Source organism: Companilactobacillus muriivasis (assembly GCF_036246245.1).
GTDB classification, from domain to species: Bacteria; Bacillota; Bacilli; order Lactobacillales; family Lactobacillaceae; genus Companilactobacillus; species Companilactobacillus muriivasis.
The window spans coordinates 115,068-172,738 of record NZ_BTTQ01000001.1 but is presented as its reverse complement, the minus strand read 5'-3'; the positions used below and the strand labels follow the sequence as shown (position 1 = coordinate 172,738).

Annotated in this window: 53 protein-coding genes (1 of these 53 only partly in view); 5 read left to right on the top strand and 48 right to left on the bottom strand. The window is 36.5% G+C overall.

The annotated features are described in order from the left end of the window. The 10 genes from AAA923_RS00910 to AAA923_RS00865 form a co-directional block, all read right to left on the bottom strand. Positions 1 to 471, bottom strand: partial view of a rhomboid family intramembrane serine protease gene (locus AAA923_RS00910; protein ID WP_338214006.1) — the 5' portion only. 207 nt of this gene lie to the left of the window's left edge; only the first 471 of its 678 coding nucleotides appear in the window; it begins with the start codon at positions 469 to 471; its stop codon lies off the left edge, out of view. Then, entirely contained in the window at positions 455 to 1,024 is a 570-nt protein-coding gene (locus tag AAA923_RS00905; protein ID WP_338214005.1) for a 5-formyltetrahydrofolate cyclo-ligase, read from the bottom strand. Before AAA923_RS00905 ends, AAA923_RS00910 begins: the two co-directional genes overlap by 17 nt. Before the next feature lie 49 nt (positions 1,025 to 1,073). After that, positions 1,074 to 1,223 (bottom strand): 50S ribosomal protein L33, encoded by a 150-nt coding sequence (gene rpmG / locus AAA923_RS00900; RefSeq protein ID WP_075887565.1) that lies wholly within the window; start codon positions 1,221 to 1,223, stop codon positions 1,074 to 1,076. Between the two features lie 87 nt (positions 1,224 to 1,310). After that, a complete protein-coding gene (locus tag AAA923_RS00895; RefSeq protein WP_435890155.1) occupies positions 1,311 to 3,407 on the bottom strand; it encodes a peptidoglycan D,D-transpeptidase FtsI family protein in 2,097 nt (698 codons plus the stop codon). 38 nt (positions 3,408 to 3,445) lie between these two features. Beyond that, on the bottom strand, positions 3,446 to 3,742 hold the full coding sequence (locus tag AAA923_RS00890; protein WP_041499575.1) for a HesB/YadR/YfhF family protein: 297 nt from the start codon (positions 3,740 to 3,742) through the stop codon (positions 3,446 to 3,448). A gap of 49 nt (positions 3,743 to 3,791) precedes the next feature. Beyond that, positions 3,792 to 4,271, bottom strand: a complete 480-nt coding sequence (gene greA, locus AAA923_RS00885; protein WP_338213996.1) for a transcription elongation factor GreA — start codon at positions 4,269 to 4,271, stop codon at positions 3,792 to 3,794. A gap of 102 nt (positions 4,272 to 4,373) precedes the next feature. Beyond that, positions 4,374 to 5,483: an endolytic transglycosylase MltG gene (gene mltG / locus AAA923_RS00880; RefSeq protein ID WP_338214444.1), complete on the bottom strand. Its 1,110-nt coding sequence runs from the start codon at positions 5,481 to 5,483 to the stop codon at positions 4,374 to 4,376. A 107-nt stretch (positions 5,484 to 5,590) separates the two neighbouring features. Next, positions 5,591 to 7,996 (bottom strand): phenylalanine--tRNA ligase subunit beta, encoded by a 2,406-nt coding sequence (gene pheT, locus AAA923_RS00875; protein ID WP_338213994.1) that lies wholly within the window; start codon positions 7,994 to 7,996, stop codon positions 5,591 to 5,593. 4 nt (positions 7,997 to 8,000) lie between these two features. Beyond that, positions 8,001 to 9,047 (bottom strand): phenylalanine--tRNA ligase subunit alpha, encoded by a 1,047-nt coding sequence (pheS, locus tag AAA923_RS00870; RefSeq protein ID WP_338213992.1) that lies wholly within the window; start codon positions 9,045 to 9,047, stop codon positions 8,001 to 8,003. A 295-nt stretch (positions 9,048 to 9,342) separates the two neighbouring features. Further along, a complete protein-coding gene (locus tag AAA923_RS00865) occupies positions 9,343 to 10,104 on the bottom strand; it encodes a TrmH family RNA methyltransferase (RefSeq protein WP_338213990.1) in 762 nt (253 codons plus the stop codon). Positions 10,105 to 10,169: 65 nt separating this feature from the next. Between AAA923_RS00865 and AAA923_RS00860 the strand changes: the two genes are divergently transcribed. Both AAA923_RS00860 and yidC read left to right on the top strand, forming a co-directional pair. After that, the gene (locus AAA923_RS00860; RefSeq protein ID WP_041499568.1) at positions 10,170 to 10,445 is read left to right on the top strand and encodes an acylphosphatase; all 276 of its coding nucleotides are present in this window, start codon (positions 10,170 to 10,172) and stop codon (positions 10,443 to 10,445) included. Between the two features lie 58 nt (positions 10,446 to 10,503). Then, a complete protein-coding gene (yidC, locus tag AAA923_RS00855; RefSeq protein WP_338213988.1) occupies positions 10,504 to 11,526 on the top strand; it encodes a membrane protein insertase YidC in 1,023 nt (340 codons plus the stop codon). A gap of 806 nt (positions 11,527 to 12,332) precedes the next feature. On the opposite strand, the gene AAA923_RS00850 is transcribed toward yidC, so the two are convergent. The 18 genes from AAA923_RS00850 to AAA923_RS00765 form a co-directional block, all read right to left on the bottom strand. Further along, positions 12,333 to 13,259 (bottom strand): peptidoglycan recognition protein family protein, encoded by a 927-nt coding sequence (locus AAA923_RS00850; RefSeq protein ID WP_338213985.1) that lies wholly within the window; start codon positions 13,257 to 13,259, stop codon positions 12,333 to 12,335. Positions 13,260 to 13,666: 407 nt separating this feature from the next. Beyond that, positions 13,667 to 14,638, bottom strand: coding sequence for a hypothetical protein (locus AAA923_RS00845; RefSeq protein WP_338213983.1), 972 nt, complete (start codon positions 14,636 to 14,638; stop codon positions 13,667 to 13,669). 218 nt (positions 14,639 to 14,856) lie between these two features. After that, positions 14,857 to 15,969 carry a sensor histidine kinase gene (locus AAA923_RS00840; RefSeq protein WP_048698880.1) on the bottom strand — a complete coding sequence of 371 codons (1,113 nt, stop codon included), beginning with the start codon at positions 15,967 to 15,969 and terminating at the stop codon, positions 14,857 to 14,859. Next, on the bottom strand, positions 15,966 to 16,652 hold the full coding sequence (locus AAA923_RS00835; RefSeq protein ID WP_041499563.1) for a response regulator transcription factor: 687 nt from the start codon (positions 16,650 to 16,652) through the stop codon (positions 15,966 to 15,968). The genes AAA923_RS00840 and AAA923_RS00835 overlap by 4 nt, the downstream gene beginning before the upstream one ends. An 804-nt stretch (positions 16,653 to 17,456) precedes the next feature. Beyond that, positions 17,457 to 18,881, bottom strand: coding sequence for an NADP-dependent phosphogluconate dehydrogenase (gnd, locus tag AAA923_RS00830; protein ID WP_338213979.1), 1,425 nt, complete (start codon positions 18,879 to 18,881; stop codon positions 17,457 to 17,459). A gap of 69 nt (positions 18,882 to 18,950) precedes the next feature. Further along, complete coding sequence (locus AAA923_RS00825; protein WP_338213977.1) at positions 18,951 to 19,505, bottom strand: YceD family protein; 555 nt, start codon at positions 19,503 to 19,505, stop codon at positions 18,951 to 18,953. Next, a complete protein-coding gene (locus AAA923_RS00820; RefSeq protein WP_338213976.1) occupies positions 19,505 to 20,602 on the bottom strand; it encodes a nucleotidyltransferase in 1,098 nt (365 codons plus the stop codon). Before AAA923_RS00820 ends, AAA923_RS00825 begins: the two co-directional genes overlap by 1 nt. Before the next feature lie 11 nt (positions 20,603 to 20,613). Next, positions 20,614 to 21,345, bottom strand: a complete 732-nt coding sequence (locus AAA923_RS00815) for a class I SAM-dependent DNA methyltransferase (protein ID WP_338213975.1) — start codon at positions 21,343 to 21,345, stop codon at positions 20,614 to 20,616. Further along, entirely contained in the window at positions 21,345 to 21,701 is a 357-nt protein-coding gene (rsfS, locus tag AAA923_RS00810; protein ID WP_338213974.1) for a ribosome silencing factor, read from the bottom strand. Before rsfS ends, AAA923_RS00815 begins: the two co-directional genes overlap by 1 nt. Before the next feature lies 1 nt (position 21,702). Continuing rightward, a complete protein-coding gene (gene yqeK / locus AAA923_RS00805; RefSeq protein ID WP_338213973.1) occupies positions 21,703 to 22,305 on the bottom strand; it encodes a bis(5'-nucleosyl)-tetraphosphatase (symmetrical) YqeK in 603 nt (200 codons plus the stop codon). Further along, complete coding sequence (locus AAA923_RS00800; RefSeq protein WP_041499552.1) at positions 22,298 to 22,936, bottom strand: nicotinate-nucleotide adenylyltransferase; 639 nt, start codon at positions 22,934 to 22,936, stop codon at positions 22,298 to 22,300. Before AAA923_RS00800 ends, yqeK begins: the two co-directional genes overlap by 8 nt. A 583-nt stretch (positions 22,937 to 23,519) precedes the next feature. Further along, on the bottom strand, positions 23,520 to 23,834 hold the full coding sequence (locus AAA923_RS00795) for a YhbY family RNA-binding protein (RefSeq protein ID WP_338213971.1): 315 nt from the start codon (positions 23,832 to 23,834) through the stop codon (positions 23,520 to 23,522). A 10-nt stretch (positions 23,835 to 23,844) separates the two neighbouring features. Then, the gene (gene yqeH / locus AAA923_RS00790; RefSeq protein ID WP_338213969.1) at positions 23,845 to 24,972 is read right to left on the bottom strand and encodes a ribosome biogenesis GTPase YqeH; all 1,128 of its coding nucleotides are present in this window, start codon (positions 24,970 to 24,972) and stop codon (positions 23,845 to 23,847) included. Further along, the gene (locus AAA923_RS00785; RefSeq protein WP_338213968.1) at positions 24,959 to 25,486 is read right to left on the bottom strand and encodes a YqeG family HAD IIIA-type phosphatase; all 528 of its coding nucleotides are present in this window, start codon (positions 25,484 to 25,486) and stop codon (positions 24,959 to 24,961) included. Before AAA923_RS00785 ends, yqeH begins: the two co-directional genes overlap by 14 nt. A 76-nt stretch (positions 25,487 to 25,562) precedes the next feature. Further along, a complete protein-coding gene (gene rplT, locus AAA923_RS00780; RefSeq protein WP_041499548.1) occupies positions 25,563 to 25,919 on the bottom strand; it encodes a 50S ribosomal protein L20 in 357 nt (118 codons plus the stop codon). Between the two features lie 34 nt (positions 25,920 to 25,953). Then, positions 25,954 to 26,151: a 50S ribosomal protein L35 gene (gene rpmI / locus AAA923_RS00775; protein ID WP_025084493.1), complete on the bottom strand. Its 198-nt coding sequence runs from the start codon at positions 26,149 to 26,151 to the stop codon at positions 25,954 to 25,956. A gap of 14 nt (positions 26,152 to 26,165) precedes the next feature. Further along, positions 26,166 to 26,699 carry a translation initiation factor IF-3 gene (gene infC, locus AAA923_RS00770; protein WP_041499547.1) on the bottom strand — a complete coding sequence of 178 codons (534 nt, stop codon included), beginning with the start codon at positions 26,697 to 26,699 and terminating at the stop codon, positions 26,166 to 26,168. Between the two features lie 501 nt (positions 26,700 to 27,200). After that, positions 27,201 to 28,220 carry an SDR family oxidoreductase gene (locus AAA923_RS00765; protein WP_338213964.1) on the bottom strand — a complete coding sequence of 340 codons (1,020 nt, stop codon included), beginning with the start codon at positions 28,218 to 28,220 and terminating at the stop codon, positions 27,201 to 27,203. A gap of 92 nt (positions 28,221 to 28,312) precedes the next feature. Here AAA923_RS00765 and AAA923_RS00760 point away from each other — a divergent pair, with 92 nt between their 5' ends. After that, positions 28,313 to 28,753 (top strand): MerR family transcriptional regulator, encoded by a 441-nt coding sequence (locus AAA923_RS00760; RefSeq protein WP_338213962.1) that lies wholly within the window; start codon positions 28,313 to 28,315, stop codon positions 28,751 to 28,753. 11 nt (positions 28,754 to 28,764) lie between these two features. On the opposite strand, the gene AAA923_RS00755 is transcribed toward AAA923_RS00760, so the two are convergent. The 14 genes from AAA923_RS00755 to AAA923_RS00690 form a co-directional block, all read right to left on the bottom strand. Next, positions 28,765 to 29,088: a bacteriocin immunity family protein gene (locus tag AAA923_RS00755; RefSeq protein ID WP_041499541.1), complete on the bottom strand. Its 324-nt coding sequence runs from the start codon at positions 29,086 to 29,088 to the stop codon at positions 28,765 to 28,767. A gap of 89 nt (positions 29,089 to 29,177) precedes the next feature. After that, positions 29,178 to 30,389, bottom strand: coding sequence for a DUF2399 domain-containing protein (locus tag AAA923_RS00750; protein ID WP_338213960.1), 1,212 nt, complete (start codon positions 30,387 to 30,389; stop codon positions 29,178 to 29,180). Beyond that, entirely contained in the window at positions 30,379 to 34,464 is a 4,086-nt protein-coding gene (locus tag AAA923_RS00745; protein WP_338213958.1) for a TIGR02680 family protein, read from the bottom strand. Before AAA923_RS00745 ends, AAA923_RS00750 begins: the two co-directional genes overlap by 11 nt. A 12-nt stretch (positions 34,465 to 34,476) precedes the next feature. Further along, entirely contained in the window at positions 34,477 to 35,574 is a 1,098-nt protein-coding gene (locus AAA923_RS00740) for a DUF2398 family protein (protein WP_338213956.1), read from the bottom strand. Then, positions 35,574 to 37,052 (bottom strand): TIGR02677 family protein, encoded by a 1,479-nt coding sequence (locus AAA923_RS00735; protein WP_338213954.1) that lies wholly within the window; start codon positions 37,050 to 37,052, stop codon positions 35,574 to 35,576. Before AAA923_RS00735 ends, AAA923_RS00740 begins: the two co-directional genes overlap by 1 nt. 201 nt (positions 37,053 to 37,253) lie before the next feature. After that, positions 37,254 to 39,218, bottom strand: a complete 1,965-nt coding sequence (gene thrS, locus AAA923_RS00730) for a threonine--tRNA ligase (RefSeq protein WP_338213952.1) — start codon at positions 39,216 to 39,218, stop codon at positions 37,254 to 37,256. A 299-nt stretch (positions 39,219 to 39,517) separates the two neighbouring features. After that, the gene (gene dnaI, locus AAA923_RS00725) at positions 39,518 to 40,426 is read right to left on the bottom strand and encodes a primosomal protein DnaI (RefSeq protein ID WP_338213951.1); all 909 of its coding nucleotides are present in this window, start codon (positions 40,424 to 40,426) and stop codon (positions 39,518 to 39,520) included. A gap of 2 nt (positions 40,427 to 40,428) precedes the next feature. Next, entirely contained in the window at positions 40,429 to 41,802 is a 1,374-nt protein-coding gene (locus tag AAA923_RS00720; RefSeq protein ID WP_338213950.1) for a DnaD domain protein, read from the bottom strand. Between the two features lie 11 nt (positions 41,803 to 41,813). Next, positions 41,814 to 42,287: a transcriptional regulator NrdR gene (nrdR, locus tag AAA923_RS00715; protein ID WP_041499537.1), complete on the bottom strand. Its 474-nt coding sequence runs from the start codon at positions 42,285 to 42,287 to the stop codon at positions 41,814 to 41,816. A gap of 21 nt (positions 42,288 to 42,308) precedes the next feature. Next, positions 42,309 to 42,902 carry a dephospho-CoA kinase gene (coaE, locus tag AAA923_RS00710; RefSeq protein WP_338213947.1) on the bottom strand — a complete coding sequence of 198 codons (594 nt, stop codon included), beginning with the start codon at positions 42,900 to 42,902 and terminating at the stop codon, positions 42,309 to 42,311. Next, positions 42,899 to 43,726, bottom strand: coding sequence for a DNA-formamidopyrimidine glycosylase (gene mutM, locus AAA923_RS00705; RefSeq protein WP_338213945.1), 828 nt, complete (start codon positions 43,724 to 43,726; stop codon positions 42,899 to 42,901). The genes coaE and mutM overlap by 4 nt, the downstream gene beginning before the upstream one ends. A gap of 9 nt (positions 43,727 to 43,735) precedes the next feature. Continuing rightward, the gene (polA, locus tag AAA923_RS00700; RefSeq protein WP_338213944.1) at positions 43,736 to 46,393 is read right to left on the bottom strand and encodes a DNA polymerase I; all 2,658 of its coding nucleotides are present in this window, start codon (positions 46,391 to 46,393) and stop codon (positions 43,736 to 43,738) included. 639 nt (positions 46,394 to 47,032) lie between these two features. Beyond that, positions 47,033 to 48,433, bottom strand: a complete 1,401-nt coding sequence (locus tag AAA923_RS00695; RefSeq protein WP_338213943.1) for an MFS transporter — start codon at positions 48,431 to 48,433, stop codon at positions 47,033 to 47,035. Between the two features lie 107 nt (positions 48,434 to 48,540). Beyond that, positions 48,541 to 49,740 carry a metal-dependent hydrolase family protein gene (locus tag AAA923_RS00690; RefSeq protein ID WP_338213941.1) on the bottom strand — a complete coding sequence of 400 codons (1,200 nt, stop codon included), beginning with the start codon at positions 49,738 to 49,740 and terminating at the stop codon, positions 48,541 to 48,543. A gap of 274 nt (positions 49,741 to 50,014) precedes the next feature. On the opposite strand from AAA923_RS00690, the gene AAA923_RS00685 reads away from it, so the two are divergent. After that, a complete protein-coding gene (locus tag AAA923_RS00685; RefSeq protein ID WP_338213939.1) occupies positions 50,015 to 51,205 on the top strand; it encodes a hypothetical protein in 1,191 nt (396 codons plus the stop codon). A gap of 472 nt (positions 51,206 to 51,677) precedes the next feature. Here the strand turns inward: AAA923_RS00685 and murC are convergent, their stop codons facing one another. The 3 genes from murC to AAA923_RS00670 form a co-directional block, all read right to left on the bottom strand. Further along, positions 51,678 to 53,009: a UDP-N-acetylmuramate--L-alanine ligase gene (gene murC, locus AAA923_RS00680; protein WP_041499529.1), complete on the bottom strand. Its 1,332-nt coding sequence runs from the start codon at positions 53,007 to 53,009 to the stop codon at positions 51,678 to 51,680. Positions 53,010 to 53,017: 8 nt separating this feature from the next. Continuing rightward, complete coding sequence (ytpR, locus tag AAA923_RS00675) at positions 53,018 to 53,650, bottom strand: YtpR family tRNA-binding protein (protein ID WP_338213937.1); 633 nt, start codon at positions 53,648 to 53,650, stop codon at positions 53,018 to 53,020. A gap of 578 nt (positions 53,651 to 54,228) precedes the next feature. Further along, positions 54,229 to 54,555: a thioredoxin family protein gene (locus tag AAA923_RS00670; protein WP_338213935.1), complete on the bottom strand. Its 327-nt coding sequence runs from the start codon at positions 54,553 to 54,555 to the stop codon at positions 54,229 to 54,231. Positions 54,556 to 54,679: 124 nt separating this feature from the next. Here AAA923_RS00670 and AAA923_RS00665 point away from each other — a divergent pair, with 124 nt between their 5' ends. Next, complete coding sequence (locus tag AAA923_RS00665; RefSeq protein ID WP_041499526.1) at positions 54,680 to 54,994, top strand: hypothetical protein; 315 nt, start codon at positions 54,680 to 54,682, stop codon at positions 54,992 to 54,994. Between the two features lie 11 nt (positions 54,995 to 55,005). Here AAA923_RS00665 and trmB read toward each other — a convergent pair whose 3' ends face one another. From trmB to AAA923_RS00650, 3 genes are read right to left on the bottom strand one after another with little or no spacing between them, the layout of a single operon-like run. Then, on the bottom strand, positions 55,006 to 55,653 hold the full coding sequence (gene trmB, locus AAA923_RS00660; protein ID WP_338213931.1) for a tRNA (guanosine(46)-N7)-methyltransferase TrmB: 648 nt from the start codon (positions 55,651 to 55,653) through the stop codon (positions 55,006 to 55,008). An 18-nt stretch (positions 55,654 to 55,671) separates the two neighbouring features. After that, positions 55,672 to 56,889, bottom strand: a complete 1,218-nt coding sequence (locus AAA923_RS00655; RefSeq protein WP_338213930.1) for an ABC transporter permease — start codon at positions 56,887 to 56,889, stop codon at positions 55,672 to 55,674. Further along, on the bottom strand, positions 56,889 to 57,623 hold the full coding sequence (locus AAA923_RS00650; RefSeq protein ID WP_338213929.1) for an ABC transporter ATP-binding protein: 735 nt from the start codon (positions 57,621 to 57,623) through the stop codon (positions 56,889 to 56,891). The genes AAA923_RS00655 and AAA923_RS00650 overlap by 1 nt, the downstream gene beginning before the upstream one ends. Positions 57,624 to 57,671: the final 48 nt, after the last annotated feature.

Here is a 57,671-nt window from a genome sequence, read left to right as displayed (position 1 = left end):
GATTAGACCTAAAAAACTTTTGCCAAGTTCTCTCAAAAATCGGTTCTCGCGATAAATCAAGCCTAATGCTAGAAAGGCAGCAAACATGCCGAAGAGAGACGTACTAGCACCAGCTGAAATAACATTATTGGCACCAAAGGCAAAACTTGCAAGATTACCCATAATACCGCTTAACATATAAATCACGAAAAATCGCCAATGACCGACCATTGGCTCTAAGATTTGACCAACATATAACAGTGTAAACCCATTCATAAAAATATGAAAGATACCAATGTGTAAAAATATTGGCGTAATCAAGCGCCACCATTGACCAGCTTGAACTAAATTATTAGTTTTCGCTCCCATCAACAGTAACGTTTGATAATTTTGTGAGCCACCAACTACTGACTCAACGATGAAAACACCGATAGTCACAGCTAGTAAGACCCAAGTAACGTATGATTTACTCTCTTTATTGATTATTTGCATCAACATCACCCTTTGACACAAGAATCTTATCGATTGGCTTATCTAATACGTAAATAGGCCAAGGCGTGTCTGTATAAAATTGTCTCGATGATGCTAAGGAAATTGTCTTAGTTGGATGCTTAGCCAAATAACGGTCAAAATAACCCGCACCAAAACCAAGTCGATTTTTTGATTGTGAATATGCCAATCCCGGCACAATCAAGAGATCAGGCGGATCCATAATATTATTTTCATAATTTTTAGGTTCTCTAACGCCAAAGGAACTCTCGACCAATTCAGTATCCTTCGTATATTTAACGAAACGCATTGAATAATCAGCGAAAGTCTTCGGAATATAAACATCCTTCCCCATTTCCCAACATTGATTAATGATTGGAAAAGTAGGAATTTCATCGTTCATACTCAGTGTAATACCGATACTTGGGGTATTTTGAAAATCTAAATCATCGAATAATTGCATGTAAAGATCATTGATTTCTTTTTGAGCCTTATCGGATTTCATAAACTCACTGACCAAATCGATCTGCTTTTTTCTAAAGCTTACCTTATCCAATTAATCACTCCCTTAGTAAAAAAAAACAACAGGGGTTTTAACCTGTTGTTTATTTTGTTTCACGGTGCAATGTAACAGTGCGTTCGCGTGGACAATATTTCTTAAGTTCAAGGCGATCAGGGTTGTTACGCTTGCTCTTGTTTGTTAGATATGTACGTTCGTGACATGAAGTACATTCCATTGTTATGTTTACTCTCATATTGGGAACATCCTTTCATAATACTTAACTAAATTCAACTAATTAAATATATCATTTTTTTCGATATTTTAAAAGGCTAAATTCAGATTATTTCTGACCAGTCATCTTATAGTAGTCTGTATAAATCTGATGTGCAAGTAAGTTTGGATAACTACCATTCTCACTTGTTAGATTAGGAAAGACGATAGCCATTGCTACATTAGGGTCTTCATATGGTCCGAAACTGACCAAACTAGTGGTAATTGTTTCGGGAGGATCAGATGAAGGATTATCAGGATCGTAGTAGAAGGATTGGGCAGTACCAGTCTTAGCGGCTACAGCTGGTGATAAATCTTTCAACTTAGTAGCAGTAGTCCAGTAACCACTACCATGGACAGCGGCATACATACCCTTTCTAACGACGTTTAATTCATCCTGAGTAAAACCAACCTTATTTAGAACAGAAGGCTTTGTAACGGATGTCAAAGCTCCTTTTGTCCCATCATCTTTAGTCTTTTGAATTGATTGTACAACATATGGTTTCAAACGATATCCACCATTTGCGATGGTAGAAATATATTGAGCCATTTCAATCAATGTATAAGCATCATAGTTACCATAAGATAAATCCAGTGCAGAACCAGTCTTCAATTGACCATCACTGTTTCTTGTAGAACCTTCAATACCAGTTGTTTCACCAGAAATATCAATTCCGGTCTTTACGCCTAAACCAAATTGATTAAAGTAACCACGTAATTTAGAGAAAATATCAGGATTCATTGACATTTCTTCATTAGGGACGTATTTAGCGTTCCCTTCCTTCATGGCTAAATTCATCATATAAATATTAGATGAAAATTGTAGTGCTTGAACAGCAGTTAAACTACTGAAAGTACCAGCCGGATAAACAGACTTTTTAACCGGTGAACCTGGCAAGTAGATTGGGTTATCAACTTGAGAATTATTTTCAGGTGTAATAACTCCATCCATTAAAGCACCCAAGACAGTCGCACCCTTAACAGCAGAACCCATAACAAAGGTTCTATTGATAACACCCAAAGCATCTTCAGATGTATCACCAGTCTTAGGATCGTTGTGAATTCCGGCCATAGCCAAAACAGCACCAGTCTTAGGATTCAAAACAACAGCATAGGCACCATCAGAATACTGTGTAATACCAGCAGCTTTGGCAGCACTATATTGTGCATTTAAATCATCTTGAACTTTCTTTTGGAAACTTGAATCAATTGTTAAGTTAAGGTTTCCACCTTTTTGACCCTTGTAAAGCACGGTACTCTTCTTGATCTGGTTGTTAGAACCAATTTGAACTTGACGTTGACTCTTGGTACCAGAAAGAATTGATTCATAATTCTTTTCTAGATAACTAGTACCGACACGGTCATTACGTGAATATCCAGATGCCAACATTGAGTTAATTTCATCATCAGGAATACCTTGTTGTTCTGTGGAAACACCACCGATGATACTGGCAATTGATTTACCTTGTGGATAATCACGTGTCCAGTTACTACCGATACTGATTCCTGGTAATTCAGTCAAATGTTCACTAACTTGAGCAATTTCTCGAGCAGATAAATTCTTATCTTTCAAGAAAACTGTTGAAAGTGAATAAGCAGCACTCATTTTCTTAAATAAAGAAGCTCGCTGAAGGTCTTTATCATTCAGATGAACGCCTTCTTTTTGAACATATTTAACTTCATTAGCATAAATTTTGGTAGATGACAAAGCATCGCCATTAGCATCAACACGATATGACTTAGGCATTTGCTTAGCAACTTCGGCTGACTTATTTGGTGCAGCCAAAATATAATCAGCCTTGTCACGATCTGTTAAATCGTCAACGTCAACTTTCATATACTTCGTCAATCTGCTTGCAATCGTATAAATATCACTCGACTTAACGCTCCCACTCTTTGTATAAGTGATTGCGTTTGCTGTAGAGTTCCCAACTAAAAGTCTACCTTTAGAATCATAAATCATCCCACGTGGTACACTGCCCGTCATTACTGTCTTATCTGTTCGTTCAACTTCAGCTTGAAAATTACCACCATAAACAATCTGGAGATAAGCTAGCTGTGCGACTAACATTGCGAATAGAACAAAGACAATAAAAAAAAGCAGGTTTAGACGAAATGGAATAGTAGACTTCGCTTGACTACCTGTTCTTTTCTTTAATATATCCAGTATTCTTCTCATATTTATCCTTCAAAAAAAACGAACAATTACTCATTCGATTTAAAAATATAATTTGGCCCATCAAGGTCTTTGTCATATTCAACTAACAAATCGTATCTGGCAAAAAACCAAGTATCACTATCAGTTATATAATAACTCACACCATGGATGACAGTACTGGACACCGGATCAATTGGTTTTTCCTTACGCATAGCGATTGAAAATCCCTCATGAACCATTGTTTTTCCATAGACCTTACCATAAAAATGTACACCATCACCGGGTACTAAGTCCAACTCTTCTTCAAACCATTTTACTGCTTCGTCAGTTAGTTCGATCTTCATGCTGTCCACCTCAATCTTTTAATTAAGATAAACATAGCAGAAAACGTCGCTATTCGGCAACTGCAACGTCTTTAACAGTTACTTCATAGCTGCCAACTGGTGTTTCAATGGTTACCTTTTCGCCAGTGTGCTTGCCGATTAGAGCTTTAGCAATTGGTGATTCGTTTGAAATTTTACCACTGTCAGGATCTGATTCTGAAGCACCAACGATAGTATAAACGTCAGGTTCTTCACCATCTTCTTGAACAGTAACTTTTTTACCGATTGAAATTTCATCATCGGCTACTTCGTCAGCGTCGATAACTTTAGCATATTGAATATGTTCAATTACTTCGGAAATTTTTGATTCAATAACACTTTGTTCATCTTTTGCAGATGTGTATTCTGAGTTTTCAGAAAGGTCACCGAAACTACGAGCAATCTTGATACGGTTAATTACTTCGGGACGCTTTACTTTCTTTAATTCTTCCAATTGATCCTTTAAATCTTGTAAGCCTGCGGCTGTCATTGGATAACTTCTATCTGCCATTTTTATAAATACCTCTTTCAAAATTCATTATTTATTCTAATTTCAAAATGTCATCTAATCAAGCACGATTAGATGACATTTATTTATATATACAATTATATACTATTGACCTGTTGTTGCATATCTACTGTTATGCTCTGCAAGAGTATGTGAGTAAGTAATCTTACCAGTCTTCAAGTTAGCGAAGAAGTAGAGATAATTTTGATCTCTATCGGCAGGATTCAAAGTTGCTTCAATAGAATCAATACTTGGTGTATTGAATGGACCAGGTCCATAGCCCTCATTCTTGTACAAGTTATAAGGGGATTTAACGCTAGTATCCTTATTCGTCAACTTAGTCTTATGCGTATTCAAGGCATACATAACTGAAATATCAGATTGTAATGGCATATTGATTGCAAGACGGTTATAGAATACACCAGCAATCTTCTTACGGTTCTTAGTATCCAAGCCTTCACGTTCAACCAATGAGGCCAACGTTAAGACTTGTTGAACTGTATAGCCCTTTTCCTTAATAGTTGCATAGTAAGGTGTAAGTTTCTCATCTTCATTTTCAACCATTTGGTTAACAAGTTCTTTCAACGTCATACCCTTATAAACACTGTATGTAGCTGGGAACAAGTAACCTTCAAGATGATATCTGACATTCTTTTTGGCCATTGTAGAATCCAAGAGTTCAGGATATTTCTTTTGCAGTTGTTTCATGTAAGCTTCATCCTTCATCAATTTCATGAAGTCTGACTTCTTAAATTTCAAACTCTTCTTAGTACCGCTTTGAATGGCATCACCGATTTGATCGATGGTTACACCTTCACGGACAAGAACGGTATCGCCAGAATTAGTTGTTGGTGGTTGTGCTGTTCCACCCTTCTGTAATTGCTTAACGACATCCCCGACACCCCAAGATTGTTTAAACTTATAGTATCCGGCTTGAAAATCAGTGTAATTTTGAGCTTTGATATAGAGATTAAATACTGTCGCACTCTTAATAACTTTATCTTTTTCAAGAGTCTTAGCTATCTCTTTGCTAGAAGAACCTATTGGGATTTTAACAACAACGTCTTCTTTACTATTCGCATTGTATGGTTGCAATGAACTATTTACATAATTGAAGCCAATAATAGCAACAACGACTGCTAAGACTGCAATAACACCGACGATCCAGTAGGCAATATGGTTTGCTACTTTTCTCTCTTCGGCGCGAGTTTGCATCTTATCACTCGACTCTTGCTGTAATGCTTCTTTTTTATCATCCTTTTGGCTCAAGACACAGCCTCCCGAGTTAATTTATTAGAATTATACCATTAGTTTCAGCATAATTATCTAATTTCAACATTAAATTTTTGTGCCAAGCTGTCTTTTACGAGTGAAAATGCCTTTTCAACTTCATCATCAGTCAATGTATCGTTAGGGTTTTGGAACTCTAAGTGATAACCAAGTGACTTGTGATTTGGCTTGATGTTCTTACCTTCGTAGACATCAAAAATATTAACATCCTTCAAGTACTTACCACCGTTGGCAAAAATATCGGCAACGATTTGACCGTTTTCAATATTCTTTTCAACCAAGATAGCCAAGTCACGACTGATTGATGGGTACTTAGGAGCACTTTGTGCTTTGACACTCTTGGCATTTAAATCAAATAGCATGTCAACATTCAATTCGAAGACGAATGTATCTGAAATACTGTGATCAGCTTGATAATTAGGGTGCAATTTACCAACTAAACCAATAACTTGACCATTTGCCAATACCTTAGCTGTTTGACCTGGGTGCATATTCTTGTACTCGTCAGTTGCAACAAAAGTGAATTCAGCATCTGTGTTCGTAAATGACAACAACTCTTCAACAATACCTTTGACATAATAAAAGTCAACCGGTTGGGCAGTTGTATTCCATGAATCAGTTACAACATTGCCACTGATAGCACCTGATAAGTATGTGATTTCACTAGGACGATCTTGACCGGTAGTTCTGTGGAAGACACGGGCATGTTCAAAAATCTTCAGGTCATCATTCTTACGGGCTTGGTTGTAAGCAACATTTCTAACTAAACCAGGAATCAAACTGTTACGTAAATATTCGTGGTCCTCAGTCATTGGGTGCAATAGTTTTGTGTATTCACTGTTGGTTGTGTTGAATGCTTCAACTTCCGCTTTGCTTAAAAGTGAGAAGTTGATAACTTCATCAAGACCTTCGCCTAGAAGAATATCACGCAATTTGTTGGCTAGTTCACGTTTAGGATCATAGCCACCTCTTGTTTCCATTCCGGCTGGCAAAGTATTTGGTAAATTAGCATAACCATAAATACGGTTAACTTCCTCAACCAAGTCAGCTTCAATTTCCATATCCCAACGACGTGTAGGAATTGTAACAGTGATAGCATCCCCGTCAACATCAACGCTGAAACCAAGACGGTCTAGGATAGCAACAATTTCATCAGTAGATAAATCTAAGCCCATCAAATGATTGATATGGCTGATACTACCCTTGATAATTGTTGGTTGAGCTTGAGTAAAGTTACCAGTAATGTCGTTAGAAATTTCCTTAACAGCACATGTTTGGTCCATCAATTGAACGGCACGTAACAAAGCTTCTTCAACGATACCTTCATCGACACCCTTTTCAAAACGGTTTGAATCATCGCCACGAAGGTCATGTCTTTGGGCAGTCTTACGAACAGAAGCACCATCAAAGACACCAGCTTCAACTAAAACATTCTTAGTATTTTCATCAACAGCAGCTTCGACACTAGTTTGAACACCAGCAAGACCTAACACTTGATCGCCTGAAACGATAACTAAATCATTGTGGTTCAATGACTTTTCACCATCAGCTAATTTTAACTTATCGCCATCATTAGCAAATTTAACCGTTAGATTTTGAGCTTGTAACTTGTCCAAATCATAAGTTTGGATTGGTTGACCATATTCAATCATTGTGTAATTAGCAGCATCGATAATGCTGTTAACAGGACGGATATTTTGATTCCAAAGTCTTCGTTGCATCCAAAGTGGACTCTTGCCAACTTTAACATCCTTCAATTCACGAAGTAAGTAGTCTGGAACAAGCTTCTTTTCAGCGACATCAACTGTGATATCGTTAATATCTTTAACTTTATCGTCTGATAATACAGGTTTCTTGAAACTTGGCTTTTCGTTATAAGTAGCACCGATTTCCCAAGCAGCACCACGCATACCAAGTGTATCGGCACGGTTAGGTGTGATATCGATATCAATCATTTGATCCTTCAAGCCGAGAAGATCATAAACAGCATCCCCTGGTACTTGTGGTTCATCAAAGACATAGATGCCATTTTCAAATTCTTTAGGCATGTATTGTGCAGGAACACCGACTTCATCAAGTCCACAGATCATTCCGTTTGATTCTTGACCACGTAACTTACCACGTTTAATTTTAACGCCATCAGGTAAATGAGCACCATGTAAAGCTACAATGACATATTGGTCAACAGCAACGTTTGGAGCACCACAGACAATTTGGATATCTTCTGATTCACCGACATCAACTTGGCAAACTTTCAAATGATCAGAATCAGGATGTGGTTCAACCTTAGTAATGTGACCCACAACCAAGTTTGTCAATTCTTCACCCAATCTTACGGGACCAGATTCGATACCAGTTAGCGAAATTTTATTAGCCATTTCTTCAACGGTATGGTTGACGGGGATATATTCTTTTAACCAATTAACTGAAATCTTCATTATCTTAATTTACTCCTTTGAATTGTTCTAGGAATCTAACATCATTTAAGTAGAAATCACGAATATCGTTGATTCCGTATTTGAGCATTGCAAAACGTTCTGGTCCAAGGCCAAAGGCCATAGCACTATATTCATTAGGATCAATGCCTGACATTGTCAAAACATTAGGGTGAGTTAAACCAGCACCTAAAACTTCGATCCAGCCAGTGTACTTACAAATACGGCAACCTTCGCCACCACAGTTGAAACATGAAACATCAACTTCAACAGATGGTTCAGTAAATGGGAAGTAACTTGGACGGAAACGGATTTCACGGTCAGCACCGAAGACGTGACGACATAAAGCATCCAAAGTACCCTTTAAATCAGCCATACTGATATTTTTGTCAACAACTAAACCTTCGATTTGGTGGAATTGGTGTGAGTGAGTAGCGTCATCATCATCACGACGGTAAACAACACCTGGTGAGATCATCTTCAAAGGACCTTTAGAAAAGTCATGAGCTTCCATGTCACGGCCTTCTTGAGCAGAAGTTTGTGTTCTCATCAATAATTCGTCTGACAAGTAGAAAGTATCTTGCATATCACGTGCGGGGTGATCCTTAGGGATATTTAATCTTTCAAAGTTATAGTGATCTTCTTCAACTTCATAACCACTAGCAACTTCATAACCTAAGCCGATAAAGAATTGTTCAATGTCTTCGATAGTTTGGTTCAGGATATGTTTAGTACCTTGAGTTTGCTTAGTAGCTGGCAAAGTCACATCGATTGTTTCTTCTTCAAGCTTCTTGGCAACTAACTTTTTATTCAATTCAGTCATTTTTTCTTCAATGGCGGCTTGAATATCTTTTTTAACATTATTTGCCAAAGTACCAATTTCTGGACGTTCCTCGGCTGGAACATCTTTCATTCCACGCAAAGCCTTTGTAATAGGACCCTTTTTACCCAAAAGATTAACTCGTAGGTCATTTAATTCTTGAAGTCTTTCAGCACGCTTGGCTTCATCGATACCATTTTCTCTTAAATTCTTTAATGTATCATTTAATGACATTTATTTTCCCTCCATGAAAAATTGCTTAGACTTTCTCATAAACTACAAAAAAAGTCCTCCTCCCAAATAAGGGACGAGGACTCGCGGTACCACCCTAGTTCATGTTAAACATGCACTCAAGTAGTTATATAGTAACTAACTAAAAACTCAGAAAGTGAATTCGCTGTTTTATTCATCAAGCCTATTTCAGTTAACGGCTCTTCCTGTCATGAATTTCACAGTTACTATTTTTCGTCAAAGTTTAAATATTTATTTTATATAACGATTATACAAAAACTAGAAACTTTCGCAAGCTTTAAAGTGTTTGTAATCCGTACATCAAAACACCGGCAGCCACGGCCACGTTAAGTGATTCAGCTTTTCCTAGAATTGGAATATAAATATTTTCGTCGGTTTCATTAAGAACATCTTGTGTAATACCATGAGCTTCGTTACCCATGATCAAGGCAAAGTCGTCGACCTTGTCCAATTTTGTATATGCCTTGGCTGAAGCGTTAACTTCGGAGCCATAGATCTTTAATTGTGACTTTTTAGCTAATTCGATAGCTTTATTAATATCCATGCGATAAATAGGAAGATGGAATTGGCTACCTTGCATTGAGCGTTGAACCTTTGGTTGGTAGAAATCAGCAGTATCTAAACTTGTGATAACACCATCATAGCCCGCTGCATCAGCAGTTCTAACGATTGTTCCGACATTGCCTGGATCTTGGACGTCATCCATCATAACCCATTTGCCAGAAAGTTCTTTCAAATCATTGTCGGCTTGGACTTTGATTACAGCAAAAATTCCTTGTGGAGTCTTTGTTTCGGATAATTCAGTAGCAACATCTTCAGAAAGTACAGTGGCAATGTCACGGTACTTCTTAACTAGACGGTCATCTTCATATTTTTCTGTAACAAAGACCTTAACAAATTCTTGTTCAAATTGATCAGCTTCACGTACTAAGTGGAAACCTTCAATCATGTAAGTACCCGTCTTACGAATATTTTTTGTTGCTGACAATTTTTTCAATTGTTTAATTTCATCATTTTTCTTCGACTCAATATATTTCATATCATCCATCCCTCTTGTTCTATAATATAGATATTAACACATTCAAAGATTTGAGGTGATCAGTTGTGAAACATCTTTCCATTAATGTTAATGGTTTGGTCCAAGGTGTCGGCTTTCGTTACTCAACGTTTCAAGTCGCTGAAGAATTGGGCGTTAAAGGCACAGTTAGGAATGAAAATGACGGTTCAGTCTCGATTGAAGCTGAAGCAGACGAGAAGATTCTTTATATTTTCTTAAATCGGATAAAATCTTCACCATCTCCCTTTGGAAAAGTAAACAAAATGGACTATACTTTTTCTGACGACTTGCAACATTACACGAAATTTACCGTGATTGGTTGAAACGTCAAATTACTTAACGTATATTACTTTGTATACAATTAAAAGGGTGGTTTATTAAGTGAATAAAAAATACGTCAAATATTTATCAGTACTATCGTTAGTTTTGGTACTGACACTAGTTTTGACGGGGTGTGCACAAGGCTCATCAGCTAATTTACATGCTCCAACTAGTGGGCCATATGGATTTATCTATAAATGGCTAGGAACTCCGTTCCAAAATCTAATCCTCAAAACAGCGCAAACTGTTGGTGGAAAGAATGCTTATGCCTGGGGAATCGTAATTATTTCCTTCGTTGTTCGTTTACTACTTGTTCCATTGGCTCTAAACCAACAATACAAGTCAACGAACCAACAAGAAAAAATGCGTGCCGTTCAGCCTCAATTGAAGTTGATCCAAGAAGCTCAAAAGAAAGCTAAAGGCCCAGATCAAGCTCAAAAAGTTAGTGGTTTGATGATGGACGTCTACAAGCAAAACAACTTGAGTTTAACCGGTGGTTTGGGATGTCTCCCATTGCTTCTTCAAATGCCTATCTTGATTGGTATTTATCAAGCTGTGCAATATTCTAAACAAATTGGTTCAGCTACTTTCCTATCAATTCCGCTAGGAAAGCCAAGTATCTTGATTGCTATTATTGCGACCGTTTTCTACATAACTCAAGGTTGGATGTCACTCCAAATCGTTCCACCTGAACAAAGAAAACAAATGCAAACCATGATTTTGATGAGTCCTATGATGACATTCTTCATTTCAATGATTTCTACAGCCGCTCTTGCCCTCTACTTCTTGGTAGGTGGTGTCGTAATTTTGATTCAACAATTAATTACAAATTACGTAATCACACCAAAAATTAGAAAGAGAACCGATGCCGAACTTGAAAAGAATCCTGTTAAGATCGTTGTCACTAAAGAAATGCTTGATGGTATTCTCAGCAGTGGTGGTTCAACAAGCTCTTCTACTTCAGATTCAGCAAAACCAACTAATGTAACACCTGAACAAAGAGCTGAAGAAGAAAAAGAAGCTAAGGATTTCCATAAGAACATTCGTGAATTGAATAAAGGCAAACAAAAACGTAGAAAGTAATTTTTCTTAGTTGAAGCCTTATATATATTAAAAAGTCCAAGTAATCTCGATTGAGAGAAAACTTGGACTTTTTTGATGCCGTCTCCAGAACAGAGAAGTATTTCGCCTGCTGTGCGGAACGAGCCGAGCCAAGGTCTCGACTCTCGGTTTGAAGCCTTTCCATAAACCGGAAAGTCTCCAAACTCGCCCGGTGGTGTAATGGCTAAAGCCATAACGCCACTTCCACTGCTGGTGAATACTTCTCTGCTCTTCCGACTAATTTAACTTTTTAATTCTAATGATTATGTGGATATTGATTATTTAAAATTAATAAACTAGCACAAACATAGTTATAACATTACTAGTAATAATTCATTTTATAATCATGAATTACTCTATAATCCCGTTAAACAATAACTTAGTTAGAATACTTTAATCTACTTCAACCGGCTTTTGCTAATTTGATTAAAGGATGACCTTTGAACGTTTGATATGAATACTGTCGAATCGATTCCAGTAATGATTTATTTAAATATTTAGAGATCATTGTTTGATTACTCATCTATCCAAAATAATTTAGTCGGAAGAGCTGAGCGTATTCATCTGCCGCGAATGTGGCGTTAGAGCTTTAGCTCTTACACCACCGGGCGAGTTGGAGACTTTCCGGTCTGTGGAAAGGCTTCAACCGAGGTTCGAGACCGCACTGTGGCTCGAACCGTACCGCGCAGCAGAATGAATACGCTCAGCTCTGGAGACGGCACACTTCAATAAACTTTGCCATTAGAGAGATAAAAAAAGACACCCTCTTCAGGATGTCTTCAATGAAATTAAATTACATACGTTGCCGCAACCCATTCGTTTGTTGCAACACGATGATAAACTACACCGTTGTAATTCTTTGTTTGATCGGTATACCAAGAAGATTTGTTTGATAATGCTCGATCCATAACTTGTCTAGCTGAACCATCATTGTTAAATGCAAATATTGGTACGAATGAACCTTTTGGATTATTAACATTGATAGTATTAGCACTATTTGTTGCTGGCTTGGCTGCAGGTTGTGTTGTTGAGCCATTGCCACCATATACGTCATGTGTTGTCTTTAGATTATTGTAGTAATAACCGACCATATCGTAGAACTGATACATGTTGTAACCCCATTTGCTAAAGTAACCAACGGGATCGGTGTGATCAGTTTCGTGATACATTTTGCTGACTTGGTCATGAGAAACGATTGTAACTTCTGGCTTATCAGGAATGTTGTATTGAATCAACTTTGAAGCTGTGTAGTAAGCATCATTGGCGATTGATCTGGCAAATGAATCGTAATCATGTGTGTGGCACAATTCAACTTGAATGTATTTGGCGTTGGCTGTAGCACCAGCACCCCAAACACCATAATCAGTATTGTGAATATTAATAATTTGATTATTGTCGACAAATGCATGCACATAGGCGCTGATTTTAGGCCAATTATTGTTAAAATAAGCAGCTTCATTTTTGGCATTTGCAGTGGCATGATCGTCAGCTGTTTCGTGAATTACGATACCTTCAGGCTTGCCAACACCATGTTCATAAGGTATCCAGTGACTGAATGTACCCTCTTGATTTTGAATCTTAACTGGTCTAATACGATTACTGATAATATAATCGTTGACAGTTCCTGCTTGAGCAATCTGCACGTTACCTAAAACGAATAGAAAGCTGACAAAACTTGCTAACAACATGTATAAATAAACTTGTTTCCGTTTCATTTTTGTATTTCCCCCTAAAACTTCCATATTCTAAATTACTCTGCAAGGTGGGATTTTTCAATTTAATCAAAATTCTGTAATGATAACTTAACACGTGCCGTTTACAGAGCTGAGAAGTATTTCGCCTGCTGTGCGGACCGGGCCGAGCCAAAGTTCGGTCTCGTCCCTTGGTTTGAAGCCTCGCACAACCCGCGAGTCTCCAAAGCCCCGGTGGTGTAATTGCTAAAGCAATAACGCCACTTCCACTGCTGGTGAATACTTCTCTGCCCTTCCGACTAATCTTTCTCAAAATTAATTTTTATCCCTTAATCAGATGGGCTTGGAAAAATAGTTCTATACTCCATTTAAAATAAAGTTTATACAAGCAAAAAATCAGCTAATCCCAACTTTGAGATTAACTGTTTTTTTTAATTCATATTTTCAACATCATAATTATCATTGGTATCAGTCTCATCACTCTGATCCGAATCACTATAATTTTGACTATCAACTGAATTATCATCACTCGAATTTTCACTATTATCTTGAGTCTGATCATTACTTGAAACTCCAACTGATGGCGGAGCCTGATGAATTACAGTTCTATTTGGAAATACAGTCCAATCATCGACTGTTATCGCAACGTTATTGCCACTTTCAAATAGACGAACCCAATAAACATCTTGCCCATCATTAGTTTTAACAGTTCCATTTGTGCCAGAAGTTTCATCGGTCATGAATGTATATGAAGTCCCTTGTGGTGCTGGTCCATTCAAACTTTGAATTAATGCCACAGCCTGTTGACCACTAGTAATCTCACCAACTGGGACTGAATTTTGACGTTCAGTGTCATTGGTTGATCGTTCCTTTTTGACAGGTTCGACCTTTTTAGTAGCTGAGGCCTTCTTGTATGCTTTCTGCAAGTCTTCCTCTTTCAAGTTAGTAGACTTGACTGTCGTTACATTAGGCTCGCTGTAAGCTAATTTATTGTTCTTATTCTTGTAGCAATACAAACCAATTGTTGAAAAATCAGCGCTGTTTAAACCTTCAAACAATTTTTTAAAAGTCTTCGTACTGTTGGAACCAATTTTTATTGTTGAATCAATTGTCGAATTAATATTAGATTTCTTTGGATATGCCAGAATGAATTTATCCCCATTAAAAGTTACATTCTTGCTAGTTCGATTGATAATTTTTAAATCAACGGCTGAAGAATCACTGCTTCTAACAAAAGTAAATGTCATTTCAGACTTTTCAGAATCGCTTAACCGAGCGTAATCAATTGACTGCTCAGTTTTCTTAGGACTTTGATTGTCTTTGGAGCTAGTGGTCACTTTGCCACAGCCAACAATCAACAACAATAATCCTAAAATTAAGACGGTTAATCCCTTTCGCTTCATTACCTTTCCCCCAAAAATAAAACTTCTAACCAAAATTACTTTAGTCATAATCATTTAAAGAATAATTTTAGCAATCTTATTAAATTACATGATAATTATATTTATTTCAAGTTTGACTCAAATAAAATATTCCCAAATAACTTGTCCTATATAATATACCTTTTTACTTTCTATTCCAAAAATCTCCCCAAAATAAAAAAGCAATCCTCGATTGAAGATTACTTTTTAGCAACTGTTTCATTATTATTTTCAGCGGTTTCTTTTTCAGTCTGTTCCTCTTCTGGAACTTCTTGAACTAATGGCAATTCAATTTTGAAAACTGTCCCTGAACCAACAACACTTTCTACTTCCAAACTACCTTGATAGATTTCAATCAGTCTTTTGGCGATAGAAAGGCCTAATCCGTTCCCTCCACGCTTTCTAGACCGAGCCTTGTCAACTCTGTAGAATCTATTAAAAATGCGTTTAAGGTCGTTTTTAGCGATTCCTAGACCATAATCCTGAACAACCACTTCCAGCAATGCGGAATTAGTTGAAGCTGCTAAATTTATTTCCTTACGATCAGCTGAATACTTAAAAGCATTATCCAGCAAAATTACCAATACTTGCTCCAAGTGATTGCGATAGATCTTAACTTCACTACCCTCACGGATATCGTCATCGAAATTGATCACAAAATCTGGATGCAACATCTTGAAATCATTGTAAACTTGCGTAAACAAAGGTTTCACTTCCGTTGTCTGTTCCAAATATGCACTGTCGATCTGTTCAACACGTGTAAGATCTAGCATCTCTTGAATCAAGGATTGCATACGTTTCAACTCTTGCAAGGATGAGTTGATTGAATCGTTCAATACCTCTGGATCGTCTTTGCCCCAACGTTGTAACATACTCAAATGACCTTCAAGCACAGCTACCGGCGTCCGTAACTCGTGAGAAACATCCTCCACGAATTCCTTTTGCTGATTAGTGTATGCCTGCATGCGGTCCAACATTTTATTGATATTAACAGTTAAATCGTAAATTTCATCATTTCTTTTACGTAGTTTAATACGTGAGTCTGAATCGGGTTTCTTATTCAAGTCATCAATGGTTTTGTTGATTTTTCTCAAATCATTCAAGACTAATGTGACTGCATAAAAAGTTAAAACAACTCCTAAAATAAAGACTACGATTCCGCCAATAACCAATTTGGTTGTAAATGAATGGATTTCATTGACAGAAGCCACACTCTGAACGGTTCTCATTGCTAAGACACCGACAAAAATGTAAGCCATCAAAATAACGACTGAAATCAATGCTGTCCATTTTAATCTAATCGAAATTCTCATCGACGCATCACGTACCCTTTACCACGAACGGTTGAGATATAACTTGGTGCACCAGCGCGATCAATCTTGTTTCTCAAGTACTTGATATAAACATCAACCACGTTAGTTTCAGTAGAAGAACCTGTTCCCCAAACACGTTCCAACAAGTCATCACGACTTAAGACAGTGCCGACATTTTCCATCAAAGCACTTAACAAATCATATTCACGACGAGTCAAGTCAATAACTTCACCATTGCGTTTCAATGTTTGAGTAGTCTTATCAATCACAAGATTCTTATATTTCAAAACTTGGTCATTATTTCTTGTCACATCGATATCTAAATCAATGCGTCTTAACAATGCTCGAATGCGAGCAAGTAATTCTTCAATTGCAAATGGCTTAACGATATAATCATCAGCACCGTGATCCAAACCAGATACACGATCGATGATTGAATCACGCGCAGTCATCATAATAATTGGAGTATTTTTTTCTTGACGAATACGACGACAAACTTCGATACCGTTTAGCTCGGGGAGCATTAAATCAAGAAGGATCAAATCCCAATCTTCAGATAAAGCTGCTTCGAGGCCGGTTCTACCATCACGTTCAACAGTTACTTCATAGTTCTCATGTTGAAGTTCAAGTTGAACGAATTTTGCCATGTTCTCTTCGTCTTCAATAACAAGTATTTTAGCCATACGTATCTCCTATACATAAAATATTAAATTATCTTTAATTATAGCTTAATCATTAATTTGAATATGTCACGTTGTTGGCAATGCATTAATGATTTTAACATATAGCAAAAATTAAAAGAAGACAAGCTTTAATTTTTATTTTTTTAAAACAGTAAAAGTTTTATGTTTGAAAGTTAAAAATTTGGTGTTTTGCCGTCGGAGATTGTGAGAAATTCCACCTGCTTTGTGACTGGTTCGAGCCAAGGTCTCGAACCTCGATTTTGAGCTTCGCAAAGTTCGCGAATCTCAAAATACGTCAGTGGTGTAAGAGCAGAAGACCACTGCTCTAACGCCACTTTCACTGCGATTAGATTTCTTCTCAGCTCCGACTATTTTATTTTTATATTTATTTAGTTAACCTGTACTTTCCTATTTAAAATACAGAAAAATACCAATTATCGTTAATTAGAATGATTTAAAGTATTCACCACTTAGCAACTAATAATCAACTGACTAATAATTAAATTATCCGACTGACAATATTCAATAAAACTAAATATTTTAACGCCCTAGCCACGGACCGGCAGTAATGTAGTCCGCTGTGGAGGTGGCGTAATGGCTTTAGCCATTACACCACAGGGCGACTTTTGAGACTTGCCGATTTTGCAAGGCTCAAAATCGAGGTTCGAGACCGCACTCTGGCTCGAACCGGTCCTCATAGCGGAACTACATTACTGCCGGTCCGTGGAGGCCCATCCCAACCCCAAAGCAAAGAAAAGCCTCCACTTCAGCTTAGTGAAATGGAGGCATTCATTACTATTGAAATTATTGTTCTTCGTACCATGAATAATGGAAAATTCCTGGTTTATCGTTTCTCTCATAAGTGTGAGCACCGAAGTAATCTCTTTGAGCTTGAATCAAGTTAGCAGGCAATGTTTCTGAACGATATTGATCATAGTAAGAAATAGCAGCCATGAAACCTGAAACAGGAATACCTGCTTGAACAGCATAACTAACAACGTCACGAACATCTGATTGATATTCTTTAACGATACCCTTGAAGTAATCGTCTAATAGCAAGTTGTCTAGTTTTGGTTCTTCATCGTAGGCATCAGTAATCTTTTGTAGGAATTGGGCACGAATGATACATCCAGCACGCCAGATTTGAGCAATCTTACCGTAATCAAGATTCCAATCGTAGTGGTCTGAAGCAGCTTTCATTTGAGCAAATCCTTGAGCATAACTGATGATCTTACTGAAGTACAAAGCTTTACGGATCTTAGCAACTAATTCGTCCATATTTTTAATTTCTGGAGTGTTTGTAGGTGCAGGAAGAACCTTGCTTGCTTTAACACGTTCGTCTTTATAAGCTGAAACGTAACGTGAGTAAACTGATTCAGTGATTAATGATTGTGGAACGCCAAGTTCTAGAGCACTTTGTGAACTCCACTTACCAGTACCCTTGTTACCGGCTTTATCCATGATCTTGTTTACGATATAGTCGTCTGTGCCTTCATCGTCTTTTCTTGTCAAAATTTGAGCAGTGATATCAATCAAGTAACTTGAAAGTTCACCCTTGTTCCAGTCATTGAAGACATCAGCAATCTTGTTAACATCATTGTTAAACAAGTGCTTCAACAAGTTGTAACTTTCTGAGATCAATTCCATATCGCCATATTCGATACCGTTGTGGACCATCTTTACATAGTGACCAGCACCGTTAGGTCCGATATATGTAACACATGGTGCGCCATCTTCGTCAGCCTTAGCTGAAATTTGTTCCAAAATAGGGGCAACTAAATCATAAGCTTCTTTTTGGCCACCGGGCATCAATGATGGACCTTGGAGTGCACCAAGTTCACCACCGGAAACACCCATACCAATAAAGTTAATTCCCGATTTATCTAATAATTCATTACGTTTCATAGTGTCTTCAAAGTTTGTGTTACCACCATCAATCAAGACATCACCTTTATCTAATAAAGGCAACAATTGTTTGATAACAGCATCAGTACCAGCACCAGCTTTAACCATCATCATAATACGACGAGGTTTTTCTAGTGAGTCTACAAAGTCCTCAATTGTATAACTTGGTACCAATTTCTTTTCTGGGTGTTCTTCAACAACCGCCTTAGTCTTTGAGCCTGTACGGTTATAGATAGCAACCTCATATCCACGACTTTCAATATTTAGGGCAAGATTCTTACCCATAACAGCCATACCGATAACACCAATTTGTGGTTTTGCCATTAATACTTACCTCCGATTTTTGTTCACATACTCATCTTAACAAAAAAATAAAAAAGGAGTATATAAAAACTACTCCTTCTCATCATTATTTTTAAATAAATCTTTTAATTTAGCAAATTCAGGATTTACATGTTCTTCCTCTTTTTGCTTTTTAAAGTCATCTTCTGAGATAACTTCCCAGTTTTTACCAGAAGGCATGATATTTTCTTCAGCTTCCTTCTTAGTTAAAACTTTTTGCGGAATACTCAATAAAATATTATCAATAACTGATTCATACACATTAACAGTTGGATCTTCTTCATCGACTGGAATCACAACATTGTAATCTTCCAAATCTTCAGTAGCCACATTATCAACGTTGTATGCTTCATTAATTCTGATATCAAGTGGTAATTCTACTGGTAATAAACTTCTCGTTGAAGGAACCTTGAGTGTTGTCTTAACCTTAACATCTGAAATAACAAGTCCGTTATCATTGAATAACTGGCCTTTTACTTCAACTGGTTCGGCATCCAAAACATCCTCAGAACGTTTCTTCAATTCGACAGTTAAATCGAGTTTCTCCTCAAATTCAAAAGGCTTGTCTTTATAACGACGAACGTCTTGAACATCCCAATTTAGCATTAATTTACCCCTTTCATGTAAGGTATTTTTCCAAAATTTTCTTCTTGATCAGACACCAGTTGACGAATTCGATCCGCCCTGATTTCTAAATCAAGCAAGTCTTTATCATTTTTCCCAACCCGAGTTATTAGTTTAACGTCTGACTTTTTCAAAGTATTTAAATACTTCTGCCCAGTTACATTAAAGCCTAATATTCTCAAATAAGGATTTTTATACATATTATTAATTTCTGAACTCTTAACGTTCAATAACACATAAATCATTAAACGTCTGAGTCGAGCCATAGTATAGCGTTTTGACTTCACTTGTTCAATAAATTGCGTAAAGTTATTGCTCGAAACAATCTCTTTTTTCAATTTATATTCCAAGCCTTCAACCATCTGATAAATCTGCTGCAACTCTTTCAATGAAGAATTGGTAATCTGATACTTCAGAAATGGAAAATAATCATCCCATGTTACCAATTGTTGTTCATTAAGAAGTTCTCGGGCCAATGGTGGTGTATGTTCAGCAATCGCTTGTCCATCAGCTAATTTTTGACGAATCTTAGTGGCACTGAAATCACTCGGCAAACGTTTGATAGTTTTAACCGCAATTTCAAATTTATGCTCCTGAATCTGTTTAACATAATTCAGTCCTAACAGTTGATTAGGTAACTTGGAAACGTCAATACCAATTGACTGATAGTAATCCGTCAAATTAGTAGCCGAACTCTGCTGATAATCTTGTTTGAAAGAATCATCAGCAGCCAATAGTTTTTGTGCTATATCAGCAAAATCAACTTGTTCTTCAGTACCGAAAACTAATGTATCGATACCAGACAATTGCAATAACTCAACTGCTCCTTGCGCAAATAAATCTGCTGGTTCAACCGCGTAAGCCATTGGCAATTCGACAACTAAATCAACGCCGTATTCAACTGCTAACTTAGCTCGATCCCATTTATCTAAAACTGCAAAATCACCCCGCTGAACAAAATTGCCAGACATAACGGCAATTAATACATCAGGGTGATATTTTTGTTTAATCGAATCAATGAACAATTTATGACCATTGTGAAACGGATTAAATTCGGCAATTAAACCATAAACTTTCATTTTCAGATCCTCTATTTTTCTGCAGCGAAGAACCAACGTGTTGAATCATCTTTAACGGATGACTCGCCAAATTCAGCTGTTACGGAAACATTCTTGAAACCAATATCCTTCAAAATCGACACAAATGTTTCAACTGGATAAGTTCTTTCCTTGTGCAACTCAGTATTAACTGAATAGCCTTGGATTTTCTCATCCCAATTAAAAAATGTCAATTCATGCTCGATACTGTGTGGATATTCGCCTTCAAAACTGTTCCACATAAAAGCAGAATCTTCAGTCCGATGGTTGAACATATAACCAGGGAAGACTTCATCCATTTGGTACAAAGAATGTGCATCAAACAAATATTTTCCACCGTCATTTAGATGTTCCAAGGCTTGATTAAAAGCCACTGCCAACTCATCTTCATCCTTCAAGTAACAGATAGAATCGTCAAAACAAGTAATAACATCAAACTTGTCAAAATCATACAGATCCATCATATTGCTTTGAACAAATGGAATCGACTTTGAAGCTTTCTGTGCCTTTTCTGCTGCAATTTTTAACATTTCTTCAGACAAATCAGTTCCAGTCACCTGAAATTTATCGGCTAGTAGAATAGTTAAATCACCAGTTCCACAAGCTACATCCAAGAGACTTTTACTTGTTGGAGAAACTTGATTTTCGACGTATTGTGCCCATTTTGCATAGAGCGAATCGTCCATCAATTCACTGTAAACACGTGCGAATGAATTGTAAATCATTATTCTGTTACCAAGTTTGAAATATCAACTTCTGGTGCATCTGACCAAAGTTTTTCAAGGTTGTAGAAATCACGTTGTTCTGAAGTGAAGACGTGAATAACAACGTCATGAAGGTCAATCAATACCCAATCAGAGTTACGAGTTCCTTCAACATGACCAATTTCAACATCGTTTTCGCCTTCTTTGTCCAAAACAGATTGAACAATAGCGTCAACTTGACGTTGTGATGAAGCATCAACAATAACAAAGTAATCAGCCATGATACTTACTTCACTGATATTTAAAACTTTGATGTCATTTCCGTGTTTTTCATCGGCTGCTTTTACAGCAATTTCCATAATTTTCTTTGAGTCCAAATTATAATTCTCCTTTTGCAATCCAGTAGTTATAACTAACAAACGTTGCTGGATAGATTGTTCTATTTTTATCTACTAAATGTTGTACGGAATGTTTTAATTCATAAGCTACTGCGGAATCAAGTGATTTTTCAGCATAAAGTCGAGCTTGGTCGATTCCTGGAAAATCACGCTTTGGTTCAATGAAATCACCCACGAAGACACATTTGTCATCTTGAGTCATGTTCGTTGCCCCCACAGTATGTCTTCTAATGGCGTTTAAAACATCCTCGTCATAAATACCCAATTCGTCTTTAATAATCTCAGCACCAACGATTCCGTGCCAAATAGCATTATTATAGTTCAACAAGTCTGGGTCTAAATGGTGCTTTTTAATTGTATCAATAAATTCTTGGTCGTCACGTTCCTTAGCATAATCATGCAAGAGTCCTGCCAATCCAGCTCGATCGACATCCCCATCATATTCAGCAGCCAGTCCACGACAAACTTTTTCAACTCTCAAACAGTGCGTATAGCGAAAATCACTTAAAGTATCTTGCATGCGACTTAAGATATCATCTCGATTTAAGCCCTGTTTTATACAATTATAATTAAAATCAGTCATTATAAAGTCCCCTATCCTCAATATACCAAGCGACATCATCGGGAACTAAATACTTAATCGACTGTCCCTTTTGAACACGCTCGCGTATCATACTCGAACTAATTTCTAGTTCCGGAGTATTTACCCAAAGTATAGGATAGTTTGACTTTTTCTCAAAACCTTTTCGGCAAACTCCAACAAAATGAACCATTTGTACTAATTCATCAATATGCGACCACTTTGGCAAATTTTCCACCATGTCGCCACCGATAATAAAATAGTATTCCGTATTCGGATTCAATTCCTGCAACATTTTGATCGTATCGTACGTATAACTGACTCCGCCACGACGAATATCAGTTAAATCCAAATCAAAATGAGGATTGTCTCGAATAGCTAGTTTGATCATTTCAATTCGATCATCGCTATCAATTGTTGGAATAGCCTTTTTAACACCACGATGAGGTGGAATCTTGTCTGGCAAGAATAATACCTTATCCAGACAGAGTTGTTCGCGAACTTGTTCCGCAATCAATAAATGACCTAGATGAATCGGATTAAACGTTCCACCCAAAATACCCACATGACGCTTAGGCAAATTGCTGTGAAACTGTAATTTTGCTTTAGTTAATAATTGTTTTTGAGTATTCATTTTCTCTTTTCGAAGGTTGAAAGTTAACCGTCTACAGGGCTGAGAATATATACTCGCTATGCGGACCGGTCCGAGCCGAAGTACGGTCTCGAACCTCGGTTTGAAGCCTCGCAAAACCCGCGAGTCTCCAAACTCGCCCGGTGGTGTAAGAGCTAAAGCTCTAACGCCACACCCACAGCGTGTATATATTCTCAGCCCTTCCGACTAATTGATTTTCTATTTGTGCTTATATTCTTATCTAACTGTACTAAAAAAATAAAATCTAGTTTGAGCCATTAAGGCAACATTCATATCCAATTTTCCCATTACTGACAGTCAAAACACAAAATCAGAAGATTTTCATTCCACAAAAAATAAACCAGTTGGAAGAGATGAGAGTATTCATCAGCAGCGAAAGTGGCGTTATGGCTTTAGCCATTACACCACCGGGCGTGTTGGAGACTTTCCGGTCTTTGGAAAGGCTTCAACCGAGGTTCGAGACCGCTCTTCGGCTCGGGCCGTTCCGCTCAGCAGATGAATACTCTCATCTCTGGAAACGACATACTTAGATAAACTTTCAGCCTTCAGTTCTCTTCACTTAAATTTAAATCTTCTCTAATTCAATTGAGTATTTACGATTTTTAATTTTTGAAGCTTTCTTGTAAAAAATCATCTTTGAACCGATTGTTTGAATAGGTACGATTTCAGCATCGAATTGGTTTACGGCATCAATCATATCTTGTGGTTCAACTCTTGTGTTTTGTAAAAGTGAGATTTTGATCAACTCACTCTTTTCAATCAACATTTCGAATTGGTTCAAAAGATTTTCAGTGATACCTTCACGACCGACTTGAAGTACTGGCTTCATTGTTGCAGCTTGACTTCTCAAGTAACGGTTCTTTTTTCCTTTAATAATCATTAATTTCTCCTTAAATAATTGCGTTTCGAATTGAGACACGGACGCCATCTGGAACGTAAGCTTTAACTTTTGTTCCAGCAGGGACTGTCAACCAACCCAAACCATAGATAACAATATCTGATTTCTCATGTGCTGAGAAGATTTGACTCTTGAACTTAGGGAATTCTGTGACATCAGTTGGTGGTGTCAAAATATCGCCTAAATGCTTTTCGTAAAATTCATCAGCATTGCTTGTCTTAGTTCTGTGAAGTGGCAAACCTTGTGTAACGTAGAATGTAGCATTGGTTCTCTCGTTTAGAAAATCAAATCTAGCTAATCCGGCAACAAAGATTGTCTGTTCATCACGCAATTGGAACGTTGCTGGACGTAGTGGTTTCTTTGGCGTCACAGTCTTTAAATCATTAGCATTTAGAAAATGAGCTAGTTGGTAGCGGTGAATGATACCTGGTGTATCAATCAAGTTGTGTCCATCATCCAAAGGAATATCGATTTGATCTAAAGTAGTTCCTGGGAAACGTGAAGTTGTAATTAAATCTTTAACGTCTGTCCGAGCGCTAATAATACGGTTAATCAAAGTTGATTTACCTGTATTAGTTGTTCCGACAACGTAAACATCCTTGCCATCACGGTATTTTTCAATCATATCCATCAATTTATCAACGTTAGTTCCTTTAACGGCGGAAACCATAATTTGATCAACTGACTTGATACCATTCTCTTTGCTCTTTTGTTGTAACCAGTTCAAAAGACGGTTTTGGTTAACTGAATTAGGCAATAAATCAACTTTATTACCAACGACCAAAATCTTCTTATCACCAACAAAACGTTGCAAACCAGGGATAACACTACCTTCGTAATCGAAGATATCAACCACGTTGACAACTAATGCATCTTCATCAGCGATTGAATCCAACAACTTTACAAAGTCGTCGTCAGAAACGTCAACGTCAGTAATCTCGTTATAGTTACGCAATCTGAAACATCTTTTACAAAAGAGTTCCTTTTCTTCATCCGTACCATCGTCTTCGAGATACTTCTTTAAGGTTGAATCTTGAACGTATCCAGGCTTATCTTTATCCTCTGTTTGAATCTGTGCACCACAACCCATGCAGTACAACTTTTCATCATTTTCTGTCATTTAATGATTCCTTCCAGTATAAATTCTTATCACGCTTTTGCATTGCTTTTAAAATTGGACGTTCAAAAAATCTATTAATACGGGTTTTCTTAGCATCTGTATCGACTAATGGTCTAACTAAGACAGTCTTTAATCCAGCCATATTTCCAGCCAGAACATCGGTCATAACTTGATCGCCGACAAACAAAATATTCTTAGGGTCGATACTTTCTTCTTTTATATGTTCCATGATCACGAATGGCAATGGTTTCACTGCACGAGCTACAATGCTGACGGGCAACTCATGGACAGCTTTTTCCACACGTTCATAACTGTTGTTAGAAACGATCATGACTTCTATATCATTTTGGGCCATTTGATTAAGCCATTTACGGAGTGATAAATCATATTCATTACTATTCCATGGCAAAAGTGTGTTGTCTAAATCTGTCATGATAGTCGTGATACCGAGTTCTCTTAAATCCTTAACTTCAATATCTGTGATCTTATCAAGCATAATATACGGTTTAAACATAAATTTAATCCTCATCTCTGCTAACTAATTAGTAAAAAAACGTAATTTGGGGTTATCCAAATTACGTTTTAAAAAATTAAGCTAAAGCTTTCTTAGCTGTATCTACTAAACTTGTGAATGCTTTAGGATCTTCAATAGCAACTTGTGCTAGCATCTTACGGTTGATGTCAACATTTGCTAATTTCAAACCATGCATTAATTTGCTGTAGCTGATTTCATTCATTCTTGCAGCAGCGTTAATTCTAGCAATCCAGATCTTACGGAAATCGCGTTTAACTTGACGACGATCACGGAATGCGTAACGGTATGAAACCATAATTTGAGTATGTGCTGCTTTAAAAGTGATATGTTTTGAACCACGATATCCCTTAGCTAATTTTAAAACTTTCTTACGACGTTTGCGAGTTACTGTTCCACCTTTTACACGTGGCATAATGACTCCTCCTTTTGATTAAAAAAATAAATAATTAGTATGTAGCTAACATTTGTTTGATACGTTTCATATCACTTGAGCTAACCATACCTGGTTTTGCCAATTGGCGACGTTGCTTCTTTGTCTTACCGTGGAAACGGTGACTTGTGTAAGCGTGCATTCTCTTCCAACCACCATTAGCAGTCTTCTTAAATCTCTTTGCTGATGCGCGGTGTGTCTTTTGTTTAGGCATTGGAAATCCCTCCACTATTTCTTCTTTTTGTTATCTTTTGCGTTAATTGGATCAAGCATTAAGAACATACTACGACCGTCCATTTTAGGCCTTGTTGTTACCGTAGCAACATCCTTGGTCTGTTCAGCAACACGGTCTAAGACTTCTTTACCTATCTCTTTATGAGTGATTGCTCTACCCTTAAAGCGAAGAGAGACTTTGACCTTATCACCTTTAGCCAAGAACTTGCGAGCATTATTAAGCTTTGTATTAAAGTCGTTTGCTTCAATAGTAGGACTCAATCGTACTTCCTTAAGACTAACAGTTTTCTGTTTTTTACGTGCTTCTCTATCTTTCTTTTGAAGATCGAACTTGTATTTACCATAGTCCATAATTCTGGCAACAGGTGGTTTAGCACCTGGTGACATTAGAACTAAGTCCATACTTGCTGCTTCAGCCAAACGTTGTGCCTCAGCTACTGGCTTAACACCAACTTGATCACCATTTTCAGAAATTAGTCGTACTTCTTTAGCACGTATTTGATCATTTATTAATAAATCTCTTGCTATGAGTAGTCACCTCCGGAGTAATTTGACCCACAAAAAAAGCGGGCTGCATAAGCATGCCCACTATAATTATCTACGTAATCGTATTAACCTAGAGGCAATTGCATAGGTGAGAAGCGGGCGCTTCTGCTTAATCTCAACAGTTATTAACTATACTAACAAAGTATCGGTTTGTCAATACATCAAAAGAACTTTGTTAAAATTGTTGAAAATTTCAATACATCTAATTTAGCATAATTTATATACTAATACAAATATGGGGCCTCCGGGCGTAAGAAAATACAGTCCTGCTGTGAGGACCGGTCCGAGCCAAAGTTCGGTCTCGGACCTCGATTTTGAACCTCGCAAAGCCCCGCGAGTTTCAAAAGTCGTCCGTGGTTTAATTGCTAAAGCAATAACGCCACCTTCACTGCTGGACTATATTTTCTTACGCCCTCCGGCTTGTTTATCGCTCTAGTTCAACAGTATCAACTAATTAGTTCAAAATCATCGGTGCAAACCCGTTTAAAACTCATTATATTTAATTAGGCTGTCCACTGCACTTAAAACCGCTGTTTCATTATTGGATAGCGGTTCCCATCCTAAAACATTCTTAGCTTTTTGATTACTGACATTGCGATTCATACTTTTCATTAATTTACCTTCCTTAGCAGTTTCGTTAAATAATGCCGCAATATCCATTATCCAATCTGGTAAATTCTTGGAACTCACCTTTCCTGCTGCTTGTGATCGTCTTTGCTGAATTAATGCTGCAATTTCTCGCATTGAAATTTTACCGTCCTCAGAGGCAATAAACCTTTGCCCGACTGCTTCCGGTGATTCCATTGCTCTGATTTGAATGTCTGCCACATCTCGCACATCAACTACATTCAATGGTAGATTGGGAATCCAACTCATTTTTCCGGATAACAAATTTTTCAAAAGGTCGAAACTTCCAGATACATGGGCATCTAACGATGGGCCAAAAATAGCTACTGGGTTGACCGTCACTAATTCCAAATTAACATTAGCCTTGTTCACATAATTCCAAGCTGCTTTCTCTGCCAAAAGTTTCGATTTTTCATAAATAGATAGTCCTGGTTGATTCTCATCTGTCCATTCGTTCTCGGTAGTTACGCCTGACTTTTTACTGAAACCGACCGCTCCAAAATTTGAAGTCATTACTACTCGTTTAACGCCACTTTCATTAGCTGCCTTTAGAATGTGCATTGTTCCATTTAAAGCCGGGCGAATCGCATCCAATTCATTCTTGGGTTTATCGAAAAATACTGGTGAGGCAACGCTGAAGACTCCATCGCAATCCTGCATTGCTTCAATCCAATTATCGTCACTTGATAGATCTGCTTTGATAAATGATAGTTTTGAAAGATTTTTAGCATCATTAGCTTGTAAAACCTTTAATATTCTTTTCTGGCCACTTTCCTTTCGAATGGTAGTTCTTACGTCGTAGCCTTTATTTAATAATTGTAGAATAACTTGCAAACCTACAAATCCCGTACCACCAGTCACTAATACTTTTTTCATAAATGTGCTCCTTGCCATGTTGCATTTCTAATATTATTATCACTTTAAACCCTAAACCATGGTTTAGTGCAACACTTTTAAGGAGCATTTTTATGAAAAAAACATACACGATTAAAGAAGTCGCCGATTACTTCAACTTACCTATTTCAACTATTCGCTATTACGATAAGAAGGGACTCTTGCCTTTCGTTTCCAAAAATAAAGCTGGATATCGAGTTTTCTCAGAATCAGATTTTGGATTTATCAAAACTATCTGCTGTCTGAAAAACACTGGTATGCCAATTAAAGATATTCAAACTTATATTGGATTATGTATGCAAGGAACCAAAACAATTGATCAACGTAAACAGATGTTACAACAACATAAGCAAAACGTTTTAATACAACAACGGCTCTTAACTGAGAATCTGAAAGAAATTGATGTCAAAATTAATCGGTATGCATCCCCTGACTCTAAAAATATTATCAAGGCTCAAATCAAGTTTGTTAAAGACGAAAAAAAGGGCCTAAAATTAAAAGATCCTTTTATATAGGTAGAAACTTATTAAAGAATTGATGCTAATTTGTCGTCTTTAAATTGTCTGCGTAGTCGTTTGCCGACAACACTTTTTGCTGGTACATCCTTCTGAATTTGTTCATAAATGGCTCTAATTTCCTCTGGGACGGTTTCACGACTTGTCTTGTAGTAATTGACAACGCTGTGAGATAACTTGGCGATAACTTCAAAATATACTTTGTCGTCATTATTTCCCATTAAAGGACGGGCACATTCCTCTACTACTTTTTTTAATTCAGAATTATTTTTAATTGCTTGGTTGTTATATGCAGCACCCAAAATTTTTATTAGGTTATTACTTTTTTCATCCATAATATTATTTATGCCTTCTTTGATTTCACTCAAACCATATCTATTATAAGCACAGATGGGAATATTACATAATACTTTTGTTTTTACAGTTAATATTTCGAATGCTTCTCGATACTTTTAATTAATTCAGAAATTATGGCTTCTTGAAAAACAACACATTGCTTTTCTTTCATCAATAATTTAAGAGATAGTAATTTTTCGTTTTTTATACCTTTTAAAATATCGGTTTTGACACTTGATTCTTTCCAACTGGTTGTATATTTACAAACAAATAATTGATCAGACATACCGAAAAGATGAACCCTCTTGGGATACTTTTCAAGTATTTTTTGTGACATGACCAATCCGGCTGGATCAAGATCACTTGAATAGTAAATTTCAACATTATTTGGTAATAACTCAAGTAACTTCCACGTAGCATATTTAAACTGTCCACTAGTCATAATCAACGGTACGGTTTTGAACTTATCAGCAATTACTGCATAAACACTAGAATTCTCAATTAAAAAAACTTTATTACCTACAGTGGGTTCAATTATCTTCATCTTCATCATCTGCATAAGTGGAACATTCCAAATCATTTGATTATCTGCTGCAGCCTTAAAAATGGGCGAATCACCAGTCAAGTTTTTAACAGTCACAAAATTCAAAATATCATCCTTGACAATATTGACAGCTAGATATACGTCAATTTTGTCGCGACCTTTAACATCCATTGCCACTATACAATCATAAAAAATATTTCCTAATAGACTTCCATTATCCAAACTATGGGGATTTTTAAACAATTTATATGCAAAAACTGGTAGACGAGTTAATTTCGTTGGCAAACTTTTTAACGCTAATTCAACCTTTTGAAAATTACCAATACTTAAATCCCTTTTAAAATCCCGTTTAATTTTCGACACTGCCCGAAGTTTATACACTGTCGGTGCTATTTCTTCAAATTTAGAAAGATACTGTTGCCATCGAATCTCTGTTTTTGCATTGACATCTCTTTTGGTAAGTAATTTTTTTCCGATAGTAAATTCAATGACAGTTTTTAAATCAATTTCTCCAAATTTACTGTCATTATAAGCAGAAATAAATTCGGTTATCTGAAATCGGTCTGTTTTTCTCCATTTTGATTGGCTTATTCCAAGAAATAATAAAAGCGGTCCGACATCTTTCATATCTGACTTACTTATAGAACCTTTGAATTCTCCATAATGGTAATATTTTTTCGCAATTTCCTTAACTACGTGCAAAAGTTCAGGATCACCTTCAAAATAGACGACGGCTTCGCGTATTTTAGTATCCATTACTTTCAATCCTTTTCTTACCATCCCAGTGTAACTGAATAGCTGTTACCAAATCCCCATCTTTACCTTTATCTCTCAACAATTCATATGTATTAAGACTAGGTACCGTATCATACTCTGCCTGCAATTGTTGAGAAGTCATAATATAATTGAATCCTAATTGATCGATAGTTTTAAAAAGCTGACTAATATTACTTTCGTCAATTCCGGCAAAAGCTTCGTCCAATGTAATGATTCGAGGAGCGATCTCATGTGCATTGTTATAACGAGCTGACATAGCAACAAATAATGGTGTATACATCGTAATTGCTTTCTCACCACCCGAAAATTTGTTAAAAACAACCTTAGTCAATTGACGTTTATTTTTACCATTTTGCGTATAGAATATTTTAAATTGAAACCATTGACGATAATCTAAGGAATCCCTAAGTATTTTTGTCATTTGAATTTCTTGATTGTGATCTTCATAAGCAATCTTTTTTTCATTAATTTTGCTATTCAAAAAACTTTTAATTTTAGCTAAGTCTTGATGGTTCAAAACTTTGGGATCTTTTTTCAAAAGAGCAACACCTTCTTGATTCTCACTATTGCTCAATTCATCTGAAGGTTTAATTTCCCACTTGATACTAAGTTTCAAGTTAGAATTATTTTCCTGACGACTTAGTATCTGGTTCATATCTACAATCCAATCCTGAGCCTTATTTATGTTCTGTCTAATAACTTCACCCAGACTATCAAAGATAATTGCCCTGAATAATTCCTCTTCAGCTTCAGTCATCGCCTCACGGTTAACTTGAATTTGTTCTTTAAGCTGGTTATCTAGCTTAGTTATTAACTCATCAACGCCTGATAGCTCGACCAATACTTCTTGATGATGATTTAAGTACAATTTCCAAAAATCAATGTCACCCTTATTTTTAGGAAAATTTTTAATCCAATCTGGGGCATCTAAAGTATCTCTCGCTTTTTGTCTTGGTCTGAAGCTCAACAAACTATTACTCTGAGCACTAAATTTACTATTCATAATTTCAATATCATGATTTAAATTTTCAGAATCTATTGCTTCGTCTGTAATCAAATTATTCTTTAAATCCCTTTTCAAATCTTGATTAGATCCTGCTTCTAGGTATAGCTCATGATCCAAAGTCTCTACCAATAATTTTGAAAAGGGACGTTCAAAGTCTAATTTTTTTTGAATATTTACGATATTTGTTTTATTTTTTTCTGATTGTCCAGCTAAATCTTGAAGTTTGACATTATTCTCTTTTTGCTCATATCTAATTCGATCGATTCTATCACCTATTTCGACAAGTCGCTTTTTAATTCCGTCCAGATTACCAGCAATCCGTTGACGATCTTCATTTACCTTAATTTCAGATTGAATATCTTTAATATCACTAATAATTTGAGATAATTCTTTCTGCCTTACAATCAATTCCTTACCCATTCTAATCAATGATTCTTCTACATCCTTAATTCGTTCGATTAGATTATTAATATAACTTAGATCTTTGCTCCAATCATTGATTGAATTAATGTATTGTTGCATCTCATTTTTAGCCAATTCAAATGCTGACTTACTTTTTGAAATCGTCTGATAATTCTTACTTAATTGTTTAACTTCTAGAAAATCACGTTGAAGTTCTTCCTTGTCGTGCTCCAATCTTTCACTAAAATCTATAGTTGTTTTTGTTTGTGATTCAATATTTCTATTGATATCATCCAACCGGAATTTTAATTGAGATAAATTATCGTCTTTGGGTATTCGGATTATATCCTTTTCCAAAGCATCTATTTGATAACCTCTTTCGGTTAAAGAATTCTCTAATTTCTTCAATTGAATTAATCTATCATCAATTCTTTTTTGCAAATCTTCTATTTTAGATTTACGAAAACGTTCTTGTGCCGTGGCACCAATAAATTGTGCTTCGTAGTCGTCCTTCGCTTGTCCAACTAAGATTCCCACTTGAAATTCACCATCTGGCGTAATAACAACATCAACATCAGTACTATCTTTGTTAACAGCTATACTGCTCAATAAGTCATATATTAGTGATTCTGGAATTATTGTTTCAAAATCAATGTCAGGTTTTAAATAATCCATCAAAGTCGGCATAAACATTTTAGGATTGGCTTGCAGGGTTGTATCACCAATTGTAATTTCTCCGTCTGGCGAAACCAATCCGTCCAAAATACCACTTTCTAGTAAAGCGCCTTCTATTTGATTTGCAATTGAAGTATCAATATTTTCTTTAAATTCCAAAAATTGATAGAAGGGAATCAACTCTTGATTCTGTCTAATCTTTTTACGATGCTGCAATCGCTCTGGCACGGGATATTTTTGTGCTCTAATTTCATCTTGTTCTGTTTGAAGCCCTTCTATCTCTACATTAATATTATCAATATTGTAATTAATTTCTTGAATTGAATTTTGTATGCTTCCTTTTTGCTCGTTAAGCACGCCTATCAAGGGCTCAATTACTTTCGATAATCTTGGCATATCACGAGTATATATTTGATCTAAATTAGTTTGGATTATTCCAACCACATCTTTGTCAATTTCAAAGCTTAAATTATCGCTATATTTCTGAAACATTTGTTTTAAATTAAATAGTTCTTCATCATATTGTGATTCCCAATTTCTTTGTTTCATTTTATAGTCATCTAATTTTTTATTTTCGTCTTCCAATTGTCTATCCAATTGATTAACGTTTTTCTGACTCCACTCACACTCTTGATACTTATTGACTATCTTTTCTAAGCAACCCAGATTTTCAAGAGAATCTTTTTTCCATTGCGCAATATCAATACTTTGGTAATCACTTGCCACTAAAAAAATCTGCTTATGTTGTCTACCAAAACCAGACTTAACAGCTAAATATTCAAGAGTCTTGGATAATTGCGTAAAATCTTCTTCAGTGTTCACTTCTTTTTTCTTTAAATCAGATATTTTATCTTGATGTTTTTTTATATCGCCTTCGTAAATCGAAATCCTGCCATTTTTATTATTTTTATTTTGATTCATCTGTGAAAGTTTTTGGTTTAACTTTTTGGCTTCCTCCACTAAGTTAAATCCCTCATTACCTGCTAACTTTTCTTTTAATTGGATATTTGAATCAAGTTCTCTACCCAAATCAATGTTGGACTCATTAATTGAATCCCGCCTATTTTCAATTTCTCTATGTTTTGAATCCAATTGAGAAAGTTTCCGTGTTAAATTTTCAGCCTGTTGAAGATGATCTTCTGTAACGTGTGCTAAAGCAACTAGTTGATGATGCCTATAATTTGTATACGCTTCTAGTAATGGCTGTAATTCTTTTTTCTGATATTTAATTTGATCAATATTTGCATTTGCTTGATCTATTTGGTCCAATGTTCTTGCGCTGGCCTGAACATTATCTTCGGTCAGACTGGGTAGAGAATCAGATAAAATGCTTTCAAGCTTAGCTGGTTTCAAATCATTATTTAACTTTGGATTTCGTAATTGAATCAGTAATTTGATAGTATTTTCCAAGTCGTCAATATTTTTAAATCCAAAAATATTTTCGCTAATATAATTTGCATATTCTTTTTGCGAATTAAAGACTTGCCCACTACCTTCTATCCTGTTTTTCAACTGTTTCTTACTCAATGTGATAGCAGAATTTGTCGTTTCATTAATCATTAAAGAAAAATCTGAACCTATTCTCCGACCATCGTTTATCACGAAGTACCAACGATTAAGATTGGTGGATTTTCTTCCGCCATGCATCCCGATACCGGTGGTAATATATTGCTCTCCAATTTTATATTCAGCCCATAAATATCCAACCCCTTCTTTATTTTTCCCATTTACATCCACATCACCTAAAAAGTAATCAATCATTTTTTTATCACGGCTACCAAATGAGTCTAATCTACTAGGTTCAACATTACCGTCTAAAAGAATCGGCATCAAACTCTGCATGGTGATAGACTTACCAGCCCCATTCCTACCTCGAAATAGTAGATGACCATCACTCAATTCAAAAACCTGATTTTGATAATACCAAAAATTAATTAGACCCAATCGATTCAAAACAAATTTATTTTCCATATTTTTTCCTACTTACTTAGTAGTAAACTCCCCATTCAGACGAGCAAATATTGGCGTGATTACCAATAAACCATCACTTTGAAATATCAAACCATCATTGACCGTCTGCATTAACAACTCTTTTGATATTGATTCAAATGATTTTTCTCGATAAGTTTTTGACAATAACTCTTGATTTTTCTGCGCAACTTCAGAAACAATACTTTGCCATTGTGTGAGGCTTAAATGAAGCTGACCAAATTCATCTGGTACAAAACTTCGATTTCTAAGCTTTGACCCTATTAACATTAATAGATCCCCACTACTACTACTGTCAGGTATATACCTAATTCCAATTCGTCGATTCTCACTCACTAATATTCCAAGATTCTTTGAAAGTTCAAACTCATAAAATGAATTGACCTCAAAAAATTTGGTCAAACGTTCTTGTTCATTTCGCATATACCTAAATAAGGATTCTGTTTCCTCGGTTCGACAAATTCCGACTGACAAGAGTAATCTTTGGATCACCTGCATACTAATATTCTTAGTTTCGCTTATAGGAACTAACTGAGTATAATCAGTTAACGACTGTAAACTTTTCGAAAACATATTTAAAAAGTACCTAGAATAGTTAGTTGCGTTAAACAATGCCACCCGTTCCTCATTTCTATCAAAATCATCAAATTTTCCGTCCAAGATAGTAATTATCTTTAAAACAATCATCTGTTGTAAAACACGAACAAGCCTTTTTCGAATATGGTACTGTGTCCAATCTAAATTATTAGGCATGGTCCTTTTTAAATAGCTAGTCAAATCTGGCAGTATAAATGGGGATTCCGGCCCATTCTCTTCAACAAACGCCATTGCACATGCAAACATCACATAATCACTAGTCTCATTAAATCCTTTAATACCCATAAATGCCTCTGGATGGTATGGCCTTTTCTCTATCTTTGCAAAATGTGCATTCAAAATTAAAGCCATACTCAAATCATTGTTACAAATTTTTTGAATATCCTTCGAATGTTTTTTTATTAATCGAAAGGTTTCTTGATTGTCCTCTTCTAAAATTACGTGAGCTTCTAATAATTTATCAAGACAAATTTTTACGTCTTCATCATCTTTCATTATGATATTCTCTCAACAATTTTGAATTTCGCATCAGGGAGTGTTAGATACCCATCATCAAATTCAATAGTAACTTTCTTCTCAGAGTTAATTTCGATTTCAAAAATCCATCCTAGTTGTGTAGAAACTCGATGATTATCTGTCATTATTGCGACAGAAAAATACCTTATCAATTCATGTCTTATTTTTTTCGGTAAAAACTTATTGTCTGACAGGACTAATTCTCCGTTATTTAAATAGCTTTTCCAAAGCTGTTGGCTTTTATTGTGTTCTTCTAGTTTCTTTTTTCTAACTTCTTCTTGTTTTTCTGAATCGATTATAAATGATTGGTTAGCCACGCGAGGACGATTCTTACGACTCTTAGAAATTAATCCTGTAGTAGGTACTGTCATTTTCCAAATATCGTCCAATTGACTAGTAATATCCATATTCGATGATTGTATATGTCTTGTTTTACTTGTACCAAACAACGTTGCTGATAATTTATTTGCTTTGAAAAAACTTTTTTCTTCAGATTCATCACTGTCAACTAATACTTGAAACCATTCTGCAATTTTTAAGTAATCCTTAGATCGACTGTGCTGTTCCATATTACTTTCAGTAATGGCTTGAATAATGTTAGTCACCCGACTCATAGCCTCATTAGTTTGGTTAATTAAATTAGTATATTCACTTTCACGAACGTCAGTATCTATAAACCAATGACACATAAATTCCCAAGTATCACGAACACGCTTTCCAATATCTTTTATGTCCTGTTGTCCAAAGCTCAATTTGTTGCTGTCATGTGTTTCCTGAAGTTTAACTATATTCATAATTGTCTCCTGTGAAACAGAATTCAATGCCACTTTTATTTCAACGCTAGTTTGTTGCATATTTCTAACAAATTCACGCAAATACTTAATGAATTTTAGTTTATAAACCAAAAATTCAGTTGTTTGCATTAAATCCTCTACCTTACTACTGGTCAAATATGCAATATAGCCAGTTGCGTTCCTACGTATCTTATCAAATCGAGTTTGTAGATCATCCCAACCATCAAGTAAATCTTGATTTGATAGTGAATCAATATCCTTTAAAGACTCTAGAAAGCGTTTGAACATATGTGAATCGAGATCACCTGAACTCTCATCCTCTTCTGGAAGTGCTTGAATAAATTCCTCAACTTCAATTCCAACAGTTGTAATTTGGTAACGAAAATGTTTGTTACGATATTCTTCAATAGTTTTCGGTTGACTCATTTCTTGCTGAACCGACAAATTTCCCCACTCAACTAATCCTGAAAGATCATTATCTAATTGATTAGATGTATATTCACTTAGACCTGATACTTGAACACCTTTCAAAATATCTTTTTTGTACAACAAATTATTCATTCGTTGATTTTGAACATAAAAAAAACGCATGATTCGACGATATCGATCTACATTATCAGCATTTAAATATGTGACTTGTCTTACCTTTTCGAAATCACTCATTTATTCACTCCAAACTGTATTGTTAGTAACATTGGAATTGTATAACATTACGAAAACTGATATACGGATTTTTCACTTAATCTGTAACTTTTGTTTTCAACAGATAATCTATATAATTCCTAGAAAAATTCTCTATTTTCTAATAAAAAAAGGCGCCACCTTAATAGGTAGCGCCTTTTCCTTAATAAACTTTCAAATTTATTATTTATCTGATTTATCAGTAACGTCCTTACGACTGTAGTTAGCAATATCGGCAACGACACTGTCAACGAACATCTTAGCGTTTTCTGATTCTGAATCTTCTTCACCATATTTTCTAACTGAAACTGTGGCGTTCTTTGTTTCATCATCACCAACAACAACTGTATATGGAATCTTCATTGTTTGTGAATCACGGATCTTGTAACCCATCTTTTCATCACGGTCATCAACTTCGGCACGGATGTTCTTAGCACGTAGTTCTGCAAGAATTTCGTTAGCGTAGTCTGAGTGAAGTTTTTGGTTAACAGGAATGATACGTACTTGTTTTGGAGCTAACCATGTTGGGAAGGCACCTTTGTAAATTTCAATTAGGTAAGCAATAAATCTTTCCATAGTTGAAACGATACCACGGTGAATCATAACTGGTCTGTGATCTTGTCCATCAGCACCAACATATGTTAGTTGGAACTTCTCTGGTTGCATGAAGTCTAATTGGATTGTTGACAATGTTTCTTCATTACCTAGAGCTGTCTTTGTTTGAACATCAAGTTTTGGACCATAGAATGCGGCTTCACCTTCAGCTTCATAGTACTTAAGACCAAGATCATCCATAGCACCTTTAAGCATTGATTGTGACTTGTTCCACATTTCATCGTCATCGAAGTACTTAGCAGTATTTGCTGGGTCACGGTAACTTAGACGGAATGTGTAATCGTTGATATCAAAGTCTTTGTAAACTTCAACCATCAATTGTAGTGTACGTTTAAATTCTTCTTGAATTTGGTCAAGAGCAACGAATGTGTGACCATCATTAAGTGTCATTTCACGAACACGTTGTAGTCCTGACAAAGCACCTGATTTTTCGTATCTGTGCATCATACCAAGTTCAGCGATACGTAGAGGTAGGTCTCTGTATGAACGGTTGTGGTGGTTGTAAATTTGGATATGTGAAGGACAGTTCATAGGACGTAGTTCAAGCATTTCGCCATCACCCATGTCCATTGGTGGGAACATGTCTTCACGGTAGTGTTCCCAGTGACCTGAAGTCTTGTAAGCATTCAAGTTCATAAGGATTGGTGTGTAAACGTGTTGGTAACCCCAAGCAACTTCCTTGTCGATGATATATCTTTCAATGACACGACGGATTGTAGCACCATTTGGCATCCAGTATGGAAGTCCGGCACCAACTTCTGGGTCAACGAAGAATAGGTCAAGGTCACGGCCAATTGTTCTGTGGTCACGTTCTTTAATTTCAGCACGGCGTTTAAGATCAGCTTTCAAGCCGTCTTCCTTGTAGAAGGCTGTACCATAAATTCTTTGTAGCATTGGGTTACTTGACTTACCTTGCCAATAAGCACCGGCAACTGAAAGTAATTCAAAGTGTTTCAAAGATTTAAGGTTGTTAAGTACAGCGTCATAACCGAAGTCAACAAATCCATCTAATGTATATACAGGAATTTGAACTGATTCGATGGCATCAACCAATGACAACTTGTATGGATCATCCTTGAACATTGCTTCAAGATCTTTCTTATCCATCATTGATCTTTCAATCTTATCGTTGTTCTTGATAATCTTGTTCATCAAAGCTGTGATTTCTTTTAGTTCATCGACACTGATTTGTCCTGATTTACTATCAGTATCAACGTAGAAACCATCATCATTAGCTTGTTTTTCACCGAAGTGAAGGTCTTCTTTGAAACTCTTAGCTGCAGCAGAGAATACTAAAGCAGCAGTGTTTCTTAGAACCTTTTGTGCATCTTCTTTATCTTCAGCTGAAATAATTTCAATCTTAGCATCTTGCTTAATTGGACTTTCAAGATCAACTAAAGTGTCGTTTAATTTACCAGCAACAGCTTTTTTGCCTAGTGATGTGCTAATTGACTTAGCAACGTCTAAGGTTGTAGTGCCTTCGTCAAACTCCTTAACTGAATCATCTGGGAATGTTAACTTGATTTTTGACATTGACTATTTTCCTCCTAAAATTTGATAACAAAAAATACGTCCCTGAAGTAAATCCATATACTTAAATATGCACATACTTCAGGGACGTATCTTATACGCGGTTCCACCCACTTTAAAACTGTATAACAAATAACAGTTTTCACTCATTTGGTTATAAAGTAACCGACAATTATACAGTTTTATGTGAAAGTGGTAACTCCAGTAATGGGTAAGCTTTCAGTAATCGTACCCTCCCTGAATAGAACCGAAGTGTTATCTTTCATGGCTTTATTGAAACATTTATTTTTAGATATTGCAAGTTATTTTTCAAATCTTCTGTTTTGGCCAGTCACAATAACTTCACGAGATAAGTACTTAACTCGTTCCATGATACGCTTAGCCTTGACAGGTTCTTCCTCGCCTCGTTGGTTGATAGCAAGGTGTTTCTCTAACTCTTTCATTGAAAAGTTGGATGAAAAGAAAGTTGGTAAATTTTCTTGCATACGATACTGCAAAATAACTCCCAAAACTTCATCTCGAATCCAACTAGACATTGAATCAGCCCCGATATCATCGAGCATGAGAATCTCGGCACCTTTAACTTTATTAACTTTTGCCAAGACAGTATTTGATCCAATCGAATTTTTCATTTCTACCGCAAAAGTTGGAAAATGCATCATTGTCGTGTGAACATCATTCTTGAATAACTCATTGGCAATCGCACCAAGTAAATAAGTTTTACCAACGCCAAAGTCCCCTGCCAAATATAAACCTGGCACGAAACCTTTTTGATTCAAATAGTTGTCGATAAAGTCGAGTGACTTGCCAAGTGCTTCTTGACGGCCTTCGCCATTGTAATCATCCAATTTGGCACTTCTGATATCAGATGGCATATCCATCAAAACAAAGCCAGATTCGTACTGATTGCGTTTCTCACGATTCTGAGTTCTTTCGTTGGGATAATAAGCCACTTCGATGTTGTGATTGCTGACAGTCAATTTTGGATAATAGTCGCGTGACAATTCACTGGCATGATTTTTATTGTTATAAAACTCATAAATACTGGCAGCACTTGTCGAAATAGCGTCAGGATTAATTTCATCGCTATTATCTTTCAAAAATTGTTGAACGTCAGGATCTTTTAAAGCACCGTTAAGAAGACGGCGATAATCCTCCGTCAAATTTTTTGAATTTAAATATTCTGCCAGTCTGTTACCTAAATTTTCCATGCTTAATTATCCTTATTTCTTAGTCTGTTTAAGCGATCTTGCATCTCGCTGTGACTATTTTGTTGGTTCTGATTATTTGGAACTTTTGCCTTGTATTTGCTCCAGTCAGTTGCCTGTTCGACTTTACGATTCTTATTGTTATTATAGCGACGCTTAGGATTACGAGGCTTAGTTTGAAAGTCATTGATCCGTTTCAAAGCTTGCTCTGGGGTTTGGATATTATTTTGTTGCCAATCATTGGCCATAGTTTCCATCAGTGGCGATGTTAACGTTGGTGAATTCTGCAAAATGTAATAGACCATAATATTTAAAACTGGTGCTGACAAATATGTTTTCATTGCCATATCACGCAGAGCACGAGACTCGACAGTTCCAACGAACCCGCCGCTCTTTTGCTTCTGAGCAGCCAGAAAATCGGCCGGAGTCATCGTCTTAGCCTGTTGCAAAATCAACTGGTCAGCACGGTTCAGATTAGTCTCAGCATCCTTAGGAGCCTCTTCAACGGTCGGAGCTTGCTGTTTAACAGAAATGTTGGCATTCTTCTCAAAACGGTCCTGAACAGAATGTTTTAATCGAACTGGGTCAATTTTATTATGAACGATATCACAAGTCTTACCAATCAAATCAATCAAGACCATTTCATCCAAGCCGTAAAAAGCATGCAAACTGAGAATTAACTCTTGATTTTCCAAGAGGTTATCCGGATGAATCCGATATAATTGTTGAATTCGATCAGAAATCAGTTCCCAATCCAATGGTTCAACTTCTTTGGCACTCAAAGTTGGCTTCTGGGAGCTGACAGTTGATGTGAAATTATTCTGAGCATTCTTAACTTCAGTTGGTGTGTTGATCAAATCGCTATTGCTCAACTGGAATACTTCCAAGAAGTCCTTCGTAATCTCGTGTGAATTATTCAAAATCAAATCTGAATGGGCATATTTATCAGCTAATAAACGATATTTACTATCACTAACTTGCTCATATAAGAAAATACTCATCAAATCATCTTTGAAAAAGTCGTCTGGTGACAATGGTTCAAACAGTTGATACACATAGTATGGGCCAAGGTCATCCTTCTTTTCAAATGTTCGCAACAATCCTAACGCTTCAGCTTTGATGCGTGCTTCGTAAAAACGTTTCAAATCAATTCCTAAAAGGCTCAATAACTCAGCATGACTTTTACGCTGGGTTACCAATTCCTTATTAGGCAGTTTTTCCCACAATAAAAGATAGAGACTAAAAGCCTCTGTTCCCAAAATGGGCAAATATAAATCAGTTAAAACGTGGCGGTCATCATCATTGAGATGACCATTGGGCAAACACCAATAGCCTACTAGTGGTGTAAACTTTTCTGATCCAAAATTACTTGTAGACACTGGCATCCCTCTTATTTCTTATCAATTTTATTTCCGTTTGCCATCATTTCTTGAACTTCTTTCATGAAACTATTCATGTCTTTAAATTCACGATAAACACTAGCGAAGCGGATATAAGTTACATCATCAACCTTGGCTAAAATTTTCATGACATGCTCACCGATAATTTGTGAACCAATTTCACTCTCACCGTTAGCCCTGATTTCATTTTCAACCTTATCAACGATATCGTTCATCTGGTCCATAGTAACTGGACGTTTTTCAGCTGCACGCACAATACCGCGTAACAACTTCTCGCGACTGAATTCTTCACGATTACCATTCTTCTTGATAACTAATAATGGTGATTTCTCTAATCTTTCAAACGTTGTAAATCTTGTACCGCAGTTCTCACATTCACGGCGTCTTCTAATAGCGCGTCCTTCATCGCTGGGACGACTATCAATAACTTTTGATGAATCATGATGACAATGTGGACAAATCAAAATTCCAACCTCTTTTCCAATTTAAAGTTGTGACATTAACTTTTCAAATTCTTGTTTAAGCTGTGTTAAATCTCCCGAATTATCAATGACAAAATCAGCACGATGCTTCTTCTCATCCATTGACATCTGGGAATTAATTCGATCTAAGGCAACTTTTTCAGATAAATTATTACGCTTCATGAGACGGTCTAATTGAATCTCTGGACGCTCGTAAAGACTGATAACGCCGTCAAAATAATCCTCATAACTACCTTCAAATAACAATTGTATTTCAAAAATGGCAATTGTTTTACTCGTAGATCTTTTAATCAGCGCAATTGTCTCTAAAATTTTCTCTTTAATTAAAGGACGCGTAATGTGATTCAATTTTTCCAATTCGGCACTGTCGCTAAAGACAATTGATCCCAACTTAGCTCGATTTAACGTTCCATCGCCATTCAAAACTTGTTGCCCAAACTGATCGACAATCTGTTTTAAACCTATAGAATTTGGAATAACTACTTCACGAGCAAATGAATCGGCATCGAATATTATGAAACCGTGGTCCTTAAACATCTTCAAAACTGTTGATTTACCGGCAGCAATTCCACCAGTTAGTCCGTAAATTTTACTCATTTGATAACCTGACACTTAGGGCAAAAATGTGTTCCACGCCCACCAACTTTGATTTTTTCAATGTCAGTTCCACAACGTGGACAAGGTGTCCCTTCCTTACCATAAACTTTCAAACTATTTTGCATATTACCTTTGTGACCAGTTGCGTCGACGTATGAACGAACCGTTGAACCACCCGAGGCAATAGCTTTTTCCATTTCTTCATTGGACACTTCGATAATATTTTGAATATCAGTATCATTCAAATGATTGGCTGGAGTTTCAGGGTGAATCTTAACCTTCCACAAAACTTCATCAACATAAATGTTACCCAAACCGCTCATCACTGACTGATCCAATAAAACAGTCTTAATATCCTTGCGATGGCGCATAATACGAGGTTTCAAATTATTAAAGGTAAATGCAGTTGAAAGTGGCTCTGGACCGAGCTTTTGAATCGATTTATTGTTCTCCAAATCGTCAGTATTCCACAGTTGCATCCGACCAAATTTTCGAACATCATTATAAATCATTTTTTGACCATTATCTAATGTAAAAATAGCGTGTGAATGTTTGTCAATTGCGCTAGGATCAGCCGAAATTCGATAGCGACCTTCCATTCGTAAGTGACTGATTATCGTATACCCATTATCTAAATGAATCAACAAAAATTTTGCTCGACGACCAATATCGGTAATCGTTGTTCCTGTAACGAATTCTTTGAACTGGTCAACATCCCCAGTAATCAAATTTTGATAACGAATCTCGACATTGGTAATTTTTCGTCCTTTAACTTGGGAAATCAAACCACGTCTAACAGTTTCTACTTCTGGCATCTCTGGCATATTATTAACCTACTTTGCTTCATACCAAGTCTTACCGTGGGCAGTTTCAACTTTCAAAGGCACATCAAGTTTGACAGCTGAGTCCATCACGCTTGGTACTATTTTTTCTAAAGTTTCGATTTCAGATTTTGGAGCTTCAAAAATCATTTCATCATGTACTTGTAATAATAAATTAGCTTGCAAATTTTCTGCTTTAAGTTTCTTTTGCATATTGATCATGGCTACTTTAATAATATCGGCAGCACTACCTTGAATTGGCGTATTCATCGCTGTTCTTTGAGCAAAGTTTCTGATATTAAAGTTACTTGAGTGAATATCTGGTAAGTAGCGACGACGGTGCATAATTGTTTCAACATAGCCGTTCTCACGTGCATATTTAACAATATCGTCCATATATTTCTTAACGCCAGGATATTGTTCAAAATACGATTCAATAAAGGCTGCCGCTTGTTTTCGACTGATACCGATATTTTGTGACAAACCATAATCACTAATTCCATAAACGATACCAAAATTAGTAGCTTTAGCTTGACGACGCATATTTGGCGTTACTTCATCCGTACTATTCAAGCCAAAGATTCTCATAGCCGTATGGGCATGGATGTCGTAATCTTCCTTGAAGGCTTCTTGCATGTGTTCATCACCGGAAATGTGTGCCAAGACACGCAATTCAACTTGTGAATAATCGGCAGAGAAAATCTCCCAGTCTTCATGTTGCGGAACGAAAGCCTTTCTAATCTGCTTACCTTCATCAATTCGAATCGGAATATTTTGCAAATTAGGCTCAATTGATGACAAACGTCCAGTCTGTGTCAACGTCTGTAAATAAATTGTGTGAATTTTGTTATCAGGTTGCACAAATTTTTGCAAGCCAACAACGTAAGTTGATTGAATTTTTGAAATTTGACGATAATCCAAAACCATTTGCACAACTGGTGACTTATCTTTCAATTTTTCCAAAACATCAACTGAAGTTGAATAGCCTGTCTTAGTCTTCTTAACAACTGGCAACTTCAAGTCTTCAAACAAGACGACACCTAATTGTTTAGGTGAATTGATGTTAAATTCTTTACCAGCTTCTTGGTAAATCTTCTTTTCAATTTCGGCTAAACGAGTCGCAAAACTGTTTTCCATTTCCTTTAATTTTGAAACTTCAACCGTGACACCCTTAATTTCCATATTAGCCAAAACAATAGACAATGGTAATTCAATCTCATCGTAGAGACTGTCTTGATCATTTTCTTTCAACTCAGCCAACATTTTATCTTTCAAACTGTCGATAATCTGAGCTTTTTGAGCCAAGAAATTCAACAAAACATCGGTATCTTCGGGAACAGCCTTCTTAACACCTTTGCCATAAAACTCTTCCTCAGAAGGTAAACTGAGATTGTAATTCTTAGCTACTAAACCAATATCCTGCTTGTTGTCATTAGTATCGAGCAAGTATGCAACCAACAACATATCAAAGCTAATACCATCCAAATCACAGCCATAACGATGCAATAACGCTATCGTACGCTTGTTATCAAAGAGATACTTTTCCTTAGATTTATCAGCTAACCAAGCCTTTAAATCAGCGTTTTCAAGGATTGAAACATCTGCTGTTCCGTAATAATTTTTACCATCAGAAATGGCAATTCCAACGATTGGTGCCAAATGATAATTCTCACCGAAACCTTCAACAATCAATGTTTGTGGTTCAGTATTTTGAACAATTTTTGCGATAGTTGCTTCATCCAAAGGTTGAACCTTGATATCTGCCAAAGCTTCAGAAGTATCTTCTTGAGGTACATCCAATCGATCAAGGAACGTCTTGAAATTCATCTTTTGATAAAACTGAATCAATTCTTCTTGATTGTCGCCGTGATATTCAAGATCACTAACAGTCAATTCAACTGGTGCTTCCAAATTGATAGTAGCCAGTTTTTTACTTAAGAAAGCTTTATCTTTATCATTGATTAAATGCTCTTTTAACTTGCTTTTCTTCATTTCATCGACATGTTCATAAATACCTTCAACACTGCCGTACTCGTTGATTAGCTTGATAGCAGTCTTTTCGCCGACTTTTTCAACCCCAGGATAATGATCCGAAGTATCACCCATCAAACCTTTCATATCGATAATTTGTTTAGGCGTTATGCCTAATTTTTCTTGAACATGTTCAGGTGTATAGGCTTCAGTCTCCGTTACACCTTTGACATTAACTTTAACCGTAACTTTATCAGTCGTTAACTGAGTCAAATCCCGATCTCCGGTAATAATTGTCACATCCATACCGTCAGCTTCAGCCTTACGGGACATAGTTCCGATGATATCGTCTGCCTCGTAGTCGGGCAAATCGTAAGTTTTAATACCACGATAACTCAACATTTCTTGAATCAATGGCAATTGTTCCATCAATTCTTGTGGAGTCTTGGCACGAGTGCCTTTATAATCCTCAAACATCTTCGTTCTAAAGGTAGTCTTTCCAGCATCAAAGGCAACCAAAACATGCGTTGGCTTTTCATCTTTCAAGACCAACTCCAACATGTTGTTAAAGGCGTAAAGTGCGTTCGTATGAATGCCTTCGCCTGTGACAAACTTGTCTAGCACGTTGTGCATGGCAAAAAAGGCCCGAAATGACACACTATTTCCATCTATTAAAAGTAATTTTTTATTTTTTGACATATATTCTCCAATAAAACTGAAATTAACTAATTCTATTTTAACAAATCCTACTGTGTTGTAACAGATTAGCGGTGGTTTATTTGTTGGCCGTCTCCAGAGATGAGAGTATTCACCTGCTCTGCGGACCGAGCCGAGCCAAGGTCTCGTCTCTCGGTTTGAAGGCTTGCCAAAGTTCGGCAAGTCTCCAAACACGCCCGGTGGTGTAATGGCTAAAGCCATAACGCCACACCCACAGCTGGTGAATACTCTCATCCCTTCCGACTAATTTATTTTCTATACAGATTAACCCACTACAATTTCGAATCATCCGTACATCTAAAAAAGAAACTTAATACGACTATATTTATAAATAAATTCAATTTAACTGTGTTCCTAATTGATATGAACTGACTTCTTCAATACATTAGCTGGAGGACAAGATAGATTCAATTGCAGTGAAAGTTGTGTAAGAAAGGCGACTTTCCTTTCTTACACAAATGACGTATTTTGAGATTTGCGGTCTGTGCAAAGCTCAAAATCGAGGTTCGAGACCTTGGCTCGAACCAGTCTCACAGCATGCGAAATCTATCTTGTCCTCCGGCGGCAGTCTACAATAACGTTAAAAAAAGTCCAGATTCTTTCCGAATCAAGACTTTCTGATTAATTATTTTGTTTTTCATATCTGAAATAAATATAGATTATTGATACCAATACTAATAATGATAGAACAGTTAAAATAATAAAGTCAATTTTAGCACCTGCAATTGTGTTTAAAACTTCGTTATTTGTTCCACTAGTCAATGCCGCTGCTGTAATCACAACTGATAAAACATTGGTACCAAGTGAACCTGCATACTGCTGCATCATACTATAAAGTGAATTCTGATCAGACTTCTTGGGTCCTTTAACTTGAACGCTTCCGTCAGATAACATGACTCCAAAGCCCATACTAAAACCAATTCTAACTAATATGTAAATCCAAATTATCGCCATCATTGTTAGGCTTTCACTACGAATCCAGAATAATCCGGACCCCATGGTAAGCAATAAACCACTGATCAACAATGGTGACCACGCTCCCTTTTTATCGTACATATAGCCAGCAACTGGACCAAACGCTGCTCCTAACAATGAACCTGGCAACAACATTAATCCTGCCTGAGCGGAGTTTAGTTTCAAAGCAGTTTGAGCAAGTATCGGTAAAACGAATGATAAACCGATATTGATGAATTGCAAACTGAAGTATCCAAACAATCTTAAACGTAAAACAGGAAGCTTTAAAATGGAAAAATCAATCAATTGGCGTTTGCTTTGATGATTATACCAAGCAAATAATCCGACAATTACAATTGAACCTAAAACCCAGAGCAAGAATTGGCTGGAAGTCCAACCATAACGTCCCGCCTGATCAAACGTAAATAGAATAACTGAAAAAATAATTGCTAAACCTAATACACCTAAGTAATCAAATGAGATACCTTTCGTACCTCTAGCAGTCCCTCTGATTGTTAAAATTCCAATAACAAATAATAAAATAATCAATGGTAAGACACCGATAAAAATTTCTCTCCATGTCCAAATTCTATTAATTACACCCCCATAGGTTGGTCCTAAAGCCGGTGCTAATGAGATAACGACTCCAGCTAATCCAGTATAAAGGCCTAATCTTGATGAGGGAATTTCTTCAAAAATTAAATTGAACATTAACGGCGTTGATAAACCAGTTGAAACCGCCTGTAACAAACGACCTGCCATCAAAACTGGAAAATCTGGTGCCATCAAGCAAATTAATGAACCGATAAAACAACAAGCCACCGCAAAAATAAAAATCTTTAACGGATTAAATTTCTTTAAAACATAAGCAGTCGTGCTCATAACAATCGTTGTCAGCAATAAATACCCAGTCGTCAACCATTGCACTGTTCCTAAACTGACTCCTAAAATCTTCACCAATGTTGGAAATGTAACGTTCATCGAAGTCTCAATTAAAATACCAGTAAATGACAATAAACCAACCGCTAGGATTGACAATTTCACACGTGTAGATACGGAATTATCCAAAAAGCTTTACCTCTTTTCATACAAAAAGGCCATGACAATTTGCTCTGTCATAGCCTAACCATTAACTATACTTTACTATTTTAAAAAATTTATTGCTAGGGAAAATATTAATATACTTTGACACCCTTTTTATAAACAGCCTTATCAAGTTGTTGAACGGCTTTTACATCAGCTAACGGATCGGCATCAAGAACTAAGAAATCAGCAACTTTACCTTCTTGAATTGAGCCATAATCGTCATCAATTCCTAAAAGATGGGAGCTATTTTTGGTAGCAGAAAGTAAGGCTTCAACATTAGTTGCACCCACGTCTGTCAATAGTTCTAGTTCCTTTGGAATGTCACTAAATTTATTGAATGGCGTACCAGCATCTGTCCCAAATGATAATTTAACTCCGGCTGGAATGGCAACTTTCATACGAGCATAGAACAATTCTTTGAAACCTTTCGCCTTTTCAAGCATATATTCTGGCAATTTACCTTCACCATAAGCTGGAATCGAATATGTAGCAATAACAGTTGGTGTTAAATAAATATCTGTTTTCTTGATCAATTCAATGTCATCATCAGTTATCAAGCAACCATGTTCAATAGAATCAACGCCGGCGACAATTGCATTATGAATACCTTTTGAACCCTCGGCATGGGCTGCCACAGTCATGTGTTTATTGTGAGCTTCTTCAACCACAGTATCTAATTCAGCCATCGAAAGTTCAGTGTCATCAATTTTATCAGTAGCTGACATAACACCACCAGTTGCCATAACTTTGATATTCTTAGCACCTAATTTAAACTCTTCACGCACGGCATGACGCATTTCATCAGGAGAATCAACGATATGCCCCCAAGTGGTTTCACCATTAAGACCTTCAGTAAAGTCAGCGTGACCACCAGTAATTGACATTGGACGACCAGATGCCACAATTTCTGTTCCACCGAGTTGGCCTTCTTCTTGCAAACGACGTAATTTAATATCCACATCGAAAGCACATCCACAGTCACGAACGTAAGTTACTCCAGCTTGAAGAGCTTCTTTTAAGTTGTTCAACGCTGTGAAAGTTACTTCCGCTTCTGACAAATAATTCAACTTGTTAGTAATAGGATTCATCATCAAATGGACATGCGAATTGATCAATCCGGGCATGACATACTTACCTTCCAAATCAACAACCTTTTCCGCATCAGGAGCCGTATTGAAACCTAACTTAACAATCTTTCCTGATTCGTCATCAACAATAAACCAAGCTTGTTTTTGGATTTGTGGCGTTTCGCCATCGAATAAATTGAAGTTTTTATAAAGAGTTTGCATTAGTGTGTTCCTCCTAAAGAGTTTTTAGGTTGATTGCCATTACTCCACTGGTCCGCATTATCAGGTGAATATTTGTATCTCTGGAGATGGAAAATCCTTAACCTTTCGTTGAGTTTAAATTGAAATACTTTTGAGGTCAAAATATATAAATTATATTTGATATAATTATACTTTTTGTCTAATAACTACTTTATTAATTGCCATATTTCTGTGATTGTCGCAAACTTCGCGGTGTACTCAAAAACATTCTCACTAAATTTGAGGAGGTAGAAATATGACTTATCTATTATCTTTTACAGTTGTCATGATTTTCATATTAATTGGTGAATGGGCCTCTGCCGCCACTCGAGCTTTCGTCCCCTCGATTTTTATCACTGCGGTTCTTTTCGCCATTGGTTTTTGGACCATTTTGCCAAAGAATATCGTCACTCAAGCTTCATATACTCCTCAGTTCGTCAGTGTTGCCATGTCGCTTTTGCTAGTTCAAATGGGTAGTCTGATGGATTTGAAAGAATTAGCTAATCAGTGGAAAGCCGTCTGTATCGCTCTCCTGGGAGTCTCCGGCACCCTACTTTTCACACTTGTTATTGGATCATTTTTCTTCAACTGGAAAACTGTCGTCGCTGCCGTCCCTCCATTGACCGGTGGTATCGTTGCCGCTTTGTTAATGACCGATGGCCTAAAAGCTGCCGGAATCACGTCACTAGTAGCTTTGCCAGTTTCAATGTTTATCATGCACTCAATGGTTGGTTATCCATTGACCGCCGTCTTATTGCGTAAAGAGGGCAAACGTTTATCAGTTAAATATCACAACGAAAAAGACGACCCCAACTCTGAGGTCGCCCAAATTATTAAGAAACATAACATGTCTGAATCATCAACTAAACGAATGTTAAAACTACCAGATCAATTTCAAACCCCAGTTTTTATCATCACCAGAGTTGCCTTAATCGCCCTACTTGGTAACTGGGTAGCAAGCTTAACGCACGGAACAGTCAATGCCAACGTTCTCTGCTTAATCTTCGGCGTTATCGCCCACCAATTAGGCTTCATCGAAACCAATGCCTTAGACAAAGCCAAAGTATTCAACTGGTTAATGTATGGCTTACTATCTTACATTTTTGCACAATTAAGTTTAACAACCCCAGCCATTATTGGAAAAATTATCGTTCAAATCATCGTCTTGATCCTACTAGGAATCTTAGGAATGTTCGTAGCTTCATTCATCCTTGCAAAGCCATTTGGAATGAGCCGTGAAATGGCCTTCGCTTGTTCATTAACAGCCCTATTTGGATTCCCCGCCGATTTCATTCTGACAACTGAAATTTGCCAAACAGTTGCTCAAAGTGATGACGAAGAAGCCTATCTAACCGAATCAATCCTACCAAAAATGCTAGTTGGTGGTTTCGCAACAGTATCAGTAGCTTCAGTTATTATCGCATCAGTATTCCTTAAGCTACTTTAAGTATTCCGTCTACAGAACTGAGAAATATTCACAAGCTGTGCGGTACGGCCCGAGCCAAAATACGGTCTCGATCCTCGGCACACAAATATTTCCCAGCTCTTCCGACTAATCAATTGTTATAAATTGTATGCATGAATATTCAAACATTTTTATATTTAGTTGATTTTTTAATACTAAATCAAAATCGATACGAACATTTATAATAAATTATCAACTAACAACAGATACTTATGCGTTTAAAATACCCTAGCCGGAGGGGACGAGTGATAAAGACCTGCTGTGCAAGTGTCGTTATGGCTTTAGCCATTACAACACCGACGTATTTTGAAATTCGAGCGGTCTTCTCGAAGTTCAAAATCGAGGTTCGAGACCAAGGCTCGAACCGGTCGCATAGCGGGCTTTATCACTCGTCCCCTCCGGCGGCAATATATACAAAAAAACCAGCCATCATATAGATAGCTAGTTATATTTTTTATTGTTGATTAGGATTCAAAGTGCTTAACAATTGTTCATAAGCAGTTTCATACTTTTGAACATCCCCAGCACCCATGAAAATCATCACAGTATTGTGATAATCCAATAATGGTGATAGGTCATCAAGTGTTATAACTTGTCCACCCTTATGAATCTTGTCGCCAAGATCTTTACTTGTAATATCACCGTGGGCTTCACGAATTGAACCGAAGATGTTAGTCAAGTAAACTTCATCTGCCAAATCAAGTGATTTAGCAAAGTCGTCCATCAAGGCAAGAGTTCTTGTATAAGTATGTGGTTGGAAGACAGCAACAATCTTTTTGTCAGGATATTTTTGTCTAGCAGCATCAATCGTAGCCTTGATTTCTTGTGGATGGTGAGCGTAGTCATCAATGATAACTTGGTCAGCAACTTTCTTTTCGCTGAAACGTCTCTTAACACCACTGAATGTTTGTAATTCACGGTTGATCAATGCATGGTCAAGTTTTTCCATGTGACCGACACCAATAACAGCAAGTGAATTAAGAACATTGTGTTCACCGAACAATGGAACTTGGAAGTTACCAATATCTTCGCCATTAATAGTTACATCGAATGATGAACCTTTAACAGTACGTTTGATATTTGTGGCACGGATATAGTCAGATTCGTTCAAACCATATGTGTAAATTGGAGCATCAGCTTTAATAGTCTTAGCATGAGCATCTTCACCCCAGATGAAAATACCCTTCTTAGTCTTTCTAGCTTCTGACTCAAATGCATCAACAACATCGTTGATTCCACCGAAGAAATAGTCGGGGTGATCAAAGTCGATGTTTGTAATGATTAAGTAATCTGGTGAGTAAGCTAAGAAGTGACGACGATATTCATCAGCTTCGAAAACGAAGAACTTAGCATCTTTGATACCTTTACCAGTACCATCACCAATTAAGTATGAAGTCTTAGCAATACCACTTAAAGTATGTGCCAAAAGTCCAGTTGTACTTGTCTTACCATGTGATCCAGCAATACCAATTGATGTATAACCGTCAACCAATTTACCAACTAATTCAGGATATGTAATAACTGATAAATGCATATCATTAGCTTTTTTAATTTCTACTTGGTCATCACTAAAAGCGTTTCCTTTAACGATAGTCAAACCTTCGTGAATGTTATCTGCATCGAAAGGCAAGATTTTAATGCCTGCTTGTTCAAGACCACGTTGAGTAAATGTATATTTATCAATATCTGATCCTTGAACTTCATATCCGAGGTCCTTCAAAATAAGTGCCAAAGCACTCATACCAGTACCTTTAATTCCAACAAAATGATAGACTGTATTTTCCATAATAACTCCTAATCGAACAAATTCTTTGCTGCTTCAAAATCAAATGCTTGGCCAGCTGTACCATTATCAAGTACAAGGATACCACGCTTTTGTGGTGCATTAGGAATACCGAGCTCCCTAGCAGAACAAATCATACCAAAACTGTCGACACCACGTAATTCACCAGGCCAGATTTCAGCTCCTGTTGGCATTACCGCACCGGGCAAAGCAACAACAACTAATTGACCTTCATCAATATTTGGCGCACCACAAACGATTTGAACTGGTTTGTCCAATCCAACGTCAGTTTGAGTAATGTGCAAATGATCTGAATCAGGATGTTCCTTCATTTCTTCAACATGTCCAATAACAAATTTAGGACTATTGTCAGTCACTAATTTATCAGAAAAACCGGCTTTAGCAATGGCACTATTTAAAATGTCTACTTGCTTATCGTCAAGAAATACTTGACCAGATTCATTTTGGATACCTAGTTCTTCGCCAAGTCCAAAAATGTTGAAACCGATTGGAGCATCATTTTCTGTGTTAAAAATACGTACTACATTGTCTTTTTGAGTTGTCTCTTGAGTTGCAACATCTTCTGCTGTCTCAACTAATAAGACATCCCCTAAAACATCTGGATTATAAAAGCTTAATAGCAAGTTTTTTCCCTCACTTGATTAAATTATTTTTTAATTAACGTATGGTACTAGTTAAATATCCCGTCTACAGAGCTGGAAAATATTCTCAAGCTGTGCGGAACGGCCCGAGCCAAAGTGCGGTCTCGAACCTCGGTTTGAAGCCTTGACAAAGCCCGTCAAGTCTCCAAACACGCCCGGTGGTATAAGTACGAGAGTACCTCTCGTGCTTATACCACTACCACAGCACACAAATATTTCCCAGCTCTTCCGACTAATTAATCGATATTAATCGAATATAAAAGTATTCAAATGCTTTTATATTCAACCTATTTTAGATACTAAAATATAATTGATAGAATATTTTTAATAAATCATCAACTAGAGCCATGAGTTAATTTACGCTCAATTATGTTAAGTCTACTGACTGACTGGTTGGTTTTGATAATAAAATGACTATAAAATATTGAATATCTACGTCTGAATGCACTTAAAACCAACATTTCAAATTTTACACCAAATCAATTAAAAATAACCATAATCAGTCGAAAGAGCTGAGAAATATTTCTCAGCTCTAGACATGACATATTTAAAAACATGTTCTATTTGTTAACCACACTGTTAATAAAGGTCTCAACTTCTTCTTTAGTTTTTCGATCTTTATTTACTAGTCTACCAATTTCTTTGCCATTTTCAATAATAACAAAACTAGGAATTCCCATAATGCCTAATTCTTGAGCAATTTCCATGTTATCATCACGGTTAAAACTGATCCAGTTGAAATCAGAATACTCTTGTTCTAGCTCTGGCAATTTAGGTTCGATAAATTTACAGTCTGGGCACCAGTCGGCATGGAAAAATAGAATGTGTTTGCCTTCTTTAGTTACTTCGTGCCAGTCTTTTACGCCATAGTCTTCAAATGTCTTCATAATATTTCACCTCTCCAATAAGATACTTTTTATTTGTTAAACGGTCAATTAAGTGCTCTTGGGTATTAGATTGATATATAATAGTGGTAATATATCAGTAAATCGAAATCAAGGAGTGATTTTTATGAGTAAAAAAGGTATCGGTTCATTAATCGTTGCTGGTACTGTACTTGCTGCATCTGCAGCCGCTACAGTCTTAGTAAAACACCATCTAGATAGCGAGAAGATTATCAATAAAGTTAAGTCCGTTTTGGGCGAAGATAGCAAAGTAATCGGTTCATGGGTTGAACCATTTTACCAAAGAGTTGACGTCAACGGACGTGCAACTTGGGGAATCGTTGGTGGCGTAACCACTATGGACGAATTCGACGTTGCCCAATATCACTTCATCGCCGATGCTATTACAGGCGAACTATTAAACATTAAAAAAGTACAGTAAACAAACGAAAATTAATTTTTAAATTGGGCTTTCAGGTAATTAATCCTGAAGCCTTTTTTTGAGAACTTTTCTTCATACTCAGTTTCGATGTTATTTGAATTTAGACCCTCATTGTTATGCAAATCCAAAGAGATTTCATCGAATTTCATCCCGTAATTATTCATACTGATCAATGAGTATTCAAACAATCCTTGGTTATCAGTCTTGAATTGCAAGTAACCATCATCTTTTAAAATATATTGGTATTGCTTCAAGAATGACTTATAAGTCAAACGACGTTTTTCATGACGTGTCTTTGGCCATGGATCAGAAAAGTTTAAGTAAACTCCGTCCACTTCACCTTCAGCAAAGTATTCGGACAAATCAGCACCATTAGCTAATAACAATTGCAAGTTGGGTAACTTTAACTCAACTTGCTTTTTTAGTACCAAAGCAATGGCCCCTTCTTGAACTTCCATCGCAATGTAGTTATTTTGGGGATTTTGTTTGGCTAATTCTGTGATAAATCTACCCTTACCAGAACCAACTTCGATAAATAAAGGTTGTTTCTTAGCAAAACGGTCTTGCCACTTGCCTTGCATGTTTTCAGGTTGAATGGCAATCATATCAAGATTGTCATTGATCATATCTTTAGCCCAAGGTTTATTTCTTAATCGCATAAATATTAATTCTCTCCATTAATCTAGATATTTTTTCAATTGTCTTGGCATGTAGAAATAGTTGACAAAAATTAAGACTGCTAATCCAGCAACAATAATAATCAAACTATTCATACTCATCCCAAATTTATAAATAATTGCCAACGCACTGACAATCCATTGAACTGACAAAATTGTCGTACTTAATTTAGTAAAATCAGCAATCTTAGTCTTGCCGCTGATTGGGTAAAGCCGTTGCATCAAGTTTTGCATGACCTCTTTAAAGTATGGTTTCAATTGAAAACCTACCAAGTAAATAAAGAGCATTTCTACTATTAATGAAATGTAGAAATTGTCGATCAAAGCTAACATGATAGCTTGAATCACTGTCAAACGTAAGAATAAACCGATGTATTCGTTGTTTCTGATGAATCCTCTAGCAAAAAGATACAAGTAAGTATTGCCGGAAACTGGTTTGATTGGTGTCAATAAACCATCTAGCCACTTACGACGTTTGATTTTACTGTTAACGCCAGGAACATCAGTAAATAGGTTATAGAAGCGTTTGATACGAAACATTCGTTGGTCTTCAGTTTCAATCGCTAATTTCCACTGTAATTGTCCACTAGTTTCTAACGTACGCACTTGAGCGTTCAAGAAGAAATAGTAAATTACGGCAACAATCAACATTGTCCAACTGAACAAGTACGTTGAGACAGCCAAAGCGACCAACAACAAAATATTTGAAGCCAAACGCATGCCGATATTGCCAAAATGTGCTCGACCATATATTTCCATCAAATTAACGTTTAGAAAAGCTAACTTATAAACAATTAAACCAACTGCAATCGCTACGATATCAATTATCTTTAACCCTGCTCCTCGTGAAGCAAAAGCTGACAACAAGAAATTGACTAATGCTAACGTCACGACTGGTAAAAAGCTACTATAATTCTTAGCTGATTTAAAGTATTTATAGAAATCTTTTTCTTTAACTAATAAGAAAGTGCTATCTGGTTCCTCTAACAAAGTGGCAATTCCACCGACTTGAACTGCTAAAAATAGCAATACGATAACGATTGGCTTTCCAAAAGTTAATGTCTGGTGAATTGTACCCAACAAATTAGAATACCAAAATCCTAACGCACCAATTAAAACGATGAAAGCTAACACAAAATTATCGTTGAAGATCAATCTGAGATATTTGAATTGATTAAGCTGATGTCTTCTTAATCGTTCATTCCAAAGTTCTGACATTAGAGATCCTCGTTTGACATCTTGATATAAATATCATCAAGATTGGCATCTGCTTGCATATCAAAGTTAGCTTTCAATTGATCAAGTGTACCATCAGCTCGAACTTGACCATGATTAATCAAGACAAACTTGTCAGCATGATTTTGAACCGTAGCAAGAACGTGAGTTGACATCAAAACTGAACATCCCGCTTTTTTCTTAGCTTCAACAATATTCAATAAATCGTTAACAGCCAAAGGATCAAGACCAGTGAATGGCTCATCGATAATGAACAAACTAGCATCAGTCATGAATGCACAGACAATCATAACTTTTTGTTTCATACCTTTAGAGAAATTCTGTGGGAACCAATCCAACTTATTGTCGAGTCTGAAAGTCTTCAACAACTTGTTAGCATTCTCCCAAGTCTTATCATGATCCAAATCGTAAGCCATAATTGTTAAGTCAATATGTTCCTTTAATGTAAGTTCTGGATAAAGAATTGGCATTTCGGGAACATAAGCAATCTTCTTACGATATTTTTCAACATCATCGTGCAAACTAATTCCATCAATCAGAATCTGGCCGCCACGAGGTGTCAATAAACCAATAATATGTTTGATAGTTGTTGATTTACCAGCACCATTCAAACCAATTAGTCCGACGACTTGTCCACTTTCAACCGTAAATGTTTCTTTCTTTAAAACTGATACTTGACCGTATCCACCGGTCAGTTCTTTTACTTCTAAAGTCATGGTTTAAACCACCTATATCTGTTTTTAATAATGTTAATATGATAGCAT

Coding starts and splice junctions, on each gene's coding strand:
- rpmG (WP_075887565.1), bottom strand. CDS start 1,223: ATGAGAGTAAACATAACAATGGAATGTACTTCATGTCACGAACGTACA.
- AAA923_RS00890 (WP_041499575.1), bottom strand. CDS start 3,742: ATGAAGATCGAACTAACTGACGAAGCAGTAAAATGGTTTGAAGAAGAG.
- greA (WP_338213996.1), bottom strand. CDS start 4,271: ATGGCAGATAGAAGTTATCCAATGACAGCCGCAGGCTTACAAGATTTA.
- mltG (WP_338214444.1), bottom strand. CDS start 5,483: ATGCAAACTCGCGCCGAAGAGAGAAAAGTAGCAAACCATATTGCCTAC.
- pheT (WP_338213994.1), bottom strand. CDS start 7,996: ATGAAGATTTCAGTTAATTGGTTAAAAGAATATATCCCCGTCAACCAT.
- pheS (WP_338213992.1), bottom strand. CDS start 9,047: ATGTCATTAAATGATACATTAAAGAATTTAAGAGAAAATGGTATCGAT.
- AAA923_RS00865 (WP_338213990.1), bottom strand. CDS start 10,104: ATGAAATATATTGAGTCGAAGAAAAATGATGAAATTAAACAATTGAAA.
- AAA923_RS00850 (WP_338213985.1), bottom strand. CDS start 13,259: ATGAAACGGAAACAAGTTTATTTATACATGTTGTTAGCAAGTTTTGTC.
- AAA923_RS00845 (WP_338213983.1), bottom strand. CDS start 14,638: ATGAAGCGAAAGGGATTAACCGTCTTAATTTTAGGATTATTGTTGTTG.
- AAA923_RS00840 (WP_048698880.1), bottom strand. CDS start 15,969: ATGAGAATTTCGATTAGATTAAAATGGACAGCATTGATTTCAGTCGTT.
- AAA923_RS00835 (WP_041499563.1), bottom strand. CDS start 16,652: ATGGCTAAAATACTTGTTATTGAAGACGAAGAGAACATGGCAAAATTC.
- gnd (WP_338213979.1), bottom strand. CDS start 18,881: ATGGCAAAACCACAAATTGGTGTTATCGGTATGGCTGTTATGGGTAAG.
- AAA923_RS00825 (WP_338213977.1), bottom strand. CDS start 19,505: ATGCTAAATTGGGATGTTCAAGACGTTCGTCGTTATAAAGACAAGCCT.
- AAA923_RS00820 (WP_338213976.1), bottom strand. CDS start 20,602: ATGAAAGTTTATGGTTTAATTGCCGAATTTAATCCGTTTCACAATGGT.
- AAA923_RS00815 (WP_338213975.1), bottom strand. CDS start 21,345: ATGATTTACAATTCATTCGCACGTGTTTACAGTGAATTGATGGACGAT.
- yqeK (WP_338213973.1), bottom strand. CDS start 22,305: ATGACTGATTTTAATTATAATTGTATAAAACAGGGCTTAAATCGAGAT.
- AAA923_RS00800 (WP_041499552.1), bottom strand. CDS start 22,936: ATGAATACTCAAAAACAATTATTAACTAAAGCAAAATTACAGTTTCAC.
- AAA923_RS00795 (WP_338213971.1), bottom strand. CDS start 23,834: ATGATTATTAAAGGAAAAAAGAACCGTTACTTGAGAAGTCAAGCTGCA.
- yqeH (WP_338213969.1), bottom strand. CDS start 24,972: ATGACAGAAAATGATGAAAAGTTGTACTGCATGGGTTGTGGTGCACAG.
- AAA923_RS00785 (WP_338213968.1), bottom strand. CDS start 25,486: ATGTTTAAACCGTATATTATGCTTGATAAGATCACAGATATTGAAGTT.
- rplT (WP_041499548.1), bottom strand. CDS start 25,919: ATGCCACGTGTAAAAGGTGGAACAGTAACTCGCAAACGTCGTAAGAAA.
- rpmI (WP_025084493.1), bottom strand. CDS start 26,151: ATGCCTAAACAAAAGACACACCGCGCATCAGCAAAGAGATTTAAGAAG.
- AAA923_RS00765 (WP_338213964.1), bottom strand. CDS start 28,220: ATGAAAAAAGTATTAGTGACTGGTGGTACGGGATTTGTAGGTTTGCAA.
- AAA923_RS00760 (WP_338213962.1), top strand. CDS start 28,313: ATGAAAAAAACATACACGATTAAAGAAGTCGCCGATTACTTCAACTTA.
- AAA923_RS00755 (WP_041499541.1), bottom strand. CDS start 29,088: ATGGATGAAAAAAGTAATAACCTAATAAAAATTTTGGGTGCTGCATAT.
- AAA923_RS00750 (WP_338213960.1), bottom strand. CDS start 30,389: ATGGATACTAAAATACGCGAAGCCGTCGTCTATTTTGAAGGTGATCCT.
- AAA923_RS00745 (WP_338213958.1), bottom strand. CDS start 34,464: ATGGAAAATAAATTTGTTTTGAATCGATTGGGTCTAATTAATTTTTGG.
- AAA923_RS00740 (WP_338213956.1), bottom strand. CDS start 35,574: ATGAAAGATGATGAAGACGTAAAAATTTGTCTTGATAAATTATTAGAA.
- AAA923_RS00735 (WP_338213954.1), bottom strand. CDS start 37,052: ATGAGTGATTTCGAAAAGGTAAGACAAGTCACATATTTAAATGCTGAT.
- thrS (WP_338213952.1), bottom strand. CDS start 39,218: ATGTCAAAAATCAAGTTAACATTCCCAGATGATTCAGTTAAGGAGTTT.
- dnaI (WP_338213951.1), bottom strand. CDS start 40,426: ATGGAAAATTTAGGTAACAGACTGGCAGAATATTTAAATTCAAAAAAT.
- coaE (WP_338213947.1), bottom strand. CDS start 42,902: ATGAGTAAAATTTACGGACTAACTGGTGGAATTGCTGCCGGTAAATCA.
- mutM (WP_338213945.1), bottom strand. CDS start 43,726: ATGCCAGAGATGCCAGAAGTAGAAACTGTTAGACGTGGTTTGATTTCC.
- polA (WP_338213944.1), bottom strand. CDS start 46,393: ATGTCAAAAAATAAAAAATTACTTTTAATAGATGGAAATAGTGTGTCA.
- AAA923_RS00690 (WP_338213941.1), bottom strand. CDS start 49,740: ATGCAAACTCTTTATAAAAACTTCAATTTATTCGATGGCGAAACGCCA.
- AAA923_RS00685 (WP_338213939.1), top strand. CDS start 50,015: ATGACTTATCTATTATCTTTTACAGTTGTCATGATTTTCATATTAATT.
- murC (WP_041499529.1), bottom strand. CDS start 53,009: ATGGAAAATACAGTCTATCATTTTGTTGGAATTAAAGGTACTGGTATG.
- AAA923_RS00670 (WP_338213935.1), bottom strand. CDS start 54,555: ATGAAGACATTTGAAGACTATGGCGTAAAAGACTGGCACGAAGTAACT.
- AAA923_RS00665 (WP_041499526.1), top strand. CDS start 54,680: ATGAGTAAAAAAGGTATCGGTTCATTAATCGTTGCTGGTACTGTACTT.
- trmB (WP_338213931.1), bottom strand. CDS start 55,653: ATGCGATTAAGAAATAAACCTTGGGCTAAAGATATGATCAATGACAAT.
- AAA923_RS00655 (WP_338213930.1), bottom strand. CDS start 56,889: ATGTCAGAACTTTGGAATGAACGATTAAGAAGACATCAGCTTAATCAA.
- AAA923_RS00650 (WP_338213929.1), bottom strand. CDS start 57,623: ATGACTTTAGAAGTAAAAGAACTGACCGGTGGATACGGTCAAGTATCA.